The organism is Asticcacaulis endophyticus (assembly GCF_014652575.1).
In the GTDB taxonomy this organism is placed as follows: domain Bacteria; phylum Pseudomonadota; class Alphaproteobacteria; order Caulobacterales; family Caulobacteraceae; genus Asticcacaulis; species Asticcacaulis endophyticus.
Genome location: NZ_BMZB01000003.1, coordinates 1 through 57,671, shown reverse-complemented (window position 1 = coordinate 57,671; position 57,671 = coordinate 1). Strand labels below are relative to the sequence as shown.

The window sequence follows — 57,671 nt, the reverse complement described above, 5'->3', positions numbered from 1 at the left end:
CGGCAATATGGCTATGAGGGCGAGATCACCCTGATCGGGGCGGAAGCCTACCTGCCCTATCAGCGCCCCCCACTATCTAAGGCGTGGCTGAAAGGCGAAGCCGAGGAAGAAGACCTCTATCTGCGTCCGGGCAGTTTTTACGCTGAAAAAAATATCACGGTGCGCTTTAACACTCGCGTATCAACGATTGACCGTGAAGCCCAACAGATTGAACTGAGCGATGGCGCCCGTATCGGCTACAACCATCTGATACTCGCCACCGGATCGACCGCGCGGTCGTTTGCGGCAGCGTATGCGGAAGCTCCTATCTACAGGCTTCACACGATCGAGCAAGCGGAAGCATTGAAATCGCGTCTGATGCCGAGTGAACCTATTGGATTAATTGGTGCCGGATATGTTGGCCTCGAAGTCGCCGCAGCAGCCCGCAAACTTGGTTGTATAGTCTCCATTTTTGAGCGCGAAGAACGTATTCTAGCGCGTGTAGCCTCTCGTGCTATTTCGGATTTTTTTACGCGCGTTCATAAAGATAACGGTGTCAATTTCCACCTTGGTTCCACGATCGAGGTTGTCGCCCCCAGAGACAATGGGGACGTTACGGTTCAATTAAACACCGGTGAAGGCTTCCCGTTTTACCTGCTGCTGGTCGGTATTGGTGCCCTGCCCTGCGATGATCTGGCGCGCGCCTGCGGTCTGCTTTGTGAAAACGGGGTGCAGGTCGATCATGAGGCCCGCACGTCTGATCCGAACATCTTTGCCATCGGCGATGTGACCTCGCGCATGGTGCAGCCGTTTTATGAGGGCCGCTACCGTCTGGAGAGCGTGCCCAATGCGCTGGAACAAGCTAAGCAAGCCGCCGCAGCCATTGCAGGCTCCAAACCGCCCGCCCCGGAAGTGCCGTGGTTTTGGTCCGATCAATATGACTATAAGCTGCAGATCGCGGGCCTGATCCCGCCGGTGTCAAACACGGTTGTGCGCGGTGATCCTGATGATGGGGCGTTCAGTGTATTCCATCTCGATGATGACCACCGTTTGCGCGCCGCCGAATGCGTCAATCGCCCCGCCGATTTCATGGCCGCCAAGCAACTGATTGCCAAGGGTGTGCCGCTCGATCCGTCCGTCGTGGCCGACGCTGCGGCGTCGCTCAAACCATTTCTGACGGCAGGGTAAATCACATAATTTTGCCGCAGCGCAGCGTATTTGCGCGTGACAAATCAAGCCGATATGGCATAGCCTCGCCCCAACATAAACGCACCAGGGCGAGGCACGCACATGACATCGGCCAGCAAGGTTTACACAGACGCCAAAGGCGCACTTGACGGGCTGCTGTTCGACGGCATGACCATCATGTCCGGCGGATTTGGTCTCTGCGGCATCCCGGAAAACCTGATCGCCGCCGTGCGTGATGCGGGCACCAAAGATCTTACCGTCATTTCCAATAATGCCGGGGTTGATGGATTTGGCTTAGGGATGCTGCTCAATACCCGCCAAATCAAAAAAATGATCTCGTCCTACGTCGGGGAAAACAAAGAATTTGAGCGCCAGTATCTGGCCGGTGAGCTTGAACTGGAGTTCAACCCGCAAGGCACGCTGGCCGAGCGTATCCGCGCCGGTGGCGCTGGTATTCCGGGGTTTTATACCGCGACCGGCTATGGCACTCTGGTGGCAGAGGGTAAGGAAACTAAAGACTTTAACGGCAAAAACTATGTGCTGGAAACGGGCCTTGTCGCTGACCTGTCGATCATCAAGGCCTGGAAGGGTGATGCCCGCGGCAATCTGATTTTCCGCAAGACGGCCCGCAACTTTAATCCGATGATGGCGACCGCCGGGAAAATCTGCGTGGCCGAGGTCGAAGAAATCGTGCCGGTGGGCGCGCTCGATCCCGACCATATCCACACCCCCGGCATCTATGTTGACCGCATCGTGCAGGGCACGTTTGAAAAGCGCATTGAGCAGCGGACTATCCGCCAAACTGAAGGAGTTTAAGCAAGGGGCAAGCCCCCTACCCTAAACTTGGTGACGGCTGCACTGTTTGTACTAGATAGGAAAATACATATGCCTTGGACACGAGATCAGTTAGCCGAGCGCGCCGCCAAGGAATTGCAGGACGGCTATTACGTCAATCTGGGCATCGGCATTCCGACCCTTGTGGCCAACCACATTCCCGCAGGAATGACGGTCACCCTGCAATCGGAAAACGGTATGCTGGGCATGGGCCCCTTCCCGACCGAGGCCGAGATCGACGCTGATTTGATCAATGCGGGTAAGCAGACCATTACCGAACTGGATGAAACTGCTTATTTCTCATCATCAGATTCGTTTGCCATGATCCGCGGCGGCCATATCGACCTGACCATTTTGGGGGCTATGGAAGTCGCTCAAAACGGCGACATCGCCAACTGGATGATCCCCGGAAAGCTGGTCAAGGGTATGGGCGGGGCTATGGATCTGGTAGCCGGTGTTAAGCGCGTGGTTGTGGTCATGGAACACGCCAATAAGCACGGCGAATCCAAGGTGCTAAAGGCCTGCACCCTGCCACTAACCGGCACCCAGGTAGTCAATCTGATTATCTCGACGCTGGGCGTATTTGAGGTCAAACCGGACGGCTCCGGCCTGATACTCAAAGAGTTAGCACCCGACGTGACACTGGACGACGTGGCCCGCCTGACCGATGCCGATTACGAGGTCGGGCTCTGAACCACCAGAGCCTGCCCCTTCACCGTCCCTTCGGCAAAGGCCACGATATCGGCAATCATGAGGGTCGTGGCCTCTTCGTAGGCCGGGACAATCTCGCCGACCCGGTTGCTGCCCGCCTTGACCTCCCGCGACAGATATTTGTGCGCCACCGCCGTGCGGTTCGACAAGCGCACCATCGTCACATCCAGAGCGATCACCACCGTCGGCTGACGCTTGGCATAGGCGGTCTCAAAGCGGCGCACCTGAATGTCCAGCCGGTATTTGGCGGCCCCGCGTCCACGATCCGACAGTCGAACATGTTTGGCCACCCGGTCAAAGCCTTCGGACACAGCGCTTTCAAACAGGGTATCAGCCGGCGATGCCCAGCGCGCGCCTTCGATATAGGACACGAGTGAGTTTTCGGTCGTAAGAATGCCATCCCCTGCCGCTGCCTTGGGCAGATTGATGCCGGAGATGTAGACCTCAGCCGCTTCACCACCTGTGACGGGCTCAGACGCGACCTCATTGCCGCTTTTAAGCAAATCGGCATTGAAGCCAAAGCGATAAAGCTGCACCGGATCGACATTGGGCAGCAGGGTGATACAGCCACCAAGCGCGGTTGACGCGGTCAAAACCGCCCCAAGGGTCAGTAACTGGCGGCGGGAAACCATATGACGGTTCATTCTTTGACCTTTCTGTCCTTGGCGACGGGTTTGCTGATCAGGCCCTGCGGGCTTGAGCGGGCCTCTTCGACCAGTTGTTCCAGCGACCGGGTCGCTTCGTTGAGGTTTTGCAGGGTTTCCTGAATATCCGGCAAGGTGGTCTCCGACACTTCGGTCGCGGGGGCCTCTAAGGCGACCGCCAGCTTTGCCAGTTCGTCCGACGCCTTGCCGAACCGCTCAGCCGCATCTTCCATCTTGGCCAGCGTCTGGGGTGCCCGCTCACCGACCAGGGCGTCGGTGGACTTAGCCAGGCGCGCCACCTCATCGGCAGCCAACCCCGCACTGACGATCGCCTCATGGGTATCGTTGAGCATCTGCTCACGATCTTTGAGATCGGCGGTAAAATTTTCTATATTTTCAAGACTTTTGGTCAGAGTCATCAGGTTCTTATCCGACAGCAGCCGGTTGACGCGGTCAAGGGTCGTGTAGGCGTTCTGGATCACCGAGCCCCCACCTTGCAGCAGCAAATCAAGCGCGCCGGGCTTACCCTTAATCACCGGATTAGGGCCAGACAGGCTCTTGCGCACAAGATAAGGCGATTTATTGCCGCCGGGTGTGATCTGAATATAGTTGAGACCGGTGACGCCCATCGGCTCTAAGGTCGCGGTCGAATCCACCCGCACCGGCGTTTCCCCGTCAAGACGCACGGTTGCGATCACCTGCTTGTTGTCGACCTTGCCCAGACGCAGATCCGTGACTTCACCGACCTTGATGCCGTTGAAGTGGACCTCTCCGCCTTCGACCAGACCGCTGACCGAGGAGGTAAAGACGACATCATAGGTGTCATAGCTCTGGTTAAAATCAAAGCGAACCAGCCAGAACGTGAAGGCCAGCCCCGCCGCCAGCAGCAGCAGGGTCACGAGGCCCACAAAGGCATAATGAGCTTGTCTTTCCATCGTCTCAGCTTTCCTGATCGCCAGAAGGGGTATGATCGCGCATCTTTCCGCCTAAGCGGCCGCGCGGACCATGAAAATATTCGTGTATCCACGGATGGTCTGATTTTTCCAGTTCCAGCGGTGGCGCCTTGGCCACCACATGCTTGTCGGCCAGAACCGCCACCTCATCCGTAATGGTATAAAGGCTATCAAGGTCATGGGTGATCATAAAGACCGTCAGCCCCAGACTTGACGCCAGTTCCTTAATCAACGCATCGAACGCGGCCGCCGAAATCGGGTCAAGCCCCGCCGTCGGCTCATCCAGAAATAATAGTTCCGGATCAAGCGCCAGAGAGCGCGCCAGTGCGGCCCGTTTGATCATCCCGCCTGACAGTTCCGACGGCATCAGGTCAGCCGCATTGAGCGGCAGACCCGCCAGCGACATTTTCAACAGGCCAATACGCTTGGATTCGCGCCGGTTCAGTTTGGTGAACTCAGCCATCGGCACCATGATGTTTTCCAGCACGGTCAGCGAGGAAAACAATGCCCCGCTCTGGAACAGAACGCCACTGCGCGACTGGACATCGAGTTTCTGTTTTTTGGACGCGGTCGCAATATCCTGACCGAAAATATTGATCTGACCGGATTTGAACCGCAAAAGCCCCAGAATGGATTTCAGCAACACGGTCTTGCCAGAGCCCGACCCGCCAACCACGCCTAAGATTTTGCCGCGCTCAACCGTTAGATCGAGATCCTGATGGATGACGCGATCACCGAACTGATTGACAAGCCCACGGATTTCTATCGGCGGCCCATCATTGCGGGTTGTGGATTCATACGCACTCATTGGGCGGGCACTCCCTGCAACAGAAGGGCAAACACCGCATCAATGACAAAGATGGCAAAAATCGCCTGTACCACCGCGCGCGTCACCTGACGGCCGAGTGAGATCACATCCTCGGTCACCGTCATGCCCATGTGGCAGCCGATGATGGCAATGGCGGCCGCATAGAACGGTGTTTTGACCATGCCGACAAAGAAATGGCTGATATCAACATAGTCGAGCGTGCGTTGCAGGATCATCGGCGGGCCGTAGTCCAGCGTCGTCCAGATAATCCCAAAACCGCCGATCATCCCCGCCATCGACCCCACAAATGTAATCAGCGGGATCATCAAAACAAGGCCGATCAGGCGCGGTAGCACCAACGCTTCGTAAGGATCGATGCCCATGACCCGCATGGCGTCAATTTCCTGGTTCATCTTCATGGCGCCGATTTCCGCAGCAAAGCTGGAGGCGCTGCGTCCGGCCAGCAGCACCGCCGTGATCAGCGGGCCCAGTTCACGCAGTTCGGCAATACCGACCAGTTCGATACTAAAGACCTGCGCCCCGAACTGGCTCAACTGCATCGCCCCCAGAAAGGCAATGACTGCACCGATAAACAGGTTTGAGGCGACCACGATCGGGATCGCTTCGAGTCCGGCGCGCTGCATCAGGCTGACAAGCGGGGTAAGCCTCAGCTTCAAAGGGTTGAAGATCGTCGCGATCAGCGTAACGACCGTGCGCCCGATAAAGGACAGCAAGGCGGTAAAAATTGCCAGATTGACCGCAACACCCGCCCCCAGCTTGGCCAGACCACGGATAATCGGGTTTTCACTTTCTTCGCGGCGGACATGGTCTTCGTGGAACTCATCAACCGTCAGATCGCGTCCGCTAACCAGATCATAAAGCCCACGAAAATTGTCCTGCCCGACGAATATCTCCCCGCGCACCCGATCACCAATGACCGCGCTCAAAAGATAAGCCCCGGCGGTATCAAGCTGCTCTAAGGCACCAGAATCAACCTCGATAGAGCTAAAGGCCTTCAGATCGCCTTTAAGGCGCGGCGCGATGCCGCCTATATTGCCTATGCGCCAGTCACCGCTGAGCGTGAGCCGACCATAGCCGTCTTGCTCCCCCACAGGTTCGATGCGGTATTTTGCTTTGTCGTTGCGCTTGTTGGCCATAAAGACTGTTGAAATACCTAAGTAATTTAAAAATCATGAACATGGCCGTCTAAACGCAGGCTCATATTTTAGAACAGACCGGATTTAACCGGGCAAACGACCGATACAAAAATGAGAATGATCGTTCATTCTCACACAATATCACCTAACGCTCAACCTTATTCGGGTCAAGTGGTTATGATTACCCTGAAAATGAAGGGATGACAAAATAAGGGCTCCATTTATTTTCTGACGCGCCGTTTATACCACGCCATAATTTGTAAAAATGGAATGCGAAGCCTATACCGTATCTCAATTCATTCATAAAAATCCGGCAAATGACCCCATCGCGCTTGCGAATAATTCTCATACATGCCAAACAGACCGCACTTAAATGGTATGCGTGAAAGGTTTGTAGTCATGACTTTGATTTCCGCCCGTTTTCTAGCCCTTGCCGCCGTTATCGGACTGTCGGCCTGTGGCAAACCCTCCGAAGACACCAAACCGGCAGCACCTGTCGCAACCAAAGGCCAGGTCAATGTCTACACCGCCCGCCATTACGATGCCGACAACCTAATCTATGAAGCCTTCACCAAGGAAACCGGCATCAAGGTCAATCGTCTGGAGATACAGCCCGACCAATTGGTTGAGCGCATGAAGGCCGAAGGCGAAGGCTCACCTGCCGATGTCATCCTGATGGCCGATGCCGGTGCCTTATGGAAGGCCTCCGACGCCGGTCTGTTCCAGCCGTTGGAATCGCCGGTCATTAATGCCGCCGTTCCGGAAAACCTGCGTGAACCTAACCATCTGTGGTTTGGCTTCTCCAAGCGTGCGCGCGTGATTGTGTACGACAAGGCCAAGGTTAAACCTGAAGAAGTCGCCACCTACGAAGCCCTGGCCAGCCCTCGTTTTAAGGGCAAGGTGTGCGTCCGCTCTTCCGATAACGTTTATAACCTGTCGCTGATGGCCGCGTTCATTCAGCACTGGGGCCCGAAAAAGTCGCTCGACTGGGCCAAGGGCGTGGTCGCCAACATGGCCCGCGATCCGCAAGGCGGCGATATTGATCAAATCAAAGCCGTCAGCGTCGGGGCGTGCGAAGTCGCTTTGTCCAACTCCTATTACTACATGCGCCTGCTACACCACGAAAGTGAAATCGACCCGAAGGTCGCCCAGACTACGGCCTTAAGCTTCCCCGATGTCGCGGGCCAGGGCACTCACGTCAATATTTCCGGTGGCGGCATGGCCAAATACGCGACCAATAAAAAGGAAGCTCAGGCGTTCCTTGAGTACATGACCTCAAAGAAAGCCCAGACCATTTTTGCTCAGGCCAATGGCGAATATCCGGTCGTCCCGTCAGACGAGACGCCTGCCTATATTCAGGCGATTTCCAGCTTCAAGGCCGATCCGTTATCGGTCACGACCTATGGTGCCAACCAGTCTGAAGCTCAAAAAATCTACGATAAAGCGGGGTGGAAATAATCCCCCTCCATGCCTGACGCTGCCGCACCTTCTCCGGTTTCTACGTCCGGGCGCCCTGAGCGCACCGACTGGAGCGGTGCGGCCTTTAAGGCAGGTGCGGTCCTTGCGGTCTGCGTGACCCTGTTGCCCATTTTGGCTGTAGTTTATAAGGCGTTTGAATCGGGACAATCGCTTAACCTGCCCGATTTTCCTGTCATGCGCTATACCCTGACCAGTGCCGCGCTTGTGACATGGGTGGCTGTCATTACGGTTGCGCTGGGTACGGTCGCCGCATGGCTTGTGGCCATGCATGAGTTTCCGGGCCGTCGCTTCTTTTCGTGGGCACTGGTGCTGCCACTGGCCTGTCCGGCCTTTGTGCTGGCCTACGGCTGGAGCGATTTTCTGGATGTCGCCTCACCGTTTCGGGCCTGGCTTTATGGTGTGCTGGGTTATGATGTCCCGCTCAATATGCGCAATTTTTATGGCGCGGTTTTCGTCTTAAGTTTCGCCTATTTCCCCTATATTTATCTGACACTTAAAACTGCTTTTTTAAACCAGTCTGTCTGCGCGATTGAAACGGCACGGATGTTGGGCGTAAGGTCCAACGACATCTTCCTGCGCCTGTCGCTGCCCATATGCCGACCGGCCCTGATCGCCGGCATGGCGCTGGTGATCATGGAATGTCTGGCTGATTATGGCGCGGTCAACTTCTTAGGGGTGCAGACCCTGACCACCGGCGTCGTGCGGGCGTGGTCGGTGTTTGGCTCTACCGAACTGGCGGCGCGTCTGGCCCTGTGCCTGATCGGGGCGACGGCGTTTTTGCTGCTGATCGAGCGCACCCAGCGCCATAACCGTAGCTATTCGGCGGCCTCGGCACGTTGGCGTGAGTTAAACGCCCTGCCCTTGAGCCGCCCCAAGCAATGGCTGGCAACGGTCTATTGTGCGCTGCTGCTGGCGTTTGGGGTTGTCATCCCCGTAGCGTGGCTGATCTACCGCGCCATCAAAACATCTCCCGACGTTCAGCGCCTGCTGGACGCCGCCGTCAGCACATTGGGCCTGAGTATAGCGGGTGCGGCCATCACCCTTGTGCTTGCTACTCTAGTGGCCTTTGGGTTTAGAAAAAGCCGCGCCATTTCCAATCTGATGAGCATCGGCTACGCCACGCCTGGCGCTGTCATGGCCATCGGGCTATTGGTGCCTGCCGCGATCCTGTGGCAAGGTTTTGCCATTCAGAACAGCTTTTGGATCGGCATCGCCCTGCTTTTGATCGCCTATGCCGCCCGCCTGATGGCGTCCGCGTTTGAGCCGATCAAGGCCGGCCTTACCCGCATCCAGCCCAATCTCGCCTTGGCCAGCCGTACCCTTGGGGCCACAAAGACGCAAGCCATCCGGCGCGTGGAATTGCCGCTGGTTCGTGGCACATTCATGGCCGCGGCACTGTTGGTGTTTGTCGATATCGCCAAGGAACTGCCCGCCACCCTGATCCTGCGACCCTTCCAGTTGGAAAGCCTGGCCGTGCTGGCCGACCGCTACGCCAGTGATGAAAGATTGTCACAGGCGGCCTGGCCCAGCCTGTTGATCCTTGCGGTATCGCTCATTCCATCCCTATACCTGTCTTTACGCATTGATGCTTCGCGTACCGGAAACAAATAAATCATGCCTGCCCTGCTGGAAATTACCGATGTCAAACGCGCCTTTGGCGGCCATAAGGCGGTCGATGGGGTGTCGCTTAGCTTGAACGAGGGCGAGATTACCTGCCTTCTGGGGCCATCGGGCTGCGGGAAATCGACCCTGTTGCGGTTGATATCTGGCCTTGAAACCATCGAAGGCGGCACTATCGCTGCAAATGGTGTCGTTCTGTCGGGCAAGGGCATCCATGTGCCGCCGGAAAAGCGCGATATGGGCTTTGTGTTTCAAGACTACGCCCTGTTTCCGCACCTGAGCGTGCGCGACAATATCGGCTTTGGACTTAAGCATTTAAGCGTGGCTGAACGCGATGAGCGCATCAATAGTCTGCTGGCCACAGTCCGCCTCAGCGACAAAGCCAAACTCTACCCTTCGTCGTTGTCCGGCGGGGAGCAGCAACGCATCGCACTGGCGCGCGCCCTCGCCCGTCATCCACGGTTGATTCTGCTGGATGAGCCGTTTTCCGGCCTTGATGCCCACCTGAAATCCGAGGTGCGCGAAGCCACGCTCAATATTCTGGAAACCACCGGCACCACCGCCATCATGGTCACCCACGACGCCGAAGAAGCCCTCAGCATGGGCCATGCCCTAGCGCTGATGAACGAAGGCAAGATCATCCAGACCGGCACGCCCGAAGAGTGCTACTTCAATCCGGCCTCACTAGTGGCGGCACGGTTATTGGGGGAAACCAATCTGGTGCCCGGTAAGCATATGGGCGATCATATCACGTCCGGATTCGGCAGCATTCCGGCCAAGGGTCCGGCGGCGATCAAGCTGACCCTGTGCATCCGCCCCGAAGCCTTTGTGGTTGAGGATGCGGCGACCGATCTGACGTCAGAGGTTTTAGTCACCGCCTATCGTTATCACGGCGCCTATTGCGATCTTGTGCTTAAAGCGCCGAATGGCGACGAGGCCCACGCCCATGTGTCATCGCTTAGGCCCTACACGGTCGGGCAAACCGTCCATGTCCGGCTGGAGCCAAAGCTGGTCTCGGTGTTTTAGCTTTTTAAGAACTCCCCCTGTTGCAGGGGGAGCTGATTTAAACGCTCGCGTTTAGATCAGAGGGGGTAACCTTATTCACCCTCAATCGGCAACCGCAGCCGGTAAATACCCTTGAACGTATTCGGATCAGCAGGCTTGCCCTTACGCAAAACCTCAATCTTGCCCTGCCGTGCGAGGCCGACCACGGTGGTGCGCACTTTAGGCAGTTGACGACGCCACATTTCCGGGTCTACAGCCTGAGCCACCTGGTTGGGATTGATACTTTCCCCCGGCGGCGCCTTCGATAGCAGGTCGAAAATAGCATCTTCTATGGATAGCGACATAACATAAGTCCGATGTGCAGGAGTAAGCCCGTGGCCGATAATTTAAGTCTTGAACCGGTAATGATTGAAGACGGCGAATTCAAGGGCTGGTTCCTGTCGCCTAAACAAGACCCCTATGTCAAGCTGATCGGGCCGTTTTATTATCAGTTCGATGACGCTGGCCATATGCGCGTCGCCATGAAAGTCGATGAGCGCCATATGAATGGCGGCGGCATTATGCACGGCGGGTCTATGTTGTCGCTGGCTGATACGGCGCTGTTTGCCTTTGCCGTGGGTGACCTCGAAGGCTCGCGCGGGGTGACCATGCAACTGGATTCGCAGTTCTTAAACCCCGGCAATGTTGGCGATATTGTCATTGCCACCGGCGAAGTCGTTCGCTCAGGCCGCACAACCATATTCGCGCGCGGTATGCTGCACGTCGGCGATAAGCCGATCATTGCCTTTTCAGGTGTAATCAGAAAGTTCTAGCAAGCGCAATCCAAAAAGTGTGAAGCGGTTTTTGGATAAATTGCGCGACCTAAAAAACTACCGCGCGAACAGGTTTGACGGTAGCGCACCTACCACCGCAGCTGTCAGACAGGTGGCGACAAAGCCCGCGAACAACGCTTTCCACACAAGGCTAAGTACCTCTTCGCGACGTTCGGGCATAAGTACACTCAGGCCCGTGACCGTAATCCCGACGGAACCGATATTGGCAAAGCCGCAGATGGCATAGGTCAGCAGCATCCGCGTACGCTCGCTCATTTCGGTCGCCGGAATGGCCCCCAGCTTAAGGAAGGCCACGAACTCGGTCAGGGTTAGTTTCACCCCCAAAATCCACCCTGCCTTTTGCGCCTCTTCCCATGGCACGCCGATCAGCCAAGCCAGAGGGGAGAAAGCGATCCCTAAGATACGCTCAAGCGTTACCGCTTCACCGCCGACCAGCGGCAGGCCCGACAGCATGACATTGACCAGCGACACCAAGGCCACAAACACGATCAGGATGGCGGAGATATTCATCACCACCATCAGGCCGTCGCTGGTGCCCTTAACGATGGCGTCGATGGCGGAATCGTATTTGAGCGAGCTATCGTAATCGGCGTAATAGCCGCCCTCGCCTTCTTTTTCCGGCACGATCACACGCGACAGCAAGACACCTGCCGGTGCAGACAGGATCGACGCCACCAGCACATGTCCGGCGGCATTAGGCAGTACATCCCGCAGGATCAGCGCATAGGCGACCATGGTTGAACCCGCAACCGTCGCCAGCCCCACCACCATCATCATGAACACTTCGGAGCGTGATAACTTCGACAGATACGCCTTAATGACAATTGGGCTTTCGATCATGCCCAAAAAGATGTTGGTCGCTACCGCCAGCGCCGATGCCCCGCCCAGCCCCATCGTCTTTTGGAACAGGAATCCGAATGCCTGTGTGATCCATTTCAGGATATGCCAGTGCCATAATAGCGCCGACAGGGCCGAAATCACCAGAATGAGCGGTAAAACTTCAAAGGCAAAAACGAACAATCCGCCCTGATTGACGACCTGATAGGGCTGATTACCACCACCCAGATAGCCGAACACGAACTGTGTGCCCTGACGGGTAGCCAGCGCCAGACCATCCACGGCTGAATTGACGGCATCCAGCACAATTTGAGCCTGTGGCACGCCAAAAAACAGCAGGATCAGCCCGACCTGAACGCCGATCGCGCCGATGGTCAGCACAAAGGGAAACTTTCGTTTATTCTCCGACAATACCCAGCAGGCAAACAACATGACGGCAATGCCGATCAGGCTCTGGATATTGTGAAAACCGTAGGTCATGAACGGAAAAGGCCTTTGAAAAAACTATCAAAGGCCTCTATCCGATAACATGTGAAACCAAGGCAAGCGCTTTTTTGAAACGCACCCGTAAATGGCCGTAAATTGCGCGCTGACTGGTAAAAAGGCGACAAAATCGCGCTTAAATTATGCCAGCACGGCCTCAAGCGTGATCGGCACTGCCGATAAGGCTTTTGAGATCGGGCAATTAGCCTTGGCACCGGCGGCCACTTCCTGAAACTGTTCATCAGAAATGCCGGGGATGGTGGCTTTCAGTTTCAGCTTGATACCCGCAATGGCAAACCCGCCATCGGCCTGCTGAAGGTCGACTTCGGCATCGGTCGACATATGGTCAGCCGTAAAGCCCGCCTTCCCCAAAGCAAACGCCAAAGCCATCGTGAAACAGCCCGAATGAGCCGCCGCGATCAGTTCTTCAGGGTTAGTCCCCGCCTTGCCGTCGGTGTTTTCAAAGCGCAGTTTGAACGAATAGGGCTGATCGGTGAATACCCCGCTCTGGGTCGTCAGACCGCCCTGCCCCGTGGCGCCGTCGCCGCTCCATTTTGCCGTAGCCGTGCGTAACATGGGATGACCTTTCCTGTTTCGGTGAATGTGAGACTAAAACGCTAAACCATAGTCCGCCCGCGTGACAGTAAATTTATCATCAGGCGGCGCATCAAAGACGAAAGGTAATTCTATTCCGCAATGGATGCCTTTTTGAATAGTTTCCGTTGACACCATATGCTAAACACCCGGCGAAAAGTTTCACCGGATACCTGTTACATGACCGATGCCGCCACCGCCCAGCGCGACCCGTTTGCCGCCCTCAAGGATCAGCCCGCCGATGGACTGCTGGCCCTGATCGGTATGTACCGCAGCGATCCGCGCGCCAATAAGATCGATCTGGGCGTAGGCGTCTATCGCAATGCTGATGGGCAAACGCCGGTCATGGCCGCCGTTAAGATCGCCGAGCAACGCCTGCTGACCGAACAAACCTCCAAGTCCTATCTGGGGCCGGAAGGCGACCCGGTCTATGTGGAGTTGTTAAAGCCTCTGGCGTTTGGCGAAGCGTTAGCCACATCAAAACGCCTGATTGGGGTACAAACCCCCGGCGGCACCGGCGCACTAAAACTGATTGCGGAACTGTTGAAACTGACCGGTTCGCGCGTCTTTGTCGGCACGCCGACCTGGCCCAACCACGGTCCGATTTTTAAGTCTGCGGGCGTTGATGTCATTGAGCATCCGTTCTTTGATAAGACGACCCAAACCGTCCGGTTCGATGAGATGATGGCGGCCTTGATGGCGGCGCGGGCCGGTGATGCGGTTCTGCTGCATGGCTGCTGTCACAATCCGGCGGGGGCTGAATTCACGGCGGCTCAATGGCAGGTTTTGGGCGATTTCATCCTTGAGCGCGGTCTGCTGCCGATCATTGATCTGGCCTATCAGGGGCTGGGCAACGGCCTTGAAGACGATGCGAAGGCCATGCGCGCCTTGCTGGCCGCTGTACCTAATGCCCTGATCGCCTATTCGTGCGATAAGAATTTCGGCCTTTACCGCGAACGGGTCGGCGCGATCTATGCGCTGGCGGCGACGGAAAGTCTGACTCAGCGCGTACTTGGCAATATTTTGGTGATTGCGCGCACCCACTGGTCGATGCCGCCCGATCATGGTGGGGCGATTGTGCGCACTATCTTACAGGATGCCGAACTGACCCAGATCTGGAAGGACGAACTGGCCGAAACTCAAGGCCGTCTGGTGGAACTGCGAATGCTGCTGGCTGCCGCCCATCCGCGACTGGCGCCTATGGCGGCCCAAACCGGCATGTTCTCGCTTCTGCCGCTGTCGCCGGATCAGGTCACATCCTTGCGCGAAGACCACGGTATCTATATGGCCGGTTCCGGTCGTATTAATATCGCAGGTCTTACGGTTGAAAACATCCCGGCGCTGGCGGCTGCCCTTAAGCCCTACCTCTGATCGTTCCTCGTTCTTCATTGACCTTGCGGGATGGGTGTGAGATAGGGTGCGCCCAAAGATTCAGCATAATTCCGGTTCAGGAATTGACTGGTGCTGAGGTCGTTACGGGTGTAATTTATGGCGACGGATCAAACGTCTAAGACATGTGCGAATATTGCCGGTGCCTGCGCACAGGCGGCGCTCATTATGCGACTTATGGGCCGCTGTCGGGACTGACGGCGCCCCGACGGCTGGAACCATCGCCGTTGTCACATGTTTTGATCTATCCGTATTTTGTGGTGTACCACCCCTATGATGTTAAAAAATCCCGCCGATAAATACCGCCCGTTTGACCTGGGCGTCGATATGTCCGACCGGACATGGCCGTCTAAATCCATCACTGCCGCCCCGCGCTGGTTGTCGACTGACCTGCGCGACGGCAATCAGGCTCTGGCCGATCCGATGGACGTCGAAAAGAAGATGCGCTTCTGGAACAAGCTGATGGAAGTCGGCCTGAAAGAAGTCGAGGTCGGCTTTCCGTCCGCGTCACAGATCGAGTTCGATTTTGTGCGCAAACTGATCGAAGGCAGCCATATCCCTGATGATGTCGCCGTTCAGGTGTTGGTGCAGTCGCGCGAAGATCTGATTGCGCGCACCTTTGAGTCGCTGAAAGGTGCCAAACAGGCGATCGTTCACCTGTATAACGCCACCTCGCCTTTGTTCCGGCGGGTCGTGTTCGGTCTGGAAAAGGCCGATGTGATCGCTTTGGCCGTCAAGGGCGCTACCGCCATCATGGCTGAGGCCGCCAAACAGCCTGACACCAAGTGGATGTTTGAATATTCACCGGAGACGTTTTCGGCCACGGAACTTGATTTCGCGGTTGAGGTCTGTGAGCGCGTCATGGACGTGTTTGGGGCCACGCAGGAAAACCCGGTGATCCTGAACCTGCCGGCCACGGTTGAGGTCTCCATGCCCAACCTCTATGCCGATCAGATCGAGTATTTCTGTCGCAAGTTGTCGCGCCGGGATTCGGCTATTATCTCAATCCACCCGCATAATGACCGCGGCACCGGCATCGCCGCCGCCGAATTGTCGCTGCTGGCGGGTGCTGACCGGATCGAAGGCTGCCTGTTCGGCAATGGTGAGCGTACCGGCAATGTCGATCTGGTGACCCTGGCGCTGAATCTCTATACGCAGGGCATCACGCCAAACCTTGATTTCTCCGATATCCGTTCGGTTGTGCGCACAGTCGAGTACTGCAACGCCCTGCCCGTCCATCCGCGCCACCCCTATGCCGGTGAACTGGTGTTCACGGCCTTTTCGGGATCGCACCAGGACGCCATCCGCAAAGGCTTTGCCGCCCACGAACAGCGCAATGACGGTATCTGGGAAATGCCCTATCTGCCGATTGATCCGGCCGATCTGGGCGAAAGCTATGAAGCGGTTATTCGCGTCAATTCCCAGTCGGGTAAGGGCGGCATCGCCTGGATACTGGAGCAGGATAAGGGCTTGAAACTGCCGCGTCGGTTTCAGGTCGATTTCTCCCGCAAGATTCAGGAAATCGCCGATGCGACGGGCAAGGAAATGCACGCCGAAGACATCTGGCATGCGTTTGAAGGGGCTTACCACCTGAACGGCGAACAAAAATATGAACTGCTCGAATATGCGGATTCTGGTATTTTGCGGACGGGCGGAGAGCGCCTGTTTGCCGGTCGTATTCGTCATGACGGGGTCGAAGTGCCGGTCAATGGTCGTGGCAACGGATTGATATCCTCGGCAGTCAATGCGCTAAACGACAGCTATGGGCTGGGCCTCGAAGTCGTCGATTTCCACGAACATGCGCTTTACAAAGGCACGGACGCCAAGGCCGTCGCCTATGTCGAGTGTAAAACGCCCGATGACCGCAAGGTGTTTGGGGTTGGTATCGATTCCGATACGGCCACGGCGTCGGTAAAGGCCATACTATCAGCCGCCAACGCATTGTAAGCCTCCGCGAAAAGTCCTTCGCTACGCTCAGTGTACTTTGCGCGGAATTAAAATCGAAAAACCCAGCATCAGGGCGACCTGTTGGCTGGGTTTGGCTTTTATAGGTTTGGCAATTGCCAATCGATGGGGTTGAGGCCTTTTGAATTAAGAAAATCATTGGTTTTTGAAAACGGCTTTGAGCCTAAAAAACCGTTGTGGGCCGACAGTGGCGACGGGTGGGCCGATTTGATCACCAGATGCTTTTCGGCGTTCACAAAGGCCGCTTTTTTCTGTGCATATGCCCCCCACAGAATGAACACCACCGGATGCGGCAGGTCATTGACTGCCCGGATGACGGCGTCTGTGAACTTTTCCCATCCCTTGCCCTGATGGGAGGCGGCCTGCGCCATCTCAACCGTCAGCACCGCATTCAGCAGCAGCACGCCCTGCTTCGCCCAATGCTCCAGAAACCCATGACGAGCGGGTGGGATGCCGAGATCGGCCTGTAGTTCCTTATAAATATTGACCAGTGATGGCGGCGTTTTTACGCCCGGACGCACCGAAAATGACAGGCCATGCGCCTGCCCTTCGCCGTGGTAGGGGTCCTGCCCCAAAATCACTACCCGCACCTGATCCAGCGGGGTGAGATTGAGGGCTGCGAAATATTCCGAACCCTTGGGGAATATCCGTTTGCCCGCCGCCTTCTCAGTCGTCAGGAAGGTTTTCAGCGCCTGCATATAAGGGGCCGAAAACTCTGCATCCAGAGGAGATTTCCATTGCTCATCAAGGGCGATATCAGCCACGGCCACCTCCGCAAATTTGCACGTTAGAACACCGTGACTCTTATCCGAAGGTCAAGAAAAAAGGCCCCGCCAGACTGACGGGGCCTTTAAATCTTTAGCCTTTGAGCGTCGCCATATCGATAACGAAACGATAGCGGACATCGGATTTGATCACCCGCTCATAGGCGGCATTGATATCTTTGATATCAATCACTTCGATGTCGGAAACGATATTGTGCTCACCACAGAAATCGAGCATTTCCTGCGTTTCCTTGATCGAGCCGATCATCGAACCGGCCAGTGACTTACGACCGGCGATCAGAGCAAAGGCGCTGACCGGCACAGGGTTATCTGGCACACCCACGAGCACCATGGTGCCATCGACCTTGACCAGGCTCAGATAAGCATTCCAGTCGATCGGGGCCGAGACGGTGTTGATGATCAAGTCGAACGTACCCGCCAGAGCCTCAAAAGTTTTCGGGTCATTGGTCGGATAATAATGATCGGCCCCCAGACGCAGGGCGTCGTCCTTCTTCGCCATCGACTGACTAAGGACGGTAACCTCTGCCCCCAGCGCATGGGCCAGCTTCACGCCCATATGGCCAAGACCGCCCAGGCCGATAATAGCGACCTTCTTGCCCGGCCCAGCGTTCCAGTGCTTAAGCGGCGACCACAGGGTGATACCAGCGCACAGCAAGGGTGCTGCGCCATCAAGCGGGAGGTTGTCCGGCACCGACAGGACATAGCCTTCCTTGACGACAATATGGTCGGAATAGCCGCCGTAGGTCGGCTGGCCGCTGGCGTCACGGTCGTTATAGGTCTGGGTCAGGCCGGGCAGGTATTGCTCAGCATTCTCATCGCGCGTCTGGCAGTGGACGCAGGAATCGACAAAACAGCCGACACCGACGCGGTCGCCTTCCTTGAACTTGCTGACCTTGGCGCCAACCTTGGTCACAACGCCGACGACTTCATGGCCAGGGACCTGCGGATAGATGCCGGGGAACCATTCGTCGCGGACCTGGTGAATGTCAGAATGGCAAACGCCGCAGAATTGAATATCGATAACCACATCGTCATCATTAGGTTCGCGGCGCTCGAACGAAAACGCTTGCAACGGGGCTTTCGGCGCAAGGGCGGCATAGCCTTTGGCGGTGCTCATGGGAATGTCCTTATTGTTCGGGTTACAGATGCCATATAGGCATGACCGGAGCGGGGTTTAAGGGCCGCCGCGCCCTAAAACTTGACCTCAGAGAAATAATCCACAGGCTGTTGCGTGTCTGGGTGCGGTAGCCGCAAAAACTGCGCATGCAACAGCAGACGCGCACTCAAGGCGCGCACCTCATCTGAGGCATAAAACTCATCACCGACAATAGAATGACCAATCGCCATCATGTGGACGCGCAACTGGTGCGAGCGCCCAGTTATGGGCTCAAGCTCCACCCGTGTCCGGTCGCTAAGGCGCTCAAGGACGCGGTAGCGCGTCAGGCTGGGCTTGCCGATATCATGATCAACCATCTGGCGCGGCCGGTTAGGCCAGTCGGTGATCAGCGGCAAGTTAACCTCGCCTTCATCGTCCGCCATGCGCCCGGCCACCACCGCCACATAGCGTTTATCAACCTGACGCGCCTCAAACGCCATCGACAGGCTGCGGTGGGCCGCTTTGCCACGCGCCATGACCATCAGACCGGAGGTCGCCATATCCAGCCGGTGTACGATCAGAGCATCAGGAAACGCCGCTTGCACGCGCACCGCCACACAGTCCTGATTGGCCTCACCCCGTCCCGGCACACTGAGCAGGCCTGCGGGTTTATCGACGACAACCAGATAATCGTCGCTATATATAATCGGCGGTAAGGACATGGGTGTCTCATACCCCATAGCCATTTCCGTACAAGCCGGGAATCGTTTTAAGTCTGATGGATACGGAGATTGACATGAACGATGTATGGGAAGCGCGGCAGAAACCGGAGCGCAAGGCCGACGACGATGCCCGCTCGCCCTTTGACGTCGATTATGCCCGCATCATTCATTCGGCCTCATTCCGGCGTCTACAGGGCAAGACCCAGATCCTTAACCTTGGCGACAGTGATTTTTACCGCACGCGCCTGACCCATTCGCTGGAGGTCGCCCAAATCGCCGGCGGACTTGTGCGGCAGTTTCAGACCTTTTTCAAAGACCACCCCGCCTGCCCGCACCTGCCGCCGATCAGTCTGGTGCAGACCCTGGGGTTTGCCCATGACCTCGGCCACCCGCCGTTCGGACATGGCGGGGAGACGGCGCTGAATTACTGCATGCGCAATGACGGCGGCTTTGAAGGCAATGGCCAGACCTTGCGGATACTCACCAAACTAGAGAACTTCTCGAAGGCCAACGGCGCCAATCTGACGCGGCGATCGCTGCTGGGGATTTTAAAATATCCGGTGGCTTATAGTTCCGCTCGCAGTCCTGAAATTGTCCCGATCATAAAGGACGGCCCATCAGCCATCCGCATTATTGATCGCCATGCGTCTGAGCCGCCCAAATCTTATTTGGATTGCGAAACGCAAGTCGTTGAGTGGGTGCTATCACCACTACCAATTGCCGATCGCAATCAATTTCAAGCCTTTGATATTAAATACGGAAAGCACGCCCGAACGCGCCACAAATCGCTTGATTGCTCGATCATGGATATTGCCGACGACATCGCTTACGGCGTCCATGATTTTGAGGATGCGATCGCCTTGGGACTGATCCGGGAAGGCGATTTCAGGCGCGCGGTGAGCGAGCCTGACTGCGCGGTGTTCCTGAATTACCTCAACGAAAAATACCCGGACAAGTGCGGCAACGATGTCTATGAACACTTTGTCCATAGCTTATTTTCGGATTCTAACACCCGTAAGATGTTCATCAGTATTCTGGTGCGGTTCCTTATGGCCAATGTCCGCCTAGACGATAACGGCCTGTTTGATGAGCCCCTGCTGCGCTACCGGGCAGGCATGACCGGAGTGCAGCACCATTTCCTCAAGGCGCTCAAGGACATCGTGTTCGATAAGGTTATCAAAAGCCCGCAGGTTCAGCATCTGGAATTCAAAGGCCAGAACATGGTCGTGGCCGTGTTTGAAACCTTTGAAAGCGACCCGAAGGCCTTTTTACCCACTGATGCTTATGAGAAATTTGCGGCTTCAGGGGGTGACAAACGCATCATATGCGACCACATTTCAGGCATGACCGATGGCCACCTCATGAAGACCTATGAGCGCCTGTTCAGCCCGCGCATGGGGTCGGTATTTGATAAACTGTAAGGACGCGTATGACCGACATTGCTAATATTCCGCTCACCACCATCGATGGTGCACCGGCCACGCTCAACGATTATGCGGGCAAGGTGTTGCTGCTGGTCAATGTCGCGTCTAAATGTGGCCTGACCCCGCAATATGAGGGTCTTGAGGCGCTGTACCGTGCCCGCAAGGATGACGGGCTGGTCGTGCTGGGTTTTCCGGCCAATAACTTCATGGGCCAGGAACCGGGCAGCGAGGATGAGATCGCCAGTTTCTGCTCGCTGACCTTTGATGTGACCTTTCCGATGTTTGCAAAGTTAAGCGTCAAGGGTGAGGATCAGCACCCGCTCTATGCCGCCCTGACCGAGACCGCCCCCGTCACCACCGGCGATGAGATCATGAAGGCCAAGCTGCAATCCTATGGCCTGGCCTCGCCCGCCCCCGGCGAAGTTTTATGGAATTTCGAGAAATTCCTGGTCGGCCGTGACGGTCAGGTCAAGGGCCGCTTTTCACCCGATGTCACCGCCGATGACGAACGGTTGCAAAGCGCCATCAATGCGGAAATTACTGCCTAAATGGCGCTCAATCCGGCCTCCCCTCTGGCGCAACTGATGCAGTCCCCGGTGCGCCCCGGTCGTGTAGAATGGATTGGCATCCGTCCGGCCCGACTCGCGGCTATGCTGACACCTGACTGGATCGAACTGAACCCACAGGACGGCATTGTTGGTGACCGCTATCTCAGCAAAACCACCGGCAACCGCCATGTGACGCTTATCCAGAGCGAGCATCTGATGGCCATCGCCGGTTTTCTGGGGCGCGATCAGATCACGCCCGAAGACCTGCGCCGCAATATTGTCGTGTCGGGCCTGAACCTGCTGGCGCTCAAGGACCGCGAGTTCCGGCTGGGAAGTGCAGTGCTCAAAATGACCGGCGACTGCCATCCCTGTTCACGCATGGAAGAGACCTTTGGCGAAGGCGGATATAACGCCGTGCGCGGCCACGGCGGCATCACCGCACGGGTGATTGTTGCGGGCAACGTGTCGATTGGCGACGCTATATTTCCCGTAGAGGCTCCCGTTCTATGACCCTGCGCCTCAACCGAAATGCCCGCCCGCAAAAGCTGGAGGTTGGCCGCAGTCGGTCGCGCATTGTGGTGATTGATGACGCCCTGCTGAATCCGCAAGTGCTGGTGGACGCGGCCCATGTGGCTGAGTTTCAACGCCCGACGACGCTCTATCCCGGCCTGAACGCCCTACTGCCGCCTGAACTGGCCAATATCATTGTGGCTGGTGTGCGCCCTCTGCTCGACAAAGCCTATGGCCTGCCGATGGGCGCCCCTATCAGTGGCAGCGGTTATTTTGGGCTGGTTACCGACGCCCCCGGCGACCTACATCCGATGCAGACCATCCCGCACTATGACGTGGCCGATAGTGAGGCCCTAGCGGTGCTGGTCTATCTGTGCGGGCCTGAACACGGTGCCACCGGCTTTTATCGCCATAATGTCAGCGGGCTCGAAACCCTGACGCCTGCCGGTGCCGATGGCTACAACCGCCACATAAGCGCTGGCCTGCCCCGGTTTGAGGCCCGCCCGCGCCGTTATTTTGAGGGTTCGGATGCCGATTTCACGATGATAGGCAAGGTCGAGGCGCAGTATAACCGGCTGGTCATCTATAATTCCAACCTGCTGCACTCAGCCATAGTTGACCCTTTGAGGCTGTCCGCTGATCCCGTTCAGGGCCGCCTGACTGCCAATATGTTCGTCACGCGGGCTTAGTTGGGTTTCTGATACACCCGCACATAGTCGATGTGAAATTCTGCCGGCAAGACCGCGTCATCGACCTCTCCGGCCATAGCGCCACCAATCGCCAGGTTGAGCAACAAATACTGCGCTTTAGCGAACGGCCACTGGGCAGCACCAGTGCCTTCATTTTTGTAAGTGTGGTATTTGCGGCCATCAACGAAGAAGTCGATTTTATCGGCCGTCCATTCGATCTGGTAATCATGAAAGGCCGAGCAGGCATCCGGCATGTGAATACTGCTGCCTTTGCCGAACGTACCGGCGGTCGAACGGTTATGAACGGTGCCGTGAATAGTCTCAGGGTCTTTGCCCACATGCTCCATGATGTCGATTTCGCCGCCATCAGGCCAGCCCGCGGTTTCCCCCAACATCCAGATCGCGGGCCAAGTGCCTTTGCCGCACGGCATCCTGGCGCGGATATCAAAGAAGCCATAGGTAAAGGCACGCTTGCCCTTTGAAATCAATCGCGCTGATGAATAGGCTTGGCCGCCATAGTCAGCCATGTCTTTAAGCTGTTCCTTACGAGCGGTGATGATCAGCTTGCCACCGTCCTGACGGGCATTTTCAGGGCGGTTAGCCGAATAGTACTGAAGTTCATTATTATACCAGCCGCTCTTATTGGCATGGGTGTCATCGCTCCAGTTGGCCGGATCGGGCAAACCGTCCGCCGTGAACTCATCGGCCCAGACCAACTTGTAACCCGCAGGTGCCTCAGCCTGAGCCGTGCCAGCCATTAGGGCGGCAATGGCAATCACTATACGCATATTATTCCCCCACCTTGGATGAGCGCCCGGCGCGTTTGCCGTCAAACGTCCGCGCCCGGACTTCGACCGCCCCCGTAACCGCGACCGGCCCGGTGTAGCTCTGCCATTGCCCACCTGCCAGACGGTATTCAACCGGATGGGCGAACTCGGTGTTGACCTCCAGCTTGCCATCCACGATCCGCGCGCCCGGTGGCGCGATCCTGTATTCGACACCGGCAGCCTCAAGGGCTGCCAAATGCACCGGCATCTTATCGCGAAAGGTCTGCCAGTCTTTGGCTTGGGCTACCCGATCAACCTTGCCGTCATCATAGGTGTAGGTTTCGCCCGCCTTATAGGCCGGTTCCCACGCTGACTTGTGCCACGCACGCTCGGCCAGACCCAGCACGCGCGGAAACAGCATATAATCGACCTGGGCATCACTGCGCACAGTTTCCGACCACAACTGCCCTTGCAGGCCCTTGAATTTCAAACCGGCCTTAAGCGGGGTCGTATCGTCGATCTTGCCGGGTTGGTGCCTAATAGTCTTGAGCCACGAGGCATTGGCCGGGATATTTTCCGGGATAAAGCCAAACACCTCATAAGTATCGGTCACGCGTGACGGCCAGTCGTAGCCTCGCTCCATCGGATCAACACTTTGGGGGATATCGAAATAGAAGGTGTCGGGGATTGAAATCACCACATCCCAGCCGCGATTGGCGTGGTTATGGGCCTCAGCCGCCGCCCCCGTAAACAGGCCGCTCCAGATATTGGACTGAACGGCCTTGGGCATTTTGGCGGCATCGGTATGGCCCATGCCGTCGCTCCAGCCGGCCGCTTCGATACCGCGTTCGGCCAAACGGTTTGAGACCTTTTCGATAAAATAGGCCGATAGTTGTTTGGGCTCCAGCTTTTCCGTCGCCATCAGCTTTTGACAGGCGGGTGACTGAGACCACGCCCCTGCCGTTTCATCGGCGCCGATATGGTATTTTTTGAGTGGCACACCGGCGGCGGCGTGCATGGCCGCGACCTCATCAATCACCGTGTCGAGAAAGCGGTAGGTCGCGGGGATACAGACATTGAGCGTATTATCGTTATAGTGCTGAATGCTGTCGTAAACCGTGGTGTCTTCGGGTTCGACCAGCCGGTAAAGATTGGCCTCATCCGGTTTGCCCTCAGCCATCAGGCGGCGATAACGCGCCTCCATCGAGCGCACCGCCGCGCGCGAATGGCCTGGCATATCGAACGACGGAATGACCTCGATATGGCGTGCCTTGGCGGCCATAAGGATTTCTATGTAATCGACCTGACTGTAGTAGCCATTGACCGGGGTGTCGGCGTCCGGCCCGGCCCCCAGTTGCGGCAAAAGGCAGGTGTCTTCCTTCGGATCATGGCAGCGCGTGCCGCCGACCGTCGCCAGTTCCGGCAGCGCCTTGATCTCAACCCGCCAGCCTTCGTCTTCGCCCAGATGGAAATGCAGCTTATTCAGCTTATATGCCGCCATCTGGTCGATGATTTTCAGCATTTCCGCCTTAGAATGGAAGTTACGCGCCACATCGACATGCAGACCGCGGAACGGCAGACGCGGGGAATCTTCGATCAGGACGGGCTTGAGCTTGGCTTTGTCGTGGGCCGCCTGCTGGGCCAGCGAGGTCAGGCCGTAAGCCGCCCCTATGGCATCCGAAGCGGTGATCGTAATCGCTCCGTTTTCAGCTCTTAAGCCATAACCTTCCGCCGCGATACCCGATTTGGCATCAACTTTTACCATCACTTTCGGGCCGGACGTAAAGCCCGCCACCCCGGCGTCTTTAACGCCATCTAACGCGACCTGAACCGCGCTATGATCCACCCCCTTGAGGGCGAGCGTTACCCCGCCGGACAGATCCACCGCGGCCCCTTTAAGCCAGGTGACCTTGGCCGGGGTCGGCAGGATGACGATTTCAGGCTTGGCCTGCACCACTGTCCGCGCCGCGTTCTGCGCAAACGCCCGCTCCGGCGTCAGCCACCGGGTCAGGTCATCAGCGTGTTTGGTGCCAAGTTTCGCCTCATCCGTCATCGGCGCCACAAACGCCAAACTCTCAAGACCGGTTTCGGGATCGATAACCGGCTTTGTCGCCGCGATGGTCGCCGCTTTCAGGCCGCCCGACACCGCATAGACATTGGGCATAGGGTAATAGGCCGAATAAAACTGCCCTTCGCCCCAAACCTTAATCCTGATCGTTTGTCCGCCCTTGAGCTTCACACCGGGCTTTGGCGTCAGGGTATAAAGATCGCCGTTGATGAATTTGAGATCAAACTGATCGCTCTCGATGCCCAACAACCGCGTGACGAAACTGGCATAAAGCGTGAACTTCCCTGCCGCCAGATCATCCGGCAGGGTTTGCGGCACACGCACCTCAATTTCAGACAGGAAACAGCCATTGCCACCCTGCGGGCAGGCCGGTTTATTGTCCTGAATGGTGTAGCGGTAGCCAAGGTCGGCCGCGAAGCGATCCAACTCACCTTGCGACAGCTTCACAGGCGCGGCTTGCGCCCACGCCGCCCCACTCATCAGCGCCGCCGCAACCCCTGCCAATAGCCATGTTTTCATGATCCGCTCCCGTTGCCCCAAATCTGTAAAAAACGGAGCGCGCCGCGACCATACCACAGCGGGCGCGCTCCGGAAGTCGGCTTACCGAGGGAAGGAAAGCCCTTTAAGATCAGACCGCGCCGACATGTCCGGCGGCGTGCCTGATGGGAAGTCTTTCGCGTTTTCACGCTGATATCAAGCTAAAAATGATTTTTTGGTCTATATTGGTATTTATTTTGATATATTCTTTTTGCACATTGTTATTCCGCGCATCTCACCCACATTTTTACGCATTAATTTCAATATATTATATTAAATTAGACGATTTTTCAAAAAATGAATGTTGCAAATGTGTAGCTTTTGACGCCATCATCCACCAAGCACAGATATAAATATCGGGGATAAAACAATACCAATGAATACCAATCATGCAATCCTGATCGCGACTTTGCTGGCCACCCAGCCCGCGATCGCGGAACCCAAAGCTCCGGTCGTTATTGGTTATGTTCCGGCCTTCAAAGGCATGGGCCCGATCATGGCCAACAGCGACCTCACCCAATACACTCACCTCAACCTGTCGTTCGTCAATCCTGATCCGACCGGTGCTGTGGCGATCAACGGGGCCATGACCTGCATGCCAGACAGCGGCGGCGCCCAGGTCACCGGTGAGGCTTTGCGCACCGCGGTGACACTGGCCCACGCCAAGGGTACCAAGGTGCTGGTATCGCTGGGCGGCGGGATTATTCCGCAATGTTCCGGCGACTGGCGGATTATGCTGGAACCGCAAAATCTTGAGGTCGTGGTCGCTGATCTGATCAAGCTGGTTGATGACTATGGCCTTGACGGCCTAGATGTGGATATCGAAGGCACGCTGTTGACCGAAATCGATAAGGCTGGAAACTATACGCCCTTTATCAAGGCTTTAAGTGAAGCTCTTAAAGCGCGTGGTAAGCTTTTGACCTGTGCTACGGCCTCCTACGAAGGCGGCATGATTCCGGCATCGTCGATCCCCTATTTCGATTTGGTCAATGTCATGGCCTATGATGCCATCGGCCCAAGCTGGGGGACAGCGGGCGACGAGCATTCGCCGCTGTCTCAGGCCGAACGCGATATGGATCTGTGGCGCGCGCGCGGTGTCCCGAAAGACAAGCTGGTGCTGGGCGTGCCGTTTTATGGCTACGGTTTTGGTGAATACAAAGACGGCTACGGCGGGATGCGCGACCTGATTGCCCGATATGGTGACGATATTCTCAAAGCCGATGTGATCGGCAAACGCTGCGGCGGATGTTCATATATCACCTATAATGGTCTGGAAACCCTACAGAAAAAGGCCAAACTGGCCGCTGATAAAGGCACCGGCATCATGGTGTGGGAAATATCCCAGGATACCGAAGACCACCGCCTGATCAAAACCGCCAAGGCCGCCCTTAAGGAGTGATGATTTTGGCAATGTAGTCGGCGTGACGCGGCAGATCCGCCAATCTCATCGCAACATGCCGCCGGACCTCATCCAGCCGCAGACGCAGTTCATCATCGGGCAGTCGGTCAGCGATGGTGTGATAATCATCGGGCACCCGCCCCTGCCCCATCAGGATCGCAAACCAGTTGGTGTCCTTGAATAGCTCAAGCACCGTCGGCATGACCTGCCCACACGACTGGTAAAGCTCCAGTCGCGCTTTCAGGCTATCGGGGATCTCATAGTTGCGGCAATAGGCCCAGAACGGCGTGTCGTCGCGCTCAGTCACATGATAGTGCGCAATCAGGAAGTCCTTGACGGTGGTGTAGTCAACTTCCATTTCCCGGTTAAAACGGTCTATGGCAGCGGGCACAAAACCAGATTTGGGATACATGCCCAAAAGCCGGATAACACCGGCATGGATCAGATGAATACTGGTCGATTCCAGCGGCTCAAGAAACCCGCTCGATAGCCCCAACGCCACGCAGTTTTTGACCCAGCTTCGGCGCCTACGGCCGGTGACAAACTTCAGCACCCGCGGCTCAGCCAAAGCATCACCGTCCAGATTGGCCATCAGGGTGTCGGTCGCGGCCGTTTCTGAGATAAACGCGCTGGAGAACACATAGCCATTGCCGATCCGGTGTTGAAGCGGGATGCGCCACTGCCATCCGGCGTCGCGCGCCGTTGAACGGGTATAGGGTATAATCTGATCCGAAGGCGCCACGCACGGCACCGCTACCGCCCGGTCAGCGGGCAGCCATTTCGACCAGTCCTCATAACCGGCTTTCAGCGCCTGCTCGATCAGCAGCCCGCGAAAGCCGGAACAGTCGATAAAGAAATCGCCCGTCACCACTGCGCCATTTTTCAGCGTCACCGACCGGATAAAACCGTCATCGGGATTTAACGCGACATCGGTAATTTCACCTTCGATCCGTTTAACCCCGCGCCTCTCGGCATAGCGGCGCAGGTAATTGGCATATAGGCCCGCATCGAAATGATAGGCATAACCGACAGCCTGTCCTTTGGCGGCGCGCGCAAATGTCCCCGCCCGCGCCGCCATCGTCTCCAGATTATAAAGCCCATAGTCTGCGGCCACGCCGTCCTTCAATCCCCTGAGCATAAAGTGCTGAAAGGGTATACCGTCGAAATCGCGGCCATAGACGCCAAACGGATGGAAATAGGCGTGACCCGGCGCACGCCAGTTGATGAACTCGATCCCCAGTTTGAACGTCGCCTTGGTCTCACGGATAAAGTCGTCTTCGTCGATGCCCAGAAAGGCATTGAAATCCTGAATGGGCGGGATGGTCGCCTCGCCCACCCCAACCGTGCCAATCGCGTCCGACTCGATCAGGCACACCTCGTGATGTTCGGTACCAATGGCGCGCGCGATCGCCGCCGCCGCCATCCAGCCTGCGGTTCCGCCGCCGACAATAACGGTTTTACGCACCCCCATCATGCTGTTGCGGTAGCCTGCACCACCGCCATCAGCGCCTCTTCGTGGGGCGTCATAATGCCGATCTGCTGCTTGATGGATGCCAGATGGTTCTGGAAGGTGCGGATCGTGGCGGCGTCATCGGCATGGTCGATCTGCGGATCATAGGACTTCGGGATCAGGCCATGACCGATAACCAGCATCTGCCAGCTATCCTCATTGAAACTTTCATGATCATAACGCACCATCAGGCCGCGCGCTTCAAACACCTTAAGCTTATAGGCCAGGGCGTCGGGTGTCGTCATGACACGCGCCCTGTCCCACAGCGGATCGTCAAAACGCCGGTTAAGCCTATAGCGCACCAACTGATAATCACGCAGGCGGCGGTAATGATCGGACACGGTTTCATTATAGATTTCGCGCTCAATCGCCATGTCTGCCGTCACCGGATAGAGCGCCACCAGATGACTGAGCGCGATCTGAAGGGACTGTAGCGGTGCTGCGTCCAGCGGGTCAAACCGTGCCGCCGCTTCACCCACCGCCAGACAGTTTTTCACCCACGGCTGCGGGCGCATACCCTGCGCCATGTCCCGCACCGTAGCCCCCGACAGGGCCTGCCCCGACAGGCTGCGGGCGGCCTCAAGCGCCTCATAATCACTCAGCCGTTCGCCATCAAAGGCCATCTGAAGCGTGGTCTGGCTTCGTTGCGGGTACAGCCCCCACCAGCCATGACGGCTGGCCGACACCTGAGCATAGAGCGGCAAGGGCCGGAACACACCCGTCGCCGCCGTCAGCAGCCGGTTGCATGGGTAAAGATCGCGCCAGCTTTCCAAATCCGCCGTCTCAAGCGCGCCGATTAACCGCCCCTGCGCGCCCGTCGCGTCGATAAACAGATCCCCTTCGATGACCGTGCCATCGCTGGCCAAAACCGCTGAGATAGCCCCGTCTTGCGCCCGTTTCAGCCCAAAATGCTCACCGGCATAGACCGTGGCCCCACGGCGCATGGCAGCGGCTTTCAGAAACGAAGCCAATCCGGCCGCCATCAGATGATAGCCGTATTCACTCGGCGCCGTGCCCGCCACTGCCCGCGCAGGCATTAGCAAATGTCCGGTCTGGGCCGCCATAGCGGTGAGGTTGAAGGTTTCATACTCAGCGGGCAGACCCATCTGCCGCGCCCGCACCCAATGCTGCACGAAATTGGTGCTTAAGGAAACGGGCCCCGTTGGTCCATAAGCGTTCATGAACGCGCCCTTGCCCGAAAAATTGGCAAAGCGCTGCCCCAGACTGAACGCTCCGGCTCCCGATTGCAGTACCGCCGCTTCGGGCAGGTTCAGCAGCCGCATGAATTTACGAAACTCCGGCAGGGCCTCGCACACATCCGAAGGCGTCAGGTTCGAGCGGGTCTCGACCACACTGACCTCAACGCCGTGGGTCGCTAACGCCCGAAGCACCGTATTGGCACTCAGCCAGGCATCGATATCACTGCCGACGATAACGACCCGCTTAGGCGGCACAGGCGACGCAATCATCTCACGGCCTCCATCGCCTTACCGGCATCACAATAGCTGCGGATAAAGTCATCATGACCCGGCATGGTGGCCACGCCCTCACGGATCAGCGTGCGCAGATCCGTCATCCGCGTCATCAGCGCCTCGCGGTCCATAGCCTCAGCCAGCGCATCATAGCGCTCCGGCGTTATATCCTGACCAAAGAACACCGCCTGCCAACTTGGCGGCGCAAACAGACCGTCGGCATAGGCATGGATATAGCCGCGGTGCTTAAAGCGGGCGATCTTGTCACGCAGACTGTCGGGGATGTCCATGTCCCGGCAGTATTGCCACATCGGCGCGTCGGTGCGGGTATTGGCATGATAGTGCAGGATCAGGAAGTCACGCACCCGCTCATATTCGACATCGATCAGGCGGTTAAACTCATCTTCCAGAGTCTGATCGATCACGCGGTCGCGGGGCAACAGGCGCAACAGGAAGGTAATCGCCATCTGCACCAGATAGATGCTGGTCGATTCCAGCGGCTCCAAGAATCCGCTGGCCAGACCGATGGTCACACAGTTCTTATGCCAGCACTTATCCCGCCGCCCCGCGGTAAAGCGCAAGGGGCGCGGATCGGCCTGCGCGGCCCCGTCCAGATTGGCCATTAGTGTAGCTGCGGCCTCATCGTCCGAGATAAACCGGCTGGAATAGACATAACCATTGCCGGTGCGGTGCTGGAGCGGGATACGCCATTGCCAGCCGGCAGCCCGCGCCGTCGAGCGGGTGTAGGGTGTAATCTCGTTTGTGGTTCGGTCACAAGGCACCGCCACCGCCCGATCACACGGCAGCCACCCCGTCCAGTCCTCATAACCGACCTTAAGCGCACCGGAAATCAGCAGCCCCCTGAACCCCGAACAGTCGATAAACAGATCGCCCGTGACCACCTCGCCTGACGCCAAGGTCACCGACCGGATATCACCACTATGCTGATTAAGCGTCACATCGGTGATTTTGCCCTCGATGCGCACAATGCCGCGCGCTTCTGAAAACTCCCGCAGGAACCGCGCATACAGAAACGCATCGAAATGGTAGGCATAGGCATAGGACGCCTTGACCGAATTGCCATCGCGCGACGGAAATTCAAACCGGTTTTGCTTTGAGGCCACTATGGCGTAACAAAAATCCTCAAGCGGCGTCTCAAGGCCCTCAGCCCGGGCCCGCAGCCACATCTGGAAAAAGTCGGTCGCCCCCATCGGCGCGCCGAACTTTCCGAACGGGTGGAAATAGCGGTTGCCGATCTTACCCCAGTCGACAAACTCGATGCCTAGCTTGATCGTGGCTTGGGTCTTACGCATAAACTCGGCCTCATTGATGCCGATATAGTCGTTGAAATCCTTGATGTGAGGCAAGGTCGCCTCACCGACCCCGACCGTGCCGATCTCATCAGATTCGATCAGTTGCACCTCGACCTGCTCCCGGCGCGTGACACCGGCAAAGGCCGCCGCACACATCCAGCCCGATGTTCCGCCCCCGACAATGACGACTTTCAGTTTATGCATTCCGCCCTCACCTTTTGGTCAGGATGATTACAGACAAATCATAAGTCCACAAGCGTTCAGAAAAATAATTTAACCATGAAAATCAGTTTATTATACAAAAATGGCGCACCACCGATCAGGTGATGCGCCATATTCCAAACCGCTAAGGACGGTTTAGTATTTAAGCGTCAGACCAACCTGAACGCGACGGTCATTCTTGAACCAGGCGTTGGGCTTGAGCAGGCCATCGTTATTGACCTGCTGCAAGAGCACGGTATCTTCACCAAGCAGGTTCGAGCCCTGAACCGATAGTTCCAGTGTATCATTCACTCGGTACCGCACCGAACCATCAAGATACCCGGCCGCTTCCTGCCAGATGGGCAGACCCGTACAACAGTCAATGGCTGTCACCAGGAACTCATCGCGCCAGTTATAGGCCAGACGGGCCGCGATCTTACCCTTTTCGTACATCATCACGAGGTTGTAGGCATTCTCCGATACACCTTCCAGAGCATCAGCCTTAACCGCCGTACCATCATAGGATACGCCGCCGCCCGCCGTTCCCTGACCGGTTTCATTGGTTAGGTGAGTGGTCTCAATGCCGTCATTCTTGACGTAGGTGTAGTTGGCCTGAACTCCCAGACCGTCCCACGGCGCCGGCAGGAAGTCGAAGAAGCGCTGATAAGCCACTTCAAAACCGGAAATCTTGGCGCCATCACCATTCATAGGCCCCTCGACCAGAACAGAACGGGTCACGCCGTTATTGGTCACGTCCAGATTATAGGTGCCGTTTTGAATGTAATTATTGAACTTCTTGTAGAAGGCGGTTGCGGTCAGCGACCCGACCGCCGCGAAGTAGTATTCCGCCGTGATGTCAAACTGATCCGCCGTGATCGGCTCCAGATAGGGATTACCGGAATTGGCCTGATACTGCCAGTTATAGCCGACAATATCACCGGCTGTATTGCGAATGATGTTCGGGTCACTGCTGTTCGACAGGTTCGGGCTGATACGGCCAACCGTCACATAATTACGCAGCAAACCGACATCCGGACGCGACATGGCACGAGACGCCGCTAAACGCACGACCCATTCATCGGTGACATCAAGTTTCAGGTTGAAGCTGGGCAGCCAGTGCTCGTGCTTGGCCTTGGCTGACGAGAGCATAAAACTACCATTGTTGAAGGCAATTTCTTCAGCCGAAGTTACGCAGCCGTTGGTCGGCGGCGGCACAGGCGCCCCCGGCGGTACGTCTGCAGGCGTTGGCCGTGTACAGACCAGCGCTGCGTTTGAGAAAGCCACCGGGTAGGTAACCGATCCTTCAGTGGTGTCTGTTGTTTCTACGTAACGCGCACCGATGTTGCCTGAAACCCCAATCCCGCCGATGGTGGCATCCGGTCCGCCAAATTTCAGCATGAAGTAGGCCGCTGAAGTCTTTTCATTAAACTCAAGAATTTCGTTTGGCTTGTAGCAGCCATAGTCGCTAACGATGGTTTCACCCGCACGATAACCCATATTGGAACATACCGGCGCAAAGTCATCACCCGTCAGAACATAGCCCGGCCCCTTGACGCGATCAGCCCGGAGGGTCTCACCAAAGCCTTCGCGGTCCATCAGGCGATCCATGCTGAAGAAAGCAAAGGTGTGCTGGTTCATCTGATTGCCGTCAAAGAAGTCGGAATCAAAGGTGTAGAACTCATATGAGCCATCACCGTAGATTGGCTTATCGATATTATAGTACGGGCCGGAGCTTGCCCAGGTATTGGCGATATTAGCCCAGTTGTAAGCGCCCCAGCGCACGGTTTGGTCACGGTCGGCATAACGCACCCCAACCTTGATCGAGTCGAGCCACGTGCCGTCAAAATCGTATTCGGCATCGGCCCGCAGCGCCAGTTCGGTGCCTTCTGAGTCTTCGGTATGCTCAGTTACAGAATAGTATGAATAGTTGTTGGCGTTATTCAAACCACCCGGCGACAGGTTGATGTTTTCCGCCGATTCAGGCTCAAACGTCAGGGTTGGATATTTACCCGACGCATCGACATAGGTGTTAACGAAGGTACGCGCTGTGGCTGAAGCGTTATAGTTTTTCACTTCGGATTCGACATACTGAGCATCAAAATTCAGACGCAGTTTCTCAGTCGGGTTCCACTTAAAGTTAAGCGAGGCGTCTTGAGTATACTGGTTGTTTTTTAGACGGTTGGATTGCGTATCCAGTTGTGACGCCTGACGCCCGACGCAGCCTTCCCACGAATAGCACTGATTAAAGTAAGGCTGCCCTAGTTCGTTACCGGCCAGCAGCAAGCCCGCCGCAAGACCCTCACCACGGTACAGCGTTGGGGAAGACCACCATCCGCTGACAAAATCACCCTGATCGTTAAACACCAAAGGATCAGTGCCACTGAGCGCCCCTAAAAGCGCCGGATCGGTGACAATTGAATCCGTGGCCGCACCATAGATGGAAAATGCCGAGGAATAGATTGAGCGCTCTTTCCACGAATTATCATAGGTTGAGCGATTGAACTGCGCCGTGGCGACCATGGTACGGTCATTGGAGCGCCACTGACCAGCCAGTGATATGCCTTTACGGCGGCGGTCATAGATGTTTTCGCGCATATAGATGCCGGACGGCACATAGCTCAGACCAGGCCCGAATGCATCGACATCAAAAATGGCCATACGGTCATACTGCACACCTTCGGATGCCGTGATGACCTTGGAATAGGCGAGGTTCCCCATCAAACCGAACTCACCCAGCTCAGTTTCCCAGCGGTCGGACCAGATGCCCGATACGGACGGCGCCCATTTTTCGGCGCGATCACCATATGAAAAATCAACCGTCAGGCCCATTGACTGGCCCTTGGAGTCAAACGGCAGACGGGTACGCAGGTCAATAGAACCGGCGATGCCACCTTCGATCAGTTCCGCCGTCTGGTTCTTATAAACATCAATGCGGCCCATCAGTTCCGGCGAAATATCACCCCAGCTCAGGCCCCGCGACGAGTTGGCCGAGAATGTATCACGACCGTTAAATTCTGAGCGCACCTGCGGCAGGCCGCGCACGATCACCCCCGAAGGTTCTGCCGAAAAGTGCGAGGTGTCGTCCGTACCGGCAAAGCGCGTCACGGTGATACCGGCCACCCGTTGCAGGGCTTCGGCCACCGACTTATCCGGAAAGGAGCCAATATCCTCAGACGTGATCGAATCGACGACCGTATCGGCGTTACGCTTGATCTGCTGCGCCGATTGCAGGTTTTTACGCGCGCCAACCACCACGACCTCGGTCGTATCTGTATCGGCAGCAGCCTCCTGAGCCAGCACAGGCCCCGCAAAGGCCAGAACGGCCGCGCTCGCCAGCACCGATCCCGCCAAGAGACGGCGACGTGTGCGCGACATCTTAGGTAAACTCTTCATACCCTGAAACCCTCCAATTTATCCCCGGCCGCCACTTCCCCTGAATGAAAGTGACTTTGGCCCATAAAGTCCGCGATAACGCCGATAAAGACGGCTGCCGGATAGTTCCCCAACGACATTGCCACCCGCCTGACGCATCCATACCACTTGGACATTTCAACCCGCGTAAGCGGCTTTTCATAATCACACCGGTATTACCAATTAAATATTGGCATTATCAACAAAACACAGTTCCCAAAGACTGTCTACACAAAAACGACACAATGTCAGACCATTGCAAATTCCGAATTTATTACGTTGTTTTATATAAATATTTTCAACATAAATCAAAATAACACACATACAATACGGCTATATAATACCTCAAATGCAACAGAGGTCATAAAATTACATTGACAGTGTGTTATATTTAACCCCCTAATTTAGGCGTCAAAAACCACACAAAACCACTCAAAGGTATCTAATTGGTAGCAATTAAAAACGAGCAAAAAGGCACAATTAGCACCCTGGCGAGAAACCAATGCCGCAAGACCATAGGCTTTGGTCTTTTGCTTGGCGGGATATTTGCCGGATTATATGCGCCTTCGGCTCGCAGCGCTGAGGCTGTGCAAGCGGTTCACATCACGCCGGCACCCGCTGACCTCGCCACCAGAGACGGCCACTTCCGGCTGGCTTCCGGCATGGTCATAGCGACCGCAGCCGATGATATAGAAGCCTATGGTGTCGCCCGGCAGTTTCAAACCCTGCTCATGCAGACAACCGGGGTTCGCCTAACGCTCGTTAACACCTCTCAAACCCCATCCGCTATTCGCTTTCAGCGCGGCGACGTCGAAAGCTCTGCTATCGAAGCCTACAGGCTTGATATCACCCGCGACGGCATCACCGTAACCGCCCCCCATCGCGAAGGGCTGTTTTACGGCGCCATGACCTTATGGCAATTAGCCCAGCAGAACCCGACCCTGCCTGCCCTCACTATAAGGGATCAGCCCCGCTATGGCTGGCGCGGATTGATGCTCGATTCGGCCCGTCATTATCAGAGCCCCGCCGATATCCGCCGCCTGATCGACGCCATGGCCGCCCATAAGCTCAATGTCCTGCACTGGCACCTGACTGACGATCAGGCATGGCGGCTGGAGATCAAGCGCTACCCCAAACTAACTAAGGCTTCGGCCTATCGCCAGCTTGCCGGGGCGCAAGGGTTTGACACTAAAGGTCGCCCGCTACGCTACGGCGGCTTTTATACTCAGGATGACGTGCGCGAACTGCTCGCCTATGCCAGAGCCCGCAACATAACTATTGTGCCGGAAATTGAAATGCCCGGTCATGCGCTGGCCGCCATCAATGCTTACCCGGAATTTGGCGTCACCGGGCAATCGCCCAATGAGAGTATGAACAAATGGGGCGTCTATCCCTATCTCTTTAATATAGACGATGCGACGTTCCAGTTTCTGACCGATGTGCTGGATGAGGTCATGGATCTGTTCCCCTCCGATTACATCCATATCGGCGGCGATGAAGCCATCAAGAACCAGTGGCGCGCCAGCCCCTATATCCAGCAGCGCATCAAAGAACTGGGCCTGAAAGACGAAGACGAACTACAAAGCTGGTTCATTACCCGCATAGGTCAGCATATTGCCAAACGCGGACGGCGTATGATCGGCTGGGATGAAATCCTCGAAGGCGGTCTGGCGCCTGATGCCACGGTCATGAGTTGGCGCGGGCTTGATGGCGCCGTCGCAGCCGCAAGTCTGGGCCACGACACGGTTTTGTCGCCGGAGCCCGTGCTTTATCTCGACAGCGCCCAAAGCGCCTCACCGGATGAGCCTCCGGGCCGCGGACGGATCGCAAGCCTGCGCGATGTCTATGACTTCGACTCCACACCCGATGGCATTACGCCGGAGCGCGAAGCCCACATCATCGGCGTTCAGGCTAATGTCTGGACCGAGCACATGCGCCATGCCCGTAAGGTGGAGACAATGGTGTTTCCGCGCCTGATCGCCCTGTCCGAAGTCGGCTGGTCGCCACAGGACAAACGCGACTGGAGCCAGTTCAGCGCTGCCCTTCCCGCTACGCTGAAACGACTTAATGCGCTGGGGGTGACCTATGACACCATTCCCTTTGAGCCTGATATAGCGTTTGAGCGTGCAGGCGATACCACCAAGGTCACTCTGATCAATCATCTGGGAATCGGTGAGATACGCTATCGCCTGAATGGCACGGCCCCAACGCCTTACGGCGTAGCGCTGAATGTGAATATGCCTGCCCACATTACGGCACAGACCTATATCAATGGCACACCTCTGGGCCGGGAACGCACCTACACCATTTCCGCCGATACGGTCGCCACCCGGAAAAACCATCAGTTACAAACCTGCGGCGAACCCTTCCCCCATCACCTTGAGGACGACGCGCCCGGCGAAGACCGCGCCGTGTTTGCCGTCAATGTCTATCAATCCTGCTGGCTGTGGCCGCAGGTTGATTTGTCCCACGGCCTCAATATCCGCGCAATCGTCGGTCAGGTGCCGTTTAACTTCCTGACCGTCAATGGCCGCCGCAAGGTCAGTTTTGAGCCGCCCGCCACAGCCTATGGCGAGATGTTTATCCGCAAACGCATCGGTAATGCTCCGACCTGCGAAGGCGAAACCTTGGCCACCTTAGCCTTGCCCTCCACGATCATAACCAACCTGCGCCTGACGACCATTACCGGCGCAGTGCCCGCACAATCAGGCCTCAACGACCTGTGCATCGGATTTACCCGTCCGTCTCTTGATCCGGTCTTTGCGATCGATCAGATTACCCTCAAACCCGCCTCGGATAGCCAGCCATGACCGATACCGCAAAACCGCCCCGCCTGATCTCGCTTGATGTCCTGCGCGGGCTGACCGTCATGGGCATGATCCTGGTCAACGCCACCGCCGGCATGAAGTACGGCCAGAATGCCGAGGTTTACCCGCTGTTGCTGCATGCCCATTGGGACGGGCTAATGATCGCCGATGTCGTGTTTCCAGCCTTTCTGATGATGGTCGGGGTATCCATTCCCATGGCCCTTGATCGGGCGCGCCAATTGAGCGGCCTTAACCGCGATCAGGCTCTCAAGATTTTCTGGCGCACGTTCCGGCTATTTCTGATCGGGTTTATTCTGGCCAATCTGTGGTGGTTTTCGGCCCTGTCGGAAACAACCTGGCGGTTCTGGGGCGTGCTTCAGCGCATCGGTCTGGTCTACGGCGGATGCGCTGTGCTGTTTTTCCTGTGCGGGCCAAAAGTCCGTATAGGCATTACCGTTGCCATTTTGGCGCTCTACTGGCCGCTCAGTCTGGCACCCGCCCTTGATGGCCTGCCGAACGACATATGGCAGCGCGGCCATAATTTCGTCGCCTCAGTCGATCGGATTATGTTCGGCGCAGGCAACCACAACTATGTTAAAGGCCCCGAAGGCTATGACCCCGAAGGGCTTCTGGGCACCCTGCCCGCACTGGCGCATGGCTTGATCGGGGTGGCCATTGGCGAATATCTGCTGGGCCGTAAGGGCAAAAACTCAGCCCTGCCGTTGCTGGGCACCGGTGTCGCCATGCTGGCAGTCGGCATCGGCTGGGCCTTTGTGTTTCCGGTAATCAAGGACATCTGGTCCAGCACATTCGTGCTGGTCACCTGCGGCATCACCACGATCTGTCTGGCAGGACTTCATGCGGCACTTGATACCGGCGCCAAACCCAATGCGGCGGGCACCGCCCTCGTCAACATTCCGCTGGCCTTTGGGATTAACGCCATCGCCGCCTATGTGCTGCATGATCTGGCGGCGGGCATGGTCGGCTGGCAACTGACGCTGCTGCCTTATCATGCGGCCAAACCGTTGATCGGCGAAGCCGCCGCCGCCCTGATCCCGGTCATTTTGTTCATCGCCTTCATCTGGCTGTGCATGGACTACCTGCGCCGCAAAAAATGGATCATCAAGGTTTGATCCTGCTGAATTCAGGCCCGCCGTGCCATCAAAGCAAGTCGGGCCTGAAGTATGTACCTACTCCTGATCGACGCTGCCGAGGCCGGATATATCCGTACTGACACTGGCCGGCTTGCCTTTCAGGTCGACATTTCCGGTTCCGGAAACCGACACATTGACCTTGCCGGTGGCGGCAATTGTGGCATCACCGGCCCCGCTGACATCGATATTGGCATCGACGGTTTGCAGACCCTCAAGTTCGGCATCCCCCATTCCGGAAATGTCGACATTCAGCGCCTGCGTGCGGCCCGTAACCTCAGCCTGACCGGCTCCGGAAATATCCAGATCAAGCTTTGGCTGATCGTAATTGATCACTTCAAGATCACCAATGCCGGAAATCCCAAAGCTGGTGACCGAAGGGGCCGTGATTTCAACCGTAAGGTGGCCGTTGTTCGGCCGAAACTTACCGCCGTTCCAATTGAAATTGATGTGCTTCTCCTCGTCCGAGCCATCTTTTATCGTCAGGCGGCCACCGTCGAGCACCACCTGATCGACCATAGCCTTGTCACCGGTGATTTTCACGGACGCCACCGGCCCCTGCGTATAGATCACATCCGCCGGTATGTTGATGTCGAGCCGGTCACCACCCGTCCAGGTCAGGGTGCGGGTTGTGGTTTCCGTAGCCTTGGTGGTGCTGCGGACGACGATGCTGTGGTCGCCGTCCTCGAACCGCGCCCAGTTCCATCCGTCCGCGGCCATGTCGCGGCTGAACAGGGCGGCGGCAATGCCTAAGCTGACCACCGACAGGACAAGGCCCGCACCCGCGACGATAAAGAGTTTGCGTATCATGATAAAATCTCCTTCAGAGGGGCCAAAATCAGGCCGACTGAACATTCAGGGCGGGTTTCAAAAGGCGGTAATGCAGACGCGCATACCAGACGATGCCATTGACGAACCAGATGGTCACGGCGGCCGTCAAAGCGGCGACCGTCACAGACGCGGCCATCAGGCCAAGCCCGCCCAGCAATGAGGCCGCAGCCCCACCCGGCAAGCCCATGAACGGCCCGGCGGCAAACAGTGCGCCCCCGCCAATGAAAGCGCCAACGGCCCCGAAAAAGAACCCGACCAGGGTTCCGGCAATGGCCATAACAATCGGCAAAAGTACCAAAATATCGAGCGCCCCCAGACCAATAACCGCAAAGACGGCGGTCACCGCTGACGACGGCGTTTTGGAGTCTTCCCAACGCTTCATGCCGGCTTCGGTGCGCAGTTCGCGGGCCAGACGCTCCGGATCACCCAAAGCCTGAGCCACTTCGGCTTCGGTACGGCCCGCGGCGGCCCCATCGGCAAAGTGGGTTTCGTAATCGGCCACAATATCGGCAATGGCGCTGGCCGGAAGGTCAGACAGACCGGCCTTAAGTTTAGTGAGAAATTCAGTACGGGTCATGGATCAGGCCTCGTTTACGGGTTGCGGTTCGGCGGGCTCAGCTATGGGCTCAAGCAGGGCGTCAACAGCGCGGGCAAACCCGCGCCATTCGTCGCTTTGCGCCTTAAGCGCCTGATGACCCGCCGGGGTCAGACGGTAGTATTTGCGCGACGGACCGGATGAGGATTCGACCAGATAGGTTTCCACCAGACCGTCCGTCTGCATGCGCCGCATCAGGGGGTAGATCGTCCCTTCGCCCATGCCGATCGCGCCTGACAAGAGGCTGGCGATCTCATAGGCATAGTTTTCACGGCGGGCGAGCACGGCCAGGACACACAGGCCCAGCACGCCCTTTTTAAGTTGTATATCAATAGGTTCAGGCATTTTCCCATCCTTCCGCCGAAGCGTTCGGGCTGCGGTGATCAATCTCACCGCCTGACTACCTATTTATAGCAAGCTACCATTCATTACAAGATACCTATCGATACATAACACATTTGTAATGTTCACATCAGAACAGAAAAAAGCCCGCCGGTGTGGCGGGCTTTCAGGTTATGTAAACAGCCTCTCATATATTTCCGGCTTGAAACCTGCGATGAGTTCGTCACCCGTGTCCAGTATAGGCCGCCGGATCATCGACGGCTGCGCCTGCATCAGCCGCAACGCCTTGGCCTCATCCAGATCGGCGCGTTCTTCTTCTGGCAATTTCCGAAATGTCTGACCGGAGGTATTGATCAACTTTTGCCAGCCGATGCGATCCGCCCAGCCCTTAAGCACCGCGGCTTCAATGCCCAATGCCTTATAGTCATGGAACACAGCCTCAATGCCGTGCGCCTCCAGCCAGCGGCGGGCCTTGACCATAGTGTCGCAATTCTTGATGCCATAGATTTTCACGGCCACGAGTCACTCCTGAGCAATGTATATCTGCTCATAGCCGTCCTGCGGACAGGGTTTCAACCCGGCATCAGCTCCTCAAGCGACTCTTTCCACGGCAGGTCTTCATAGCGCGGGGTGAACCCTGCCGCTTCGTAGGATTTTCGCGTGGTAACAAAATCCACTTCGCCATTGCCGTAAACCACCAGTTCTTCGCGGTTAAGGCCACACCCGCGATATAGGCCATACATCTCAACCATGCACTGTCTCCCGATGTCCCGGTCAGTTCTCACCGAAACATATCCCCTGACGCGCGAATTTTCCATTCACCCCCGGTAAACTTACCGCGAGCAGACATTCATAAGGCTCGCCTTATGAGCGAAATGCGCTCAATGGTTAACTTGCCAATTGCTCTCTTATGTCCTTTGCCGGACAGTAAGTGACCCCACAATCATAAGGAGGAGACCATGACCACCGCGATAGTCCCCGATCATCGCCTGCTCAATCAGTATCTTGACGCGGTACTGCACGCCTTTTCGACGGGCAAACGCCCCCACAGTGATACCCGCGAAAAGATCATCTATGTCATTCAGGCCGCCAGCCAGAACGATGCGGAGCTTGAAACCTATCTGCGTCAGGAAATTGAGGCCTATAACCGCCCCTCAGCCGGACGGCGCCGAGTCATGAAACCGCTGAGCGTCACTGAGCCTACGCATTAAACGCACCTATAGCCACAAAGCATGACCTACGCCACCGACCGCCTGATCCTGACGCCCGACGATATAGATCTGTCGCGATCGCCTGTGGCGGGGCTTAGGGTAGGGCTTGGGGCGGAAACCTTTGTGCTGGGGGCTTTCAACCCCGGCCTGACGCGGTTGGAAAGCGGCAATCTGCTGATGATGGTGCGTGTCGCTGAGGCCCTGAAAACGCCAATTGCGAATGGCCACATCCACGCCATCAGATGGGACGCCCAATCCGGCTACGTTCTTGATCCGTGGCCGCTGGATAGGGTCGATACCACCGACCCACGCGTCTTTAAGGTTACTGACGCCTCATGGAAGGTCATAGCCCTGACCTCCCTATCGTGGCTTTTGCCAGTGGAGTTGAGTCCTGACGGACTGGAGATTATCAACATCCACTACGATAAGGCGATCACGCCCACCGCCAGCTTTCAGTGCTATGGCATCGAAGACCCGCGCATTAGCCAGGTGAATGGTGAGTGGCTGATGACCACCTGCTCGGTCAGCCCAGAGCGTCACGCGACCGTGCTTTACAGATCTCAAAACGGTCTGGACTGGCGCTTTGCCGACATGGTTCTGGACCACCAGAACAAGGACATGCTGATCTTTGAAGGCCTGATCAAGGATGAATACTGGGCGCAGACAAGGCCTTTGGGGGATGTCTATTTCGCATATCCGCCGGACAGTCCATGGCATGCCGGGCCATCGATTAATCTGGCGACCTCGAAAGATGCGCTCTACTGGAAGCCCTGCACGCACCCCGGCCTGCGCCCAAAGAAGGGCACGGCAGCCACGGCCCGCATGGGCGGCGGCACACCACCGATCCTGACGCCCGATGGCTGGCTGAGCCTGTGGCATGGGGTTGAGCCGAAGGCAGTCGTCGGCATCTACCGTACCTACTGGTCATTACTGGATAAGGACGACCCCAGCCGCGTGACCCATACCGCACTCCATCCGCTGCTTGAGGCCAGCCCCCGCCTGACTGAGCCGCTAAAGGACAAGATGTACCTTGATGATGTCGTCTTCACGACCGGCATAGTTGATGGCGGCGACCACTATATTGTCGCGTCCGGCGAAGCCGATCTGGCCTGCCGCATCACTCATATCCCCAAATCGGTATTCCGGATTTAGGCGATCAGCCCCTTGATCGGCGCTACCCGCTCAGACCCCGGAAACACCGTAGCTGACAAAGACGAAGCCGATACCCCGAACTGATCCGCCGCAATGCCCTTAATGACCGCCCGCAGATCGGTTGTGGGCATCAGATCGCGGTTTTCATATAACTGACCGTCTTTCAGACCCGGCCAGTCACCTATGATCCGACCGCCCTTAACAGCACCACCTGCCAGAAACGCCACTGTGCCGGTGCCATGGTCAGTCCCCTTGGTGCCGTTGGGATTGACGGTCCGGCCAAACTCCGTAACCACCAGTATGGTCGTATCCTGCCACGCAGGCCCCAAAGTCGTCTCAAAGGCCGCAATCGCCTGATCAAGTCCGCCCAATAACTTCGTCAAACGGGCGGTTTCCTGCGCATGGGTATCCCAGCCATCAAAGGCCAGCGCCGCCAGACGCGGCCCTTCGGGCTGAACCATCAGATTGGCAGCCCCCTGCGCCATCTGCACCATCATGGCCGGATCAGCCGAGCCGCCGCGCGCATTGGTTTGGGTCATATTGGCAGCGATCTTACCGGTCTCAACCCCTTCGGTCAGCACCTTATACAACAGCGGATCGGACTGTTCATAAAGCGCCATCAACCGCGCTGGCAAATCCGGATCTACCGGCGACAGGCTAGACGGCGCCCAGCCCAGCACTTCGGCTTCCCCGCGCATGACCAGAGGCGTGGTGGCCCCCACGCCCAAGCCACGGATCGGCGCACCCTGTCCCTTGGGCATGACGGTCAACAGCCGGTTCATCCAGCCGGAGCGGGTAAAGCCGGTCTTTTCCTGACCACTTTCTAAGATGTCCTGCCCGTCGAAGTGCGAGCGTTCACGATAGGATGAGGCCACTGCATGGACCACCGCCCCCTGCCCCGCCTTATAAAGTCGTGCGAACTGCGGCATGGCCGGATTAATCGCAAACAAATCAGTAAGCGGTAGAGCATCGGTTTTAATCGACGCCAGTTCCCCACGTACCCGCTCAAAATCCGGATCGCCGACCGGCGGCACGGCGCTTAAACCATCCAGCGCCCCGCGCAGGATAATGGTGACAAAACGCGGATCGCGGCCTGTGGCCGCATGGGCCATGCCAAATCCGCCAAAGGCGGCGCTCGCTCCCATCAGGCCCAGTAAATTACGTCTGTGCAGAGTCATGATCAGCGCCTCATAAATTCGGGGGACATGAATAATATGGCCAGACCTTGTGACCGGCTCTCGGCACGGGCAATGGCGGTGCGGGTCGTCTCACTCAATGACGGGCCAAACAGGCTGTCGCCCAGTTCGCGGGCATCCAGCCGCTCCGCTGCCCGTATCGATAAACTGTTGGCGACCTCAAGACGCGTGCTCAAACCTTCGGGTGACGCCCAGACATCCGCGGTATCCGCAAAACCGTTCGGTCCCGGTGGTTCCCACAGCGGCTGGCCCATAGCCTTAAGCGTGGTCGCGACCAAAGCCGGTTTCATTTTGGCGTCACTGGCGCGGATCATGGCAATCAGATGCTCCTGCGGGGAGCGGATTTTGGCAGGTTGCGGGTTCCAGCTTTCGGGCGCGTCAATCAGGGCCTCATAGACCGCTTTCAGATCACCATCGCTGCGGGTAAAGCTCTGGCTCAGTTTCTCGACTAGCGACGGCGGCGGCACATCAGCCACGAAATGACGGGCCAGTTTAAACGCAATGTGTTTTGCGGTCGCCGGATGACGGGCCAGATCCTTCAGCACCGCCAGGCCCTGATCCTGCCCGCCCTGGGCATAGGCCTTTCCCATCACCGTCTGCGGCCCCGGTTCGTGCTGATTGGCATTGAAGCCGAAATCACCGGCCTTGCGGTCAAGGCCCCAGCCGGTGATAACCTTGGCAAAGCTGGTGACATCGGCCTGAGCGTAGCCGCCGTTCACCCCCAACGTATGTAACTCAAGGATTTCGCGGGCCAGATTTTCATTCAGGCCCCGCTGCCCTTTGCGGTTGGCGCGTGAATTGGGGCCGATCGATTGGTGATTATCCAGATACATAAGCATGGCAGGATGGCGCTCAACCGATATCAAAAGGTCGGTAAACGATCCGAATATGTGGGGCCGGATCGCCTCGCGCTCATAGGCCCCGGCCAGCACGCCTACCGGCAAAGACCGGTTGACGGCAACCGCAAAATGATTGGCCCAGAACATCACCAGCCGCTCATTAAACCCGATCACCGGTGTCCGCAGGCTGCCGTCATAGCGGGCGGACAGCTCATCAATGAAAACCCGACGACGGGGATTATCAGGTGCATCGTCCATCTGACGGGCCTGCTTTTTGCCTTTGCCCTCCGCCATCATCTCTGGTTTTTCAGGAGCCATATCCTCTGCCATTTCGGGCATGGCCGCCGCGGCTTTGCGATTATCGCGCCGGGCCGCCTGATAAACCTCTAACTGCTGCATCAGTACGGGCGTCGGGGGCAAATCGGCCAATGGATCAGGCGGCGTCATCTCCGCCTTAAGCGCGGCCCGCGCATCACCGGCCAGAGCACCAGAGCTTACAGAAGCCCCAAGTCCAAAGCGGTTAACCGCTAAAACGAATGGTGACGCGACAGCCATGACCTATCCTTTTGGATATATTGCCAGATGACGTGATCATACAAATCGGGCGAAATTCCGCCCGAAATCTGAACGGAAATTTCTGGTAGCGCTATCAATCAGAACATGCCACCCTCCTCAAAAATATAAAACAGGGAGAGGTTGGCTTATGTTCGCAAAACCTATACGGGCCTTGCGCTGGTGGATCATCGGGCTGGTGATGCTCGGCACGATTATCAATTACCTGACGCGCAGCACCTTAAGCGTCGCGGCCCCGACGCTTACGACCGAGCTTAACCTCACGACACAGCAATATAGCTATATCACCGGCCTGTTTCAGCTTGGCATCATGATGCAGCCCATCGCGGGTTATTTTCTGGATATCATCAAGCTGAAATGGGGCTTTGCCATCTTCGCCACCGCCTGGGGTCTAATCACCATGGCCCACGGTCTGGCCAATAGCTGGCAGGGTCTGGCGGCCCTGCGCGGGTTGTTGGGTTTCGCCGAAGGCATCGCCCATCCCGGTGGCCTTAAGGTCGTCGCTGAATGGTTTCCGGCCAAGGAACGCGGACTGGCGGGTGGTATTTACAACATCGGCGCGTCATTCGGATCGATGCTGGCGCCGCCCTTGGTCGTGTGGGCCATCCTTTATTACAACTGGCGCATGGCTTTTGTGATCACCGGCGTGTTCGCGCTAATCTGGGTGGTTTTGTGGATCTTCTGCTATCAATCCCCGGAAAAGCACAAGGCCCTGTCTGAGACGGAAAAAACCTACATCAAGGAAGGCCAGGAAAGCTTTCTGGCAGGCAGCGCTGAAAAGCCATCGCCCATGAAAATCCTGCGTCAGCGCAACTTCTGGGGCATTGCCCTGCCACGCTTTCTGGCCGACCCGACCTGGGGCACGCTGACCTTCTGGATGCCGTTATACCTGGCCACCTCGCGCGGGTTCGACCTGACCCAGATCGCGCTATTTGCGTGGCTGCCGTTTGTCGCCGCCGACATTGGCTGCCTGTTCGGGCCTGCGGTCGTTCTCTGGCTGCAAAAGCGCGGTGTTTCCCTGATCAATGCCCGCCGCTGGACCTTCACGCTGGGGGCCATCCTGATGACCGGCATGATATTTGTCGGCATGGTCGATAGTCCCTATGTCGCCATCGGGCTCTTGTGTCTGGGGGCCTTCGCGCACCAAACCCTGTCGGTGACCGTAATCACCATGTCGACCGACCTTTTTCGCAAACACGAAGTCGGCACGGTCACCGGCATGGCGGGCACCTTTGCCAATCTGGGGGTTCTGCTGTTTTCACTGGCCATCGGGGCGCTGGTCACCACCGTCGGATATGAGCCGTTCTTTATTGTGTTGGGCGTGCTTGATCTGATCGCCGCTGCCGTTTTGTGGACTCTGGTCAAAGCGCCTGCACCTGAAGCGGAGGTCAAGCCATGATCCGCAACCCGATCCTGCCCGGTTTTAACCCCGATCCGTCCATCGTCAGGGTCGGCGATGACTACTACATCGCCACCTCGACCTTTGAATGGTATCCGGGCGTGCAGATCCACCACTCGCGCGATCTGGTTAACTGGCGGCTGATCGCGCGGCCGCTTAATCGCATAAGCCAGCTTGATATGCGTGGGGCTCCCGATAGCTGCGGCGTTTGGGCACCGTGTCTGACCTATGCCGATGGTTTGTTTTACCTGATCTATACCGATGTCAAACGCTACGGCCGCACCACCGTCGGGGGGGCCAGCGGGGCGTCACTGCGCGATTTCCATAACTATCTGGTCACCTGCCCCACGATTGGCGGCGATTGGTCTGATCCGGTTTTCCTGAATAGCGGCGGTTTCGATCCGTCACTGTTTCATGATGACGATGGCCGCAAGTACCTGACCAACATGCTGTGGGACCACCGCCCCGGACGCAATCGCTTTGCCGGGATTGTCATTCAGGAATACTCACTCGCTGAACAGACCCTGATCGGGGCGCGAAGCCTCATTTTCGAAGGCACCTTGCTTGGCTTCACCGAAGGCCCCCATATCTATAAGCGCAACGGCTGGTATTATCTGCTGACGGCCGAAGGCGGCACCGGCTGGAACCACGCCGTCACTCTGGCGCGATCGCAGTCGCTCATGGGCCCTTACGAACTGGCCCCGAACGGTCACATCCTGACCAGCCGGGGCCGTCCCGACAGCCCGCTGCAACGGGCCGGTCACGCCGATTGGGTTGAGGCCAGCGATGGCACGCCAATGATGGTCTATCTGTGCGGCCGCCCTTTGCCCAACCGCGGGCGCTGCGTGATGGGGCGTGAAACCGCCATTCAGCCGATGCGCTGGACCGAGGACGGCTGGCTGGAGACGGTCGCGGGCGATGGCTTGCCATTGCTGGAATGTGAAAGCCCGGAACCGTTGCTGATCGCCACCACGCCCCCTGTCAGAACCACATTCGATACGCCCGTTCTGCCCATTGATTTTCAGTGGCTGCGCACCCCCGAACCCCAGCGCCTGTTCAGCCTGACCGAGCGGCCCGGCCACCTCAGACTCTATGGCCGCGAGTCCATAGGCAGTCTTTATGAGCAATCGCTCGTCGCCCGCCGTCAGCAGGCCTTTTGCTATACCGCCGAGACGGAAATGGACTTTGAACCGGTCCATTATCAACAGGCCGCCGGGCTGGTGTGCTATTACAATAGCAGCAAATTCCACTATCTTCATGTCTCGCACGATGACACGGTGGGCCGCCATATCCGTGTCATGTCAGCCCTTCCCGATGCGCCTGTGGGTGATGCCTTCACCGCACCGATACCGATCGGTTCAGGCCCAATCGCCTTACGGGTAGAGGTCGATTATGAGCGCCTGCGCTTTGCGTTCAAGCTGATGGGCGACGACGATTGGACATGGATCGAAGAGCTTTTCGACGCCAGTATTTTGTCCGACGAAGCCACGGCACCGGGCCTGCCCAATTTCACTGGCGCATTTGTCGGCATGGCCTGTCAGGATATGTCCGGCACGGTTCTGCCTGCCGATTTCGCGTTTTTCGACTATCAAGAACGTCCGTATGTCCATGGCTTAGCGTCTAAGGACAGTTAGGCGCCCTATATAAAAAATATATAGCCCACCTCCGCAATCATACACCGCCTATATGCCGATCAGCCTAAAGCCCTCCCATCTTAAACGTGAACGGAGGGCTTTTTATATGGCCATCGTATATCTTATCGCGGGGGCAGGCTTTTTTGGCCTGTGCCTGGCTTTTATCGGTTTCGCCGATCGCTTGCGTGAGGGCGGATCATGATCGCGCTCTATATCGCCGCAGGTTTAGTGACCGTCGCTTTGGCGGGCTATCTGATCGTTGCCCTGATCAAGCCTGAGCTTTTCCCATAAACAGAAATTTCCGGAGAAACCGACATGATGCTCGGTGTCACAGCCAGCGGCTGGTTGCAGCTTGGCTTTTATATGTGTGTGCTGACGGCGCTGGCGGTGCCGCTCGGCGGGTATATCGCCCGCGTCCTGTCAGGCGAACGGACGGTTTTGTCGCCTGTGCTTGCACCTGTCGAGCGCGCGTTTTTGAACCTTAGCCAGTCGCGTCCGAATGAGGACATGACCTGGAAACAGTACGCGACCGCCGTCATTACTTTTTCGCTCGGTGGCTTTTTGCTGTTGTTTGGGCTGTTGTTATCGCAAGGATTTATGCCGCTCAATCCGCAGCGCCTGCCCGGTCTGACGCCCGATCTGGCGTTTAATACGGCTGTCAGTTTTGTCACCAATACCAACTGGCAATCTTACGGCGGTGAGACCACGCTAAGCTATTTCAGCCAGATGGTCGGCCTGACGGTGCAGAACTTTGTCTCAGCCGCCGTCGGTATTGCCGTGCTGGCGGTATTGATGCGCAGCCTTTCCCGGCGATCAACAAGTAAGCTTGGCAATTTCTGGACCGATCTGGTGCGCATCAATCTCTATATGCTGCTGCCGCTGGCGCTGATCGTCGCGGTTGTTCTTGGCTCGCAAGGGGTTATCCAGACCTTTAGCGCCTATATCACGGCCCAAACGCTCGAAGGCGGGTCGCAAACTCTGGCTCTGGGCCCGGTCGCATCGCAAGAAGCCATCAAGATGCTTGGCACCAATGGTGGCGGTTTCTTTAATACCAACTCCGCCCATCCGTTTGAAAACCCCACACCATTTAGCAATTTCGTTGAATTGATCTCAATCCTGCTGATCCCGGCAGCACTCTGTTTCACCTTCGGTAAGATGGTCGGTGACAAACGTCAGGGCATAGCGATCTTTGCGGCCATGACGCTGGTGTTCGTGCCGATGACGGTCGCCTGTATCGCGCTTGAGCAGTCGGGTAATCCGCATCTGATCGCCGCCGGTGCAGATAGCGCGACTAACATGGAGGGTAAAGAAACCCGCTTTGGCATCGCCAATTCCGCCTTGTGGGCGACGGCCACCACCGCCGCCTCAAACGGTTCGGTCAATTCGATGCACGACAGCTTTACGCCGCTGGGCGGCATGATCCCGATGATCCTGATGAAGTTTGGCGAAGTCATCTATGGCGGCGCAGGTTCCGGGCTTTACGGTATGCTGGTGTTCGTCGTCCTGACTGTGTTTATCGCAGGCCTGATGGTCGGGCGGACACCGGAATATCTCGGTAAAAAGATCGGCGGCTATGAGATCAAGATGGCCTCGATCGCGGTACTCTTGCCCTGTGCGCTGGTGCTGATCTGCTCGGCTGTGGCGGTTTTGTCACCGCTCGGTCAGGCCGGTATCTATAACCCCGGTGCACAGGGTTTTTCTGAGGTGCTCTATGCCTTCACCTCTGCCGCTAACAACAATGGATCGGCCTTTGCGGGCCTGGGCGCGAACAACCCGTTCTACAATTCCTTGCTGGGGTTGTGCATGTTGTTTGGCCGGTTCTTTGTTCTGCTGCCGGTTCTGGCCATTGCCGGATCGCTGGCGGTCAAACAGAGCGTGCCCGTCTCCGCTGGCACCCTGCCCACCCATACCCCTCTGTTCGTCGCCATCCTGATCGGGGTCATCGTCCTCGTCGGTGTGCTGACCTATGCCCCGGCGCTCGCCCTGGGGCCGGTCATCGAACATTTAACCATGATCAAAGGCTAAATTCACTCTCCTCCCCTGCACAGCGGGGGAGGTGGCAGCGAGCTTTCGCGAAGCTGACGGAGGGGGCAACCCGACCACAAAATGCCCCCTCCGCCGCAAACAAGTTGCGACACCTCCCCCGCTTCGCAGGGGAGGAGGAAAGAGAAACTCTCATGACAATATCATCTCAAACCTACAAACCCGATATGATGGGGGCCGTGCTGGCAGCCTTTCAGCGGCTCGACCCGCGCTATCAGATCCGCAACCCGGTCATGTTCCTGGTCTGGGTCGGGTCGGTCGTCACCACCGCGATCCTTGGGGTCATGTTTGCCGACCCTGACACGCTCATCAGCGGTGGCCAGCCGGTCTGGTTCGTCGGCCTGATCTGCTTCTGGCTATGGTTCACCGTGCTGTTTGCCAATTTTGCCGAAGCCATCGCCGAGGGCCGCGGCAAGGCGCAGGCCGACAGTCTCAAAAAAGCCCGCCGCGATGTCTCGGCCAAAAAGCTCGACAAATCGAAAAAGCAAACCGTCGTCGCCGCCAACACCTTGCGCAAAGGCGATCTGATCATCATCGAGGCGGGCGATGTCGTGCCCGCCGATGGTCAGGTCATCGAGGGCATAGCCTCGGTCGATGAAAGCGCCATCACTGGCGAATCCGCCCCCGTCATCCGTGAATCCGGCGGTGATCGGGACGCGGTGACCGGCGGCACGCGGGTGCTCAGTGACTGGATCATCGTGCGCGTCACGGCTGATCCGGGCGAGAGCTTCCTTGATAAGATGATCGGACTGGTCGAATCCGCCAAGCGCCAGAAAACCCCCAATGAAATCGCCCTGTCGATCCTGCTGGCAGCGCTAACATTAGTATTCCTGCTGGCTTGTGCGACCCTGTTGCCGTTCTCGCTGTTCAGTGTGGACAAGGCCGGGTCCGGCACGGTGATTTCGATCGTCGTCCTGATTGCGTTGCTGGTCTGTCTGATACCGACCACCATCGGGGGGCTGTTGTCGGCCATCGGTATTTCGGGCATGCAGCGCCTGATCAAGGCCAATGTCATCGCCACATCAGGCCGCGCCGTCGAAGCGGCCGGTGATATCAACGTCCTGCTGCTCGATAAGACCGGCACCATCACCTTTGGCAACCGTCAGGCAGTCGAGTTCATCCCCGCCCCCAATGTCACCGCCCGCCAGTTAGCCGAAGCGGCAGAGCTATCGTCTCTCGCCGATGAGACCCCCGAAGGCCGATCAGTGGTCACGCTGGCCCGTGCGCAGTTTGATATTGTGGCCCGCGCTCCCGCCGATATTGAGGCCACCTTCATTCCGTTTTCGGCCGAGCACCGCGCGTCGGGTGTCATCATCAATGAACGCCACATCATGAAAGGCGCCGGCGACGCCATTGCCAAACTGGTCGCCCTCAAAGGCGGACAGGTGCCGTCTGGTGTCAATGCCGCGGTCGAAGACATCGCCCGCAAAGGCGGCACGCCGCTGCTGGTCGCCGAAGGCCCCAAGGTTTTGGGCGTGATCTACCTCAAGGATATCGTCAAACCGGACATCAAGACCCGTCTGGCCGAACTGCGTAAGATGGGCATCAAGTCGGTGATGATTACCGGCGACAACCCGCTGACCGCCGCCGCCATTGCCAGTGAGGCCGGGGTTGATGATTTCGTTGCCGAGGCCACGCCTGAGACAAAACTCAAATATATCCGCAAGATGCAGGAAGGCGGAGAGATGGTCGCCATGGTCGGTGACGGCACCAACGACGCCCCGGCGCTGGCCCAATCGGACGTGGCCGTGGCCATGAATTCCGGCACCCAGGCCGCCAAGGAGGCCGGGAATATGGTCGATCTGGACAGCGATCCGACCAAGCTGATTGAGATTGTCGAAATCGGCAAACAGCTTTTGATGACGCGCGGAGCTTTGACCACGTTCAGCATTTCCAATGATCTGGCCAAGTATTTCGCCATCATCCCGGCGGCCTTTGCCACCACCTATCCGGCGTTAGGCGTGCTCAATGTCATGGGTCTGTCGTCACCGTTAAGCGCCATTCTGGCCGCGGTAATTTTCAACGCCCTGATCATCGTGGCCCTCATCCCGCTGGCCTTGAAAGGCGTCAAATACCGGGCCGAGTCGGCCTCCAACATGCTGACGCGCCACGCCTTGATCTATGGGCTCGGTGGGATCATCGCCCCGTTCATTGGCATCAAGATCATTGATCTGGGCCTGAGCGCCGTCGGCTTAGTTTAAGGAATTTATCATGTCATTCACCTCCCATATCCGCCCGACTTTAGTGACGCTTGGCCTGTTCACGGTTCTGTTCGGCGGGGTTTACCCCCTCACCGTTACCGCCATTTCAGGCACTGCCTTTGCGGACAAGGCGCAGGGCTCCCTGATCCGCGAAGGCGACACCGTCATCGGCTCACGCCTGATCGGGCAGAACTTCACCAAGCCTGAATATCTGTGGGGCCGACTGTCGGCCACGGCTGAGACGCCCTATAATGCCGGGGCCTCCTCCGGCTCCAACTACGGCGTCAACAACCCGGCCCTGCATGAAGCCGCCACCGCCCGTAAAACAGCGCTAGGGGTTGAAGGCCCCGTCCCGGTCGATCTCATCACCGCGTCTGGCTCCGGCCTCGATCCGCACATCAGCCCCGCTGCCGCCGAGATACAGGTGCCCCGCATTGCCGCTACCCGCGCCGTGCCTGCCGCCACAGTCCGCGCCGCCATCGACGCTGCAACCGAAGGCCCCACGCTTGGAATTTTCGGCGAAGCCCGCGTCAATGTGCTAGAGGTCAATCTCCGACTGGATGGCAAATTTAAGTAATGGAAAAAGGAGGATCAAATGACACATTTAATTCAGATCGGACCGTTTCCTCCATGGATCAAAGAACTGCGAGCGTCTCCAGATTACAAAAATGTTTTTGAGATGGGTATTGATCCTCCAACCGTCTACGGGACTGAGCAGCTATTTGGTGACTGGAAAGGTGAACTACTTCTCGTCGCTCAAGATTTCGCTCCTGCACATGAAGTTGAAGCACTTATAGCAATTGGCCTATCAGCAGAAAAAGTATATCGCCACAATGACGGTGATGGCCGGTATCGGACAGGGTATCGCACTAACTCCAGACTGCTAAAATTTCTGGGGCGAAATCGTTCCGATTTACTTGGGACAAACGCATCTGCTAGCGGAATTCTATATGCAAACGCCTGCTTCTTTCTGAAGCATGGGACAACATCAGATCCATTGAAAGACTTTCGGTTAGGACACCCTGCCTTTGAAGGCTCTGTGAAGGTCTTAAGCTACGTAATTAAGAAAATGACGAACCTTAAGGCAATAGTTTGCTTAGGGGGAGTACCGTACAAAATGATGCTCTCTACTGGTTTGGCCCAATCAATTCCTTTGTACAATTTTCCTCATCCCTCAAGAGGATCAGATGAATCGCACTTCGCAAAATGGTCTGAAGCTAAAAACAATGCAGGCCTTAATTGCCTGAAATAACCCGACCCGACCCCGATAAACTCCTCGCCCTCATCCGCACCGATGAGGGCGAGCCTGCGTCCGGTAAGCGCCGGGGGCGGTTGAAAATCTTTTTTGGTGCCTCCGCCGGGGTGGGTAAGACCTTTGCCATGCTGACCGAGGCCCGCCGCCTTCATAATGAAGGCCGCAATGTCATCATCGGCGTGGCCGAGCATCATGGCCGGGCGGAGACTTTAGCCCTGATCGACGGTCTGCCGACTCTTCCTCTGCGCGAAATCGATCATCGCGGGGTCAGGGTGCATGAGTTCGATCTCGATGCGGCGCTTACCCAACACCCCGACCTCATTCTGGTCGATGAATATGCCCACACCAATGCGCCAGGTTCCCGCCACCCCAAGCGCTGGCAGGACATCGAAGAACTGCTCGACCACGGCATTGATGTCTATACGACGCTCAATGTTCAACACCTGGAGAGCCTCAACGATATGGTTGCGCGCCTGACCGGCGTGTGGGTGAAGGAAACCGTGCCCGATGCGGCCTTTGATGCCGCCGATGAGATCGCCCTGATCGACCTGTCGCCCGATGAGTTGCTCAAACGCCTCCATGACGGCAAGGTCTATGTGGCCGAAGGGGCCAACCACCGCGCCGCTGAAAACTTCTTCAAAAAGAGCAATCTTGGCCGCCTGCGCGAACTGGCCCTGCGCCGGACGACCGAGCGGGTTGACGCCCAGAACGATGCCCTAAGCGCCGCGCAAGGCCACGACGAAGCTCCTACAGGCGATAAAATCCTTGTGCTGGTCGGGCCGGACGCCCTGTCGTCTCGGCTGATCCGCCACACCAAGCGCATGGCCGACCGCACCCGCGCGCCATGGTCGGCGCTTTACCTGCACACCGACCGCCATGAAACCCTGTCGCCCAAGGCGCGCCTGCGGGTCGAGCATAATCTGAGGCTGACTGAAAAACTGGGCGGGCGCGTGGTGCGCCTGAATGCCGCCCGTGCCGCCACCGCGATCCTAAGCCATGCCCGTCAGAACGGCTTTACCCGTCTGGTACTTGGCCACAGCCATCAGCCGTGGTGGCGCAGGCTGTTGGGGGCTACGTCCCTGTCGCAAAAGCTGATTGAGCGCGGCGCAGGCCTCGAAATCACCACGCTGAATGCTGATTCAGAAACCGCAGAAAACCCGCGCGACGATACCTCCGGCTGGGAAGTCTGGGCCGCCCGCCCCCGCGATCACCTGATGGCCACGGCAATCGTGGCCGCTTGCACGGCGGTGGGATTGCCGTTCCGCAATCTGACCGATCCTGACACCCTGATCATGCTGTACCTGATTGGGGTGGTCATCACCGCCGCGCGTTTCAGCATCGGCCCGGCGGTGCTGGCCTCGGTCATGTCGGTCGCCGCCTTCAACTGGTTTTTCATCAAACCCTACTACACCTTCACCTTTGATGACGTCAGCTATGCGGTGACGTTTGTGGTCATGCTGATCACGTCGCTGATTGTCGGATCACTGACGGCGCAGTTGTCCCGCCACGCCCGTCTGGCACGCAAGGGCGAAGCTGAAACGCGCCTGCTGTACGACCTGTCACGGCAGTTATCAGCGGTGCGCGGCGTCGATACTATGGCCGAAGTGGTCGTACGCCACCTGCAGCCGGCCTTTGATGCCCATATCCGCCTGTGGGCCGGTGAGCGCCAGATCGCCGGTGCGCCTTTGATAGATGCCAAAGAAACCGGCGCCAAAGAAATTGGAGTGCTGCATTGGGTCATGCAAAACCATCACATCGCTGGCCGTCATACGGATACACTGCCATCAGCCAGCGGCCTTTATCTGCCCGTCATGGCGGAAAACATCCCACTGGGCGTTCTGTCGATCACACCCCGCGCCGATGACCGACAGTTCACCGGCGCTGACCTGCTCGTGTTCGAGACGGTCGCCAGCCTGATCGCCGGGGCGTTTCAACGCGCCCGTCAGGCCGAGTTGGCCGAAACCTCGCGCGTAGAGTCTGAGAACGAACGATTGCGCAATGTCCTGCTGGCATCGTTATCGCACGACCTGAAAACCCCGCTGACCGTCATGAACGGATCGGTGTCGTCCCTACTCAAAATGCGTAAAAAGCTGCCGCGTGAAGCGGTTGAGGAACTGACCTCCCTGTGGAGCCACCTGACCCGGCTTCAGAAATTTGTGACCAATCTGCTGCGCATGGCGGCCATTACGTCGGGCCAGATGCACCTGAACCTTGAGCCCTATCTGATTCAGGAAATCGCCGGGGCGGCCATTGCCCGCGTCGAACCCCAAAAAGGCGCGCGCCAGATCCGCACCACGGTCAGCGGTCAGTTGCCGATGGTGCAAATCGACGGCGCGCTGATCGAACAGGTGCTGATCAATCTGATCGAAAACGCCATTGCCCACACGGGTGATGACGGCGTGATCACGATAACCCTTGAGACCGATGCCGACCGGGTGCGGGTGCGCATCAGCGATGACGGCGAAGGGTTGATCCCCGGCGATGAAGCGCGCATCTTTGATAAATTCCACTCCGGCAAACCCGCGGCCGATCGCGATGGGTCAGGCACAGGCTTAGGCCTTGCCATCTGCAAAGGTATCGTTGAAGCCCACGGCGGCATGATTTATGCCAAGAACAACCCACCAAAAGACGATGCCCCCACCGGCGCCAGCTTTATCTTTACCCTGCCCGTAGCTAAATAAGCTTTATGACCACCATTCTTATCATCGAAGACGAAGCCGATATCCGCCGCTATCTGCGGGCCACCCTGACGGCGCGCGACCATGAGGTGCTTGAGGCGGCCACCGCCAAGGAGGGTTTGCAAAAACTGACCGTCAACCGGCCCGATGTCGTCATTCTCGACCTCGGTCTGCCCGATCAGGACGGTCAGGACTTTATCCGTCAGGTGCGTGACTGGTCAAAAACTCCGATCATCGTCCTGTCGGCCCGTGATCGTGAAAGCGATAAGATTGAAGCGCTCGAAAACGGCGCGGACGATTATCTGACCAAACCGTTTGCGCCGGGAGAACTGTTGGCGCGAGTGACGGTCGCCTTGCGTCATGCGACCCAAATTCCTGCGGCGGCCACAGAAATCATCGAACAATCCGGTCTCAAGGTCGATCTGGCCGCCCGAAGGGTGTGGCTTAACGGCGACGATGTGCATCTGACCCCGATTGAATATAAGTTGCTGTCAGAATTTATCCGCCACCGCGGCAAGGTCTTAACCCATGTCCAGCTTATGAAAGCGGTCTGGGGCCGTCATTCGAGCGACCAAAACCATTACTTACGCATCCACACCCAGCACTTACGTGAAAAGCTGAAAGACGATCCGCTGTCCCCGACCTTCATCTTTACCGAACCGGGCATTGGTTACCGGTTCAGCGATAAGTAGCCATGTGGTAGCTGGTCGATTTCGGACTTAAAACGCAGAAAAGCCTCCCGAAGGAGGCTTTTAGTGCATTGTATTTATAACAGTAATGGTTGCGGGGGCCAGATTTGAACTGACGACCTTCAGGTTATGAGCCTGACGAGC

At 57.2% G+C, this 57,671-nt stretch carries 50 protein-coding genes (1 of these 50 running past the window's edge); 27 read left to right on the top strand and 23 right to left on the bottom strand.

What is annotated here, in order from left to right:
• The 3 genes from IE102_RS11275 to IE102_RS11265 form a co-directional block, all read left to right on the top strand.
• Window positions 1-1,167: the 3' portion of an NAD(P)/FAD-dependent oxidoreductase gene (locus IE102_RS11275; protein WP_189486668.1), read on the top strand. Its footprint begins 57 nt before the window's first position; 1,167 of the gene's 1,224 nt are visible here — the last part of the coding sequence; its start codon lies off the left edge, out of view; it ends in the stop codon at window positions 1,165-1,167.
• Window positions 1,168-1,269: 102 nt separating this feature from the next.
• Complete coding sequence (locus tag IE102_RS11270; RefSeq protein WP_189486666.1) at window positions 1,270-1,983, top strand: CoA transferase subunit A; 714 nt, start codon at window positions 1,270-1,272, stop codon at window positions 1,981-1,983.
• A 69-nt stretch (window positions 1,984-2,052) separates the two neighbouring features.
• Window positions 2,053-2,694: a 3-oxoacid CoA-transferase subunit B gene (locus IE102_RS11265; protein WP_189486664.1), complete on the top strand. Its 642-nt coding sequence runs from the start codon at window positions 2,053-2,055 to the stop codon at window positions 2,692-2,694.
• Here IE102_RS11265 and IE102_RS11260 read toward each other — a convergent pair.
• The 4 genes from IE102_RS11260 to IE102_RS11245 are packed head-to-tail and all read right to left on the bottom strand — an operon-like array spanning window position 2,676 to window position 6,274.
• Window positions 2,676-3,356 (bottom strand): ABC-type transport auxiliary lipoprotein family protein, encoded by a 681-nt coding sequence (locus IE102_RS11260; protein ID WP_189486662.1) that lies wholly within the window; start codon window positions 3,354-3,356, stop codon window positions 2,676-2,678. The genes IE102_RS11265 and IE102_RS11260 overlap by 19 nt on opposite strands.
• Window positions 3,353-4,291 carry an MlaD family protein gene (locus tag IE102_RS11255; protein ID WP_189486660.1) on the bottom strand — a complete coding sequence of 313 codons (939 nt, stop codon included), beginning with the start codon at window positions 4,289-4,291 and terminating at the stop codon, window positions 3,353-3,355. Before IE102_RS11255 ends, IE102_RS11260 begins: the two co-directional genes overlap by 4 nt.
• 4 nt (window positions 4,292-4,295) lie before the next feature.
• Window positions 4,296-5,117, bottom strand: a complete 822-nt coding sequence (locus tag IE102_RS11250) for an ABC transporter ATP-binding protein (RefSeq protein WP_189486658.1) — start codon at window positions 5,115-5,117, stop codon at window positions 4,296-4,298.
• Window positions 5,114-6,274 carry an MlaE family ABC transporter permease gene (locus tag IE102_RS11245; protein ID WP_189486656.1) on the bottom strand — a complete coding sequence of 387 codons (1,161 nt, stop codon included), beginning with the start codon at window positions 6,272-6,274 and terminating at the stop codon, window positions 5,114-5,116. The genes IE102_RS11250 and IE102_RS11245 overlap by 4 nt, the downstream gene beginning before the upstream one ends.
• A 399-nt stretch (window positions 6,275-6,673) precedes the next feature.
• On the opposite strand from IE102_RS11245, the gene IE102_RS11240 reads away from it, so the two are divergent.
• The 3 genes from IE102_RS11240 to IE102_RS11230 are packed head-to-tail and all read left to right on the top strand — an operon-like array spanning window position 6,674 to window position 10,399.
• Window positions 6,674-7,732 carry an extracellular solute-binding protein gene (locus IE102_RS11240; RefSeq protein ID WP_189486654.1) on the top strand — a complete coding sequence of 353 codons (1,059 nt, stop codon included), beginning with the start codon at window positions 6,674-6,676 and terminating at the stop codon, window positions 7,730-7,732.
• A 9-nt stretch (window positions 7,733-7,741) separates the two neighbouring features.
• On the top strand, window positions 7,742-9,364 hold the full coding sequence (locus tag IE102_RS11235; RefSeq protein ID WP_189486652.1) for an ABC transporter permease: 1,623 nt from the start codon (window positions 7,742-7,744) through the stop codon (window positions 9,362-9,364).
• A 3-nt stretch (window positions 9,365-9,367) separates the two neighbouring features.
• Entirely contained in the window at window positions 9,368-10,399 is a 1,032-nt protein-coding gene (locus IE102_RS11230) for an ABC transporter ATP-binding protein (protein WP_189486650.1), read from the top strand.
• 71 nt (window positions 10,400-10,470) lie between these two features.
• On the opposite strand, the gene IE102_RS11225 is transcribed toward IE102_RS11230, so the two are convergent.
• Complete coding sequence (locus tag IE102_RS11225; RefSeq protein ID WP_189486648.1) at window positions 10,471-10,722, bottom strand: DUF3253 domain-containing protein; 252 nt, start codon at window positions 10,720-10,722, stop codon at window positions 10,471-10,473.
• Window positions 10,723-10,752: 30 nt separating this feature from the next.
• On the opposite strand from IE102_RS11225, the gene IE102_RS11220 reads away from it, so the two are divergent.
• Window positions 10,753-11,190 (top strand): PaaI family thioesterase, encoded by a 438-nt coding sequence (locus IE102_RS11220; protein WP_229807719.1) that lies wholly within the window; start codon window positions 10,753-10,755, stop codon window positions 11,188-11,190.
• A 57-nt stretch (window positions 11,191-11,247) separates the two neighbouring features.
• Here the strand turns inward: IE102_RS11220 and IE102_RS11215 are convergent, their stop codons facing one another.
• Window positions 11,248-12,528 (bottom strand): NupC/NupG family nucleoside CNT transporter, encoded by a 1,281-nt coding sequence (locus tag IE102_RS11215; RefSeq protein WP_189486645.1) that lies wholly within the window; start codon window positions 12,526-12,528, stop codon window positions 11,248-11,250.
• Between the two features lie 144 nt (window positions 12,529-12,672).
• Window positions 12,673-13,107, bottom strand: coding sequence for an OsmC family protein (locus IE102_RS11210; RefSeq protein ID WP_189486643.1), 435 nt, complete (start codon window positions 13,105-13,107; stop codon window positions 12,673-12,675).
• Between the two features lie 198 nt (window positions 13,108-13,305).
• On the opposite strand from IE102_RS11210, the gene IE102_RS11205 reads away from it, so the two are divergent.
• Complete coding sequence (locus IE102_RS11205; RefSeq protein WP_189486641.1) at window positions 13,306-14,496, top strand: amino acid aminotransferase; 1,191 nt, start codon at window positions 13,306-13,308, stop codon at window positions 14,494-14,496.
• Between the two features lie 291 nt (window positions 14,497-14,787).
• Window positions 14,788-16,461 (top strand): 2-isopropylmalate synthase, encoded by a 1,674-nt coding sequence (gene leuA, locus IE102_RS11200; protein ID WP_229807718.1) that lies wholly within the window; start codon window positions 14,788-14,790, stop codon window positions 16,459-16,461.
• A 98-nt stretch (window positions 16,462-16,559) separates the two neighbouring features.
• Here leuA and ung read toward each other — a convergent pair whose 3' ends face one another.
• From ung to IE102_RS11185, 3 genes are all read right to left on the bottom strand, one after another.
• Entirely contained in the window at window positions 16,560-17,243 is a 684-nt protein-coding gene (gene ung / locus IE102_RS11195; RefSeq protein ID WP_189486639.1) for a uracil-DNA glycosylase, read from the bottom strand.
• A 94-nt stretch (window positions 17,244-17,337) separates the two neighbouring features.
• Complete coding sequence (locus tag IE102_RS11190) at window positions 17,338-18,381, bottom strand: NAD(P)-dependent alcohol dehydrogenase (protein ID WP_189486637.1); 1,044 nt, start codon at window positions 18,379-18,381, stop codon at window positions 17,338-17,340.
• Between the two features lie 74 nt (window positions 18,382-18,455).
• Window positions 18,456-19,082: an RluA family pseudouridine synthase gene (locus IE102_RS11185; RefSeq protein ID WP_229807717.1), complete on the bottom strand. Its 627-nt coding sequence runs from the start codon at window positions 19,080-19,082 to the stop codon at window positions 18,456-18,458.
• Window positions 19,083-19,156: 74 nt separating this feature from the next.
• Between IE102_RS11185 and IE102_RS11180 the strand changes: the two genes are divergently transcribed.
• Genes IE102_RS11180 through IE102_RS11165 form a run of 4 tightly spaced genes read left to right on the top strand, consistent with a single transcriptional unit; the run spans window position 19,157 to window position 22,253 of the window.
• Window positions 19,157-20,503: an anti-phage deoxyguanosine triphosphatase gene (locus IE102_RS11180; RefSeq protein WP_189486633.1), complete on the top strand. Its 1,347-nt coding sequence runs from the start codon at window positions 19,157-19,159 to the stop codon at window positions 20,501-20,503.
• An 8-nt stretch (window positions 20,504-20,511) separates the two neighbouring features.
• Window positions 20,512-21,054, top strand: coding sequence for a glutathione peroxidase (locus IE102_RS11175; protein WP_189486631.1), 543 nt, complete (start codon window positions 20,512-20,514; stop codon window positions 21,052-21,054).
• Complete coding sequence (locus tag IE102_RS11170; RefSeq protein WP_189486629.1) at window positions 21,055-21,564, top strand: MOSC domain-containing protein; 510 nt, start codon at window positions 21,055-21,057, stop codon at window positions 21,562-21,564. It abuts the gene before it with no gap.
• On the top strand, window positions 21,561-22,253 hold the full coding sequence (locus IE102_RS11165) for a DUF6445 family protein (protein ID WP_189486627.1): 693 nt from the start codon (window positions 21,561-21,563) through the stop codon (window positions 22,251-22,253). Before IE102_RS11170 ends, IE102_RS11165 begins: the two co-directional genes overlap by 4 nt.
• Here the strand turns inward: IE102_RS11165 and IE102_RS11160 are convergent.
• Window positions 22,250-23,041 (bottom strand): glycoside hydrolase family 16 protein, encoded by a 792-nt coding sequence (locus IE102_RS11160; RefSeq protein WP_189486625.1) that lies wholly within the window; start codon window positions 23,039-23,041, stop codon window positions 22,250-22,252. The two genes, IE102_RS11165 and IE102_RS11160, sit on opposite strands and share 4 nt — an antisense overlap.
• A gap of 1 nt (window position 23,042) precedes the next feature.
• A complete protein-coding gene (locus IE102_RS11155; RefSeq protein ID WP_189486622.1) occupies window positions 23,043-25,607 on the bottom strand; it encodes a beta-N-acetylhexosaminidase in 2,565 nt (854 codons plus the stop codon).
• 394 nt (window positions 25,608-26,001) lie between these two features.
• On the opposite strand from IE102_RS11155, the gene IE102_RS11150 reads away from it, so the two are divergent.
• Window positions 26,002-27,024, top strand: a complete 1,023-nt coding sequence (locus IE102_RS11150; protein WP_189486620.1) for a glycosyl hydrolase family 18 protein — start codon at window positions 26,002-26,004, stop codon at window positions 27,022-27,024.
• Here IE102_RS11150 and IE102_RS11145 read toward each other — a convergent pair.
• The 4 genes from IE102_RS11145 to IE102_RS11130 form a co-directional block, all read right to left on the bottom strand.
• Window positions 27,014-28,498, bottom strand: a complete 1,485-nt coding sequence (locus IE102_RS11145) for a tryptophan halogenase family protein (protein WP_229807716.1) — start codon at window positions 28,496-28,498, stop codon at window positions 27,014-27,016. The genes IE102_RS11150 and IE102_RS11145 overlap by 11 nt on opposite strands.
• On the bottom strand, window positions 28,495-30,003 hold the full coding sequence (locus tag IE102_RS11140; RefSeq protein WP_189486618.1) for a tryptophan 7-halogenase: 1,509 nt from the start codon (window positions 30,001-30,003) through the stop codon (window positions 28,495-28,497). The genes IE102_RS11145 and IE102_RS11140 overlap by 4 nt, the downstream gene beginning before the upstream one ends.
• Window positions 30,000-31,523, bottom strand: coding sequence for a tryptophan halogenase family protein (locus IE102_RS11135; protein ID WP_189486616.1), 1,524 nt, complete (start codon window positions 31,521-31,523; stop codon window positions 30,000-30,002). Before IE102_RS11135 ends, IE102_RS11140 begins: the two co-directional genes overlap by 4 nt.
• Window positions 31,524-31,676: 153 nt before the next feature.
• Window positions 31,677-34,913, bottom strand: coding sequence for a TonB-dependent receptor (locus IE102_RS11130; protein WP_189486614.1), 3,237 nt, complete (start codon window positions 34,911-34,913; stop codon window positions 31,677-31,679).
• A 464-nt stretch (window positions 34,914-35,377) separates the two neighbouring features.
• Between IE102_RS11130 and IE102_RS11125 the strand changes: the two genes are divergently transcribed.
• Both IE102_RS11125 and IE102_RS11120 read left to right on the top strand, forming a co-directional pair.
• On the top strand, window positions 35,378-37,741 hold the full coding sequence (locus tag IE102_RS11125; RefSeq protein ID WP_189486612.1) for a beta-N-acetylhexosaminidase: 2,364 nt from the start codon (window positions 35,378-35,380) through the stop codon (window positions 37,739-37,741).
• Window positions 37,738-38,871 (top strand): acyltransferase family protein, encoded by a 1,134-nt coding sequence (locus IE102_RS11120; RefSeq protein WP_189486610.1) that lies wholly within the window; start codon window positions 37,738-37,740, stop codon window positions 38,869-38,871. Before IE102_RS11125 ends, IE102_RS11120 begins: the two co-directional genes overlap by 4 nt.
• Before the next feature lie 57 nt (window positions 38,872-38,928).
• Here the strand turns inward: IE102_RS11120 and IE102_RS11115 are convergent, their stop codons facing one another.
• The 5 genes from IE102_RS11115 to IE102_RS11095 form a co-directional block, all read right to left on the bottom strand.
• Window positions 38,929-39,699, bottom strand: coding sequence for a GIN domain-containing protein (locus tag IE102_RS11115; RefSeq protein ID WP_229807715.1), 771 nt, complete (start codon window positions 39,697-39,699; stop codon window positions 38,929-38,931).
• A gap of 28 nt (window positions 39,700-39,727) precedes the next feature.
• Window positions 39,728-40,297, bottom strand: a complete 570-nt coding sequence (locus IE102_RS11110; RefSeq protein ID WP_189486608.1) for a DUF1700 domain-containing protein — start codon at window positions 40,295-40,297, stop codon at window positions 39,728-39,730.
• A 3-nt stretch (window positions 40,298-40,300) separates the two neighbouring features.
• On the bottom strand, window positions 40,301-40,660 hold the full coding sequence (locus tag IE102_RS11105) for a PadR family transcriptional regulator (protein WP_189486606.1): 360 nt from the start codon (window positions 40,658-40,660) through the stop codon (window positions 40,301-40,303).
• A gap of 168 nt (window positions 40,661-40,828) precedes the next feature.
• Window positions 40,829-41,176, bottom strand: coding sequence for an ArsC family reductase (locus IE102_RS11100; protein WP_189486605.1), 348 nt, complete (start codon window positions 41,174-41,176; stop codon window positions 40,829-40,831).
• A 53-nt stretch (window positions 41,177-41,229) separates the two neighbouring features.
• The gene (locus IE102_RS11095) at window positions 41,230-41,409 is read right to left on the bottom strand and encodes a hypothetical protein (protein ID WP_189486603.1); all 180 of its coding nucleotides are present in this window, start codon (window positions 41,407-41,409) and stop codon (window positions 41,230-41,232) included.
• Window positions 41,410-41,616: 207 nt separating this feature from the next.
• Between IE102_RS11095 and IE102_RS11090 the strand changes: the two genes are divergently transcribed.
• Complete coding sequence (locus IE102_RS11090; RefSeq protein ID WP_189486601.1) at window positions 41,617-41,868, top strand: hypothetical protein; 252 nt, start codon at window positions 41,617-41,619, stop codon at window positions 41,866-41,868.
• Window positions 41,869-41,889: 21 nt separating this feature from the next.
• Entirely contained in the window at window positions 41,890-43,020 is a 1,131-nt protein-coding gene (locus tag IE102_RS11085) for a glycoside hydrolase family 130 protein (RefSeq protein WP_189486599.1), read from the top strand.
• Here IE102_RS11085 and IE102_RS11080 read toward each other — a convergent pair.
• Both IE102_RS11080 and IE102_RS11075 read right to left on the bottom strand, forming a co-directional pair.
• Window positions 43,017-44,198, bottom strand: a complete 1,182-nt coding sequence (locus tag IE102_RS11080) for a DUF1501 domain-containing protein (protein ID WP_189486597.1) — start codon at window positions 44,196-44,198, stop codon at window positions 43,017-43,019. The genes IE102_RS11085 and IE102_RS11080 overlap by 4 nt on opposite strands.
• Window positions 44,199-44,200: 2 nt before the next feature.
• Window positions 44,201-45,610 (bottom strand): DUF1800 domain-containing protein, encoded by a 1,410-nt coding sequence (locus IE102_RS11075; protein ID WP_189486595.1) that lies wholly within the window; start codon window positions 45,608-45,610, stop codon window positions 44,201-44,203.
• A gap of 148 nt (window positions 45,611-45,758) precedes the next feature.
• Here IE102_RS11075 and IE102_RS11070 point away from each other — a divergent pair, with 148 nt between their 5' ends.
• The 9 genes from IE102_RS11070 to IE102_RS11030 all read left to right on the top strand — a co-directional run bounded on the left by IE102_RS11070 (window position 45,759) and on the right by IE102_RS11030 (window position 57,530).
• Window positions 45,759-47,027, top strand: a complete 1,269-nt coding sequence (locus IE102_RS11070; protein ID WP_189486593.1) for an MFS transporter — start codon at window positions 45,759-45,761, stop codon at window positions 47,025-47,027.
• Entirely contained in the window at window positions 47,024-48,661 is a 1,638-nt protein-coding gene (locus IE102_RS11065) for a glycoside hydrolase family 43 protein (protein WP_189486591.1), read from the top strand. The genes IE102_RS11070 and IE102_RS11065 overlap by 4 nt, the downstream gene beginning before the upstream one ends.
• Window positions 48,662-48,859: 198 nt before the next feature.
• Window positions 48,860-48,952 (top strand): K(+)-transporting ATPase subunit F, encoded by a 93-nt coding sequence (kdpF, locus tag IE102_RS11060; RefSeq protein WP_189486589.1) that lies wholly within the window; start codon window positions 48,860-48,862, stop codon window positions 48,950-48,952.
• 24 nt (window positions 48,953-48,976) lie between these two features.
• Window positions 48,977-50,686, top strand: a complete 1,710-nt coding sequence (gene kdpA / locus IE102_RS11055) for a potassium-transporting ATPase subunit KdpA (RefSeq protein WP_189486587.1) — start codon at window positions 48,977-48,979, stop codon at window positions 50,684-50,686.
• A gap of 152 nt (window positions 50,687-50,838) precedes the next feature.
• Window positions 50,839-52,905, top strand: coding sequence for a potassium-transporting ATPase subunit KdpB (kdpB, locus tag IE102_RS11050; protein ID WP_189486585.1), 2,067 nt, complete (start codon window positions 50,839-50,841; stop codon window positions 52,903-52,905).
• 10 nt (window positions 52,906-52,915) lie between these two features.
• Window positions 52,916-53,482 (top strand): potassium-transporting ATPase subunit KdpC, encoded by a 567-nt coding sequence (gene kdpC, locus IE102_RS11045; RefSeq protein WP_189486583.1) that lies wholly within the window; start codon window positions 52,916-52,918, stop codon window positions 53,480-53,482.
• Window positions 53,483-53,500: 18 nt separating this feature from the next.
• Window positions 53,501-54,157: a hypothetical protein gene (locus tag IE102_RS11040; RefSeq protein ID WP_189486581.1), complete on the top strand. Its 657-nt coding sequence runs from the start codon at window positions 53,501-53,503 to the stop codon at window positions 54,155-54,157.
• A complete protein-coding gene (locus IE102_RS11035) occupies window positions 54,145-56,841 on the top strand; it encodes a DUF4118 domain-containing protein (RefSeq protein ID WP_229807714.1) in 2,697 nt (898 codons plus the stop codon). The genes IE102_RS11040 and IE102_RS11035 overlap by 13 nt, the downstream gene beginning before the upstream one ends.
• A gap of 5 nt (window positions 56,842-56,846) precedes the next feature.
• On the top strand, window positions 56,847-57,530 hold the full coding sequence (locus IE102_RS11030) for a response regulator (RefSeq protein WP_189486579.1): 684 nt from the start codon (window positions 56,847-56,849) through the stop codon (window positions 57,528-57,530).
• The last annotated feature ends 141 nt before the right edge of the window (window positions 57,531-57,671 follow it).

Coding starts and splice junctions, on each gene's coding strand:
- IE102_RS11095 (WP_189486603.1), bottom strand. CDS start 41,409: ATGGTTGAGATGTATGGCCTATATCGCGGGTGTGGCCTTAACCGCGAA.
- IE102_RS11270 (WP_189486666.1), top strand. CDS start 1,270: ATGACATCGGCCAGCAAGGTTTACACAGACGCCAAAGGCGCACTTGAC.
- IE102_RS11165 (WP_189486627.1), top strand. CDS start 21,561: ATGACCCTGCGCCTCAACCGAAATGCCCGCCCGCAAAAGCTGGAGGTT.
- IE102_RS11240 (WP_189486654.1), top strand. CDS start 6,674: ATGACTTTGATTTCCGCCCGTTTTCTAGCCCTTGCCGCCGTTATCGGA.
- IE102_RS11155 (WP_189486622.1), bottom strand. CDS start 25,607: ATGAAAACATGGCTATTGGCAGGGGTTGCGGCGGCGCTGATGAGTGGG.
- IE102_RS11110 (WP_189486608.1), bottom strand. CDS start 40,297: ATGACCCGTACTGAATTTCTCACTAAACTTAAGGCCGGTCTGTCTGAC.
- IE102_RS11235 (WP_189486652.1), top strand. CDS start 7,742: ATGCCTGACGCTGCCGCACCTTCTCCGGTTTCTACGTCCGGGCGCCCT.
- IE102_RS11040 (WP_189486581.1), top strand. CDS start 53,501: ATGACACATTTAATTCAGATCGGACCGTTTCCTCCATGGATCAAAGAA.
- IE102_RS11150 (WP_189486620.1), top strand. CDS start 26,002: ATGAATACCAATCATGCAATCCTGATCGCGACTTTGCTGGCCACCCAG.
- IE102_RS11260 (WP_189486662.1), bottom strand. CDS start 3,356: ATGAACCGTCATATGGTTTCCCGCCGCCAGTTACTGACCCTTGGGGCG.
- kdpA (WP_189486587.1), top strand. CDS start 48,977: ATGATGCTCGGTGTCACAGCCAGCGGCTGGTTGCAGCTTGGCTTTTAT.
- IE102_RS11030 (WP_189486579.1), top strand. CDS start 56,847: ATGACCACCATTCTTATCATCGAAGACGAAGCCGATATCCGCCGCTAT.
- IE102_RS11115 (WP_229807715.1), bottom strand. CDS start 39,699: ATGATACGCAAACTCTTTATCGTCGCGGGTGCGGGCCTTGTCCTGTCG.
- IE102_RS11180 (WP_189486633.1), top strand. CDS start 19,157: ATGAACGATGTATGGGAAGCGCGGCAGAAACCGGAGCGCAAGGCCGAC.
- IE102_RS11215 (WP_189486645.1), bottom strand. CDS start 12,528: ATGACCTACGGTTTTCACAATATCCAGAGCCTGATCGGCATTGCCGTC.
- kdpB (WP_189486585.1), top strand. CDS start 50,839: ATGACAATATCATCTCAAACCTACAAACCCGATATGATGGGGGCCGTG.
- IE102_RS11230 (WP_189486650.1), top strand. CDS start 9,368: ATGCCTGCCCTGCTGGAAATTACCGATGTCAAACGCGCCTTTGGCGGC.
- IE102_RS11190 (WP_189486637.1), bottom strand. CDS start 18,381: ATGAGCACCGCCAAAGGCTATGCCGCCCTTGCGCCGAAAGCCCCGTTG.
- IE102_RS11120 (WP_189486610.1), top strand. CDS start 37,738: ATGACCGATACCGCAAAACCGCCCCGCCTGATCTCGCTTGATGTCCTG.
- leuA (WP_229807718.1), top strand. CDS start 14,788: ATGATGTTAAAAAATCCCGCCGATAAATACCGCCCGTTTGACCTGGGC.
- IE102_RS11130 (WP_189486614.1), bottom strand. CDS start 34,913: ATGAAGAGTTTACCTAAGATGTCGCGCACACGTCGCCGTCTCTTGGCG.
- IE102_RS11245 (WP_189486656.1), bottom strand. CDS start 6,274: ATGGCCAACAAGCGCAACGACAAAGCAAAATACCGCATCGAACCTGTG.
- IE102_RS11090 (WP_189486601.1), top strand. CDS start 41,617: ATGACCACCGCGATAGTCCCCGATCATCGCCTGCTCAATCAGTATCTT.
- IE102_RS11255 (WP_189486660.1), bottom strand. CDS start 4,291: ATGGAAAGACAAGCTCATTATGCCTTTGTGGGCCTCGTGACCCTGCTG.
- IE102_RS11085 (WP_189486599.1), top strand. CDS start 41,890: ATGACCTACGCCACCGACCGCCTGATCCTGACGCCCGACGATATAGAT.
- IE102_RS11065 (WP_189486591.1), top strand. CDS start 47,024: ATGATCCGCAACCCGATCCTGCCCGGTTTTAACCCCGATCCGTCCATC.
- IE102_RS11170 (WP_189486629.1), top strand. CDS start 21,055: ATGGCGCTCAATCCGGCCTCCCCTCTGGCGCAACTGATGCAGTCCCCG.
- IE102_RS11175 (WP_189486631.1), top strand. CDS start 20,512: ATGACCGACATTGCTAATATTCCGCTCACCACCATCGATGGTGCACCG.
- kdpC (WP_189486583.1), top strand. CDS start 52,916: ATGTCATTCACCTCCCATATCCGCCCGACTTTAGTGACGCTTGGCCTG.
- IE102_RS11080 (WP_189486597.1), bottom strand. CDS start 44,198: ATGACTCTGCACAGACGTAATTTACTGGGCCTGATGGGAGCGAGCGCC.
- IE102_RS11135 (WP_189486616.1), bottom strand. CDS start 31,523: ATGCATAAACTGAAAGTCGTCATTGTCGGGGGCGGAACATCGGGCTGG.
- kdpF (WP_189486589.1), top strand. CDS start 48,860: ATGATCGCGCTCTATATCGCCGCAGGTTTAGTGACCGTCGCTTTGGCG.
- IE102_RS11070 (WP_189486593.1), top strand. CDS start 45,759: ATGTTCGCAAAACCTATACGGGCCTTGCGCTGGTGGATCATCGGGCTG.
- IE102_RS11250 (WP_189486658.1), bottom strand. CDS start 5,117: ATGAGTGCGTATGAATCCACAACCCGCAATGATGGGCCGCCGATAGAA.
- IE102_RS11160 (WP_189486625.1), bottom strand. CDS start 23,041: ATGCGTATAGTGATTGCCATTGCCGCCCTAATGGCTGGCACGGCTCAG.
- IE102_RS11205 (WP_189486641.1), top strand. CDS start 13,306: ATGACCGATGCCGCCACCGCCCAGCGCGACCCGTTTGCCGCCCTCAAG.
- IE102_RS11210 (WP_189486643.1), bottom strand. CDS start 13,107: ATGTTACGCACGGCTACGGCAAAATGGAGCGGCGACGGCGCCACGGGG.
- IE102_RS11265 (WP_189486664.1), top strand. CDS start 2,053: ATGCCTTGGACACGAGATCAGTTAGCCGAGCGCGCCGCCAAGGAATTG.
- IE102_RS11225 (WP_189486648.1), bottom strand. CDS start 10,722: ATGTCGCTATCCATAGAAGATGCTATTTTCGACCTGCTATCGAAGGCG.
- IE102_RS11140 (WP_189486618.1), bottom strand. CDS start 30,003: ATGATTGCGTCGCCTGTGCCGCCTAAGCGGGTCGTTATCGTCGGCAGT.
- IE102_RS11105 (WP_189486606.1), bottom strand. CDS start 40,660: ATGCCTGAACCTATTGATATACAACTTAAAAAGGGCGTGCTGGGCCTG.
- IE102_RS11075 (WP_189486595.1), bottom strand. CDS start 45,610: ATGGCTGTCGCGTCACCATTCGTTTTAGCGGTTAACCGCTTTGGACTT.
- IE102_RS11185 (WP_229807717.1), bottom strand. CDS start 19,082: ATGTCCTTACCGCCGATTATATATAGCGACGATTATCTGGTTGTCGTC.
- IE102_RS11145 (WP_229807716.1), bottom strand. CDS start 28,498: ATGATGGGGGTGCGTAAAACCGTTATTGTCGGCGGCGGAACCGCAGGC.